This window comes from Rhodobacter lacus (genome assembly GCF_042683065.1).
Classification (GTDB): domain Bacteria; phylum Pseudomonadota; class Alphaproteobacteria; order Rhodobacterales; family Rhodobacteraceae; genus Rhodobacter; species Rhodobacter lacus.
On the sequence record NZ_JBHUIX010000003.1, the window covers coordinates 313,166 to 370,524 of the forward strand.

Annotated in this window: 48 protein-coding genes and 2 tRNA genes (1 of these 50 cut by a window edge); 25 read left to right on the forward strand and 25 right to left on the reverse strand. The window is 63.7% G+C overall.

Annotated features, from left to right (window positions below):
* Together ACFSM0_RS03170 and ACFSM0_RS03175 are read left to right on the forward strand one after the other, a co-directional pair.
* Positions 1 to 1,948 (forward strand): rhamnosyltransferase WsaF family glycosyltransferase (locus ACFSM0_RS03170; protein WP_377387014.1); only part of this gene is annotated, 1,948 nt, incomplete at its 5' end.
* A gap of 4 nt (positions 1,949 to 1,952) precedes the next feature.
* Complete coding sequence (locus tag ACFSM0_RS03175; RefSeq protein WP_377387017.1) at positions 1,953 to 2,774, forward strand: hypothetical protein; 822 nt, start codon at positions 1,953 to 1,955, stop codon at positions 2,772 to 2,774.
* Between the two features lie 16 nt (positions 2,775 to 2,790).
* Here the strand turns inward: ACFSM0_RS03175 and ACFSM0_RS03180 are convergent, their stop codons facing one another.
* Positions 2,791 to 3,465 (reverse strand): ABC transporter ATP-binding protein, encoded by a 675-nt coding sequence (locus ACFSM0_RS03180; RefSeq protein ID WP_377387020.1) that lies wholly within the window; start codon positions 3,463 to 3,465, stop codon positions 2,791 to 2,793.
* A gap of 22 nt (positions 3,466 to 3,487) precedes the next feature.
* The gene (locus ACFSM0_RS03185) at positions 3,488 to 4,675 is read right to left on the reverse strand and encodes a KpsE/RkpR family capsule polysaccharide export protein (protein ID WP_377387023.1); all 1,188 of its coding nucleotides are present in this window, start codon (positions 4,673 to 4,675) and stop codon (positions 3,488 to 3,490) included.
* Between the two features lie 177 nt (positions 4,676 to 4,852).
* Between ACFSM0_RS03185 and ACFSM0_RS03190 the strand changes: the two genes are divergently transcribed.
* Positions 4,853 to 5,581 (forward strand): ABC transporter permease, encoded by a 729-nt coding sequence (locus ACFSM0_RS03190; RefSeq protein WP_377387181.1) that lies wholly within the window; start codon positions 4,853 to 4,855, stop codon positions 5,579 to 5,581.
* A 59-nt stretch (positions 5,582 to 5,640) separates the two neighbouring features.
* The gene (locus ACFSM0_RS03195) at positions 5,641 to 6,411 is read left to right on the forward strand and encodes a sulfotransferase family 2 domain-containing protein (protein WP_377387026.1); all 771 of its coding nucleotides are present in this window, start codon (positions 5,641 to 5,643) and stop codon (positions 6,409 to 6,411) included.
* Positions 6,412 to 6,449: 38 nt separating this feature from the next.
* Here the strand turns inward: ACFSM0_RS03195 and ACFSM0_RS03200 are convergent, their stop codons facing one another.
* From ACFSM0_RS03200 to rsfS, 8 genes are all read right to left on the reverse strand, one after another.
* Positions 6,450 to 7,466: a polysaccharide biosynthesis/export family protein gene (locus tag ACFSM0_RS03200; RefSeq protein ID WP_377387029.1), complete on the reverse strand. Its 1,017-nt coding sequence runs from the start codon at positions 7,464 to 7,466 to the stop codon at positions 6,450 to 6,452.
* 232 nt (positions 7,467 to 7,698) lie between these two features.
* Positions 7,699 to 10,317: a calcium-binding protein gene (locus ACFSM0_RS03205; RefSeq protein ID WP_377387032.1), complete on the reverse strand. Its 2,619-nt coding sequence runs from the start codon at positions 10,315 to 10,317 to the stop codon at positions 7,699 to 7,701.
* A gap of 167 nt (positions 10,318 to 10,484) precedes the next feature.
* Positions 10,485 to 13,493: a choice-of-anchor L domain-containing protein gene (locus ACFSM0_RS03210; RefSeq protein ID WP_377387035.1), complete on the reverse strand. Its 3,009-nt coding sequence runs from the start codon at positions 13,491 to 13,493 to the stop codon at positions 10,485 to 10,487.
* A gap of 207 nt (positions 13,494 to 13,700) precedes the next feature.
* Complete coding sequence (locus ACFSM0_RS03215) at positions 13,701 to 16,205, reverse strand: M10 family metallopeptidase C-terminal domain-containing protein (RefSeq protein WP_377387038.1); 2,505 nt, start codon at positions 16,203 to 16,205, stop codon at positions 13,701 to 13,703.
* A gap of 75 nt (positions 16,206 to 16,280) precedes the next feature.
* A complete protein-coding gene (locus ACFSM0_RS03220) occupies positions 16,281 to 18,776 on the reverse strand; it encodes a calcium-binding protein (RefSeq protein ID WP_377387041.1) in 2,496 nt (831 codons plus the stop codon).
* A gap of 141 nt (positions 18,777 to 18,917) precedes the next feature.
* Positions 18,918 to 19,313: a hypothetical protein gene (locus ACFSM0_RS03225; RefSeq protein ID WP_377387044.1), complete on the reverse strand. Its 396-nt coding sequence runs from the start codon at positions 19,311 to 19,313 to the stop codon at positions 18,918 to 18,920.
* A 26-nt stretch (positions 19,314 to 19,339) separates the two neighbouring features.
* A complete protein-coding gene (rlmH, locus tag ACFSM0_RS03230) occupies positions 19,340 to 19,807 on the reverse strand; it encodes a 23S rRNA (pseudouridine(1915)-N(3))-methyltransferase RlmH (RefSeq protein WP_377387047.1) in 468 nt (155 codons plus the stop codon).
* Between the two features lie 9 nt (positions 19,808 to 19,816).
* On the reverse strand, positions 19,817 to 20,179 hold the full coding sequence (gene rsfS / locus ACFSM0_RS03235) for a ribosome silencing factor (protein WP_377387050.1): 363 nt from the start codon (positions 20,177 to 20,179) through the stop codon (positions 19,817 to 19,819).
* A 415-nt stretch (positions 20,180 to 20,594) separates the two neighbouring features.
* Between rsfS and leuC the strand changes: the two genes are divergently transcribed.
* From leuC to rfbA, 11 genes are all read left to right on the forward strand, one after another.
* Positions 20,595 to 22,001 (forward strand): 3-isopropylmalate dehydratase large subunit, encoded by a 1,407-nt coding sequence (leuC, locus tag ACFSM0_RS03240; RefSeq protein WP_377387053.1) that lies wholly within the window; start codon positions 20,595 to 20,597, stop codon positions 21,999 to 22,001.
* Between the two features lie 12 nt (positions 22,002 to 22,013).
* A complete protein-coding gene (leuD, locus tag ACFSM0_RS03245) occupies positions 22,014 to 22,619 on the forward strand; it encodes a 3-isopropylmalate dehydratase small subunit (protein WP_377387056.1) in 606 nt (201 codons plus the stop codon).
* Positions 22,620 to 22,954: 335 nt separating this feature from the next.
* Positions 22,955 to 23,722, forward strand: coding sequence for a hypothetical protein (locus tag ACFSM0_RS03250; RefSeq protein ID WP_377387059.1), 768 nt, complete (start codon positions 22,955 to 22,957; stop codon positions 23,720 to 23,722).
* 35 nt (positions 23,723 to 23,757) lie between these two features.
* Entirely contained in the window at positions 23,758 to 24,711 is a 954-nt protein-coding gene (locus ACFSM0_RS03255; RefSeq protein ID WP_377387184.1) for an endonuclease/exonuclease/phosphatase family protein, read from the forward strand.
* A 69-nt stretch (positions 24,712 to 24,780) separates the two neighbouring features.
* A complete protein-coding gene (gene leuB / locus ACFSM0_RS03260; RefSeq protein ID WP_377387061.1) occupies positions 24,781 to 25,890 on the forward strand; it encodes a 3-isopropylmalate dehydrogenase in 1,110 nt (369 codons plus the stop codon).
* A 108-nt stretch (positions 25,891 to 25,998) separates the two neighbouring features.
* Positions 25,999 to 26,970, forward strand: a complete 972-nt coding sequence (locus tag ACFSM0_RS03265) for a DMT family transporter (RefSeq protein ID WP_377387064.1) — start codon at positions 25,999 to 26,001, stop codon at positions 26,968 to 26,970.
* A gap of 85 nt (positions 26,971 to 27,055) precedes the next feature.
* Positions 27,056 to 27,132 (forward strand) — tRNA-Pro (locus ACFSM0_RS03270).
* A gap of 105 nt (positions 27,133 to 27,237) precedes the next feature.
* A complete protein-coding gene (gene rfbC, locus ACFSM0_RS03275; protein WP_377387067.1) occupies positions 27,238 to 27,798 on the forward strand; it encodes a dTDP-4-dehydrorhamnose 3,5-epimerase in 561 nt (186 codons plus the stop codon).
* Positions 27,799 to 27,800: 2 nt separating this feature from the next.
* Positions 27,801 to 28,847 carry a dTDP-glucose 4,6-dehydratase gene (gene rfbB / locus ACFSM0_RS03280; protein WP_377387070.1) on the forward strand — a complete coding sequence of 349 codons (1,047 nt, stop codon included), beginning with the start codon at positions 27,801 to 27,803 and terminating at the stop codon, positions 28,845 to 28,847.
* Positions 28,844 to 29,695, forward strand: coding sequence for a dTDP-4-dehydrorhamnose reductase (gene rfbD, locus ACFSM0_RS03285; RefSeq protein ID WP_377387073.1), 852 nt, complete (start codon positions 28,844 to 28,846; stop codon positions 29,693 to 29,695). Before rfbB ends, rfbD begins: the two co-directional genes overlap by 4 nt.
* A complete protein-coding gene (rfbA, locus tag ACFSM0_RS03290) occupies positions 29,692 to 30,573 on the forward strand; it encodes a glucose-1-phosphate thymidylyltransferase RfbA (protein ID WP_377387076.1) in 882 nt (293 codons plus the stop codon). The genes rfbD and rfbA overlap by 4 nt, the downstream gene beginning before the upstream one ends.
* A gap of 3 nt (positions 30,574 to 30,576) precedes the next feature.
* Here rfbA and ACFSM0_RS03295 read toward each other — a convergent pair whose 3' ends face one another.
* Entirely contained in the window at positions 30,577 to 31,644 is a 1,068-nt protein-coding gene (locus ACFSM0_RS03295; RefSeq protein ID WP_377387079.1) for a DUF2793 domain-containing protein, read from the reverse strand.
* A 141-nt stretch (positions 31,645 to 31,785) separates the two neighbouring features.
* On the opposite strand from ACFSM0_RS03295, the gene ACFSM0_RS03300 reads away from it, so the two are divergent.
* A complete protein-coding gene (locus tag ACFSM0_RS03300; RefSeq protein WP_377387082.1) occupies positions 31,786 to 32,736 on the forward strand; it encodes a glycosyltransferase in 951 nt (316 codons plus the stop codon).
* Here ACFSM0_RS03300 and mtgA read toward each other — a convergent pair whose 3' ends face one another.
* From mtgA to ACFSM0_RS03330, 6 genes are all read right to left on the reverse strand, one after another.
* The gene (gene mtgA / locus ACFSM0_RS03305) at positions 32,737 to 33,474 is read right to left on the reverse strand and encodes a monofunctional biosynthetic peptidoglycan transglycosylase (protein WP_377387085.1); all 738 of its coding nucleotides are present in this window, start codon (positions 33,472 to 33,474) and stop codon (positions 32,737 to 32,739) included. It lies immediately after the preceding gene.
* 105 nt (positions 33,475 to 33,579) lie between these two features.
* Positions 33,580 to 38,118, reverse strand: a complete 4,539-nt coding sequence (gltB, locus tag ACFSM0_RS03310; protein WP_377387088.1) for a glutamate synthase large subunit — start codon at positions 38,116 to 38,118, stop codon at positions 33,580 to 33,582.
* Entirely contained in the window at positions 38,115 to 38,846 is a 732-nt protein-coding gene (locus tag ACFSM0_RS03315; protein WP_377387090.1) for a hypothetical protein, read from the reverse strand. Before ACFSM0_RS03315 ends, gltB begins: the two co-directional genes overlap by 4 nt.
* Positions 38,847 to 38,896: 50 nt before the next feature.
* Positions 38,897 to 40,330, reverse strand: a complete 1,434-nt coding sequence (locus tag ACFSM0_RS03320) for an NAD(P)-dependent oxidoreductase (protein ID WP_377387093.1) — start codon at positions 40,328 to 40,330, stop codon at positions 38,897 to 38,899.
* Between the two features lie 204 nt (positions 40,331 to 40,534).
* A complete protein-coding gene (locus ACFSM0_RS03325) occupies positions 40,535 to 41,329 on the reverse strand; it encodes an undecaprenyl-diphosphate phosphatase (RefSeq protein WP_377387096.1) in 795 nt (264 codons plus the stop codon).
* A gap of 3 nt (positions 41,330 to 41,332) precedes the next feature.
* On the reverse strand, positions 41,333 to 42,319 hold the full coding sequence (locus tag ACFSM0_RS03330) for a complex I NDUFA9 subunit family protein (RefSeq protein WP_377387099.1): 987 nt from the start codon (positions 42,317 to 42,319) through the stop codon (positions 41,333 to 41,335).
* Positions 42,320 to 42,489: 170 nt separating this feature from the next.
* On the opposite strand from ACFSM0_RS03330, the gene ACFSM0_RS03335 reads away from it, so the two are divergent.
* The 8 genes from ACFSM0_RS03335 to ACFSM0_RS03370 all read left to right on the forward strand — a co-directional run bounded on the left by ACFSM0_RS03335 (position 42,490) and on the right by ACFSM0_RS03370 (position 47,452).
* Positions 42,490 to 42,574, forward strand: a tRNA-Leu gene (locus tag ACFSM0_RS03335).
* A 162-nt stretch (positions 42,575 to 42,736) separates the two neighbouring features.
* Positions 42,737 to 43,351: a ribonuclease D gene (locus tag ACFSM0_RS03340; RefSeq protein WP_377387102.1), complete on the forward strand. Its 615-nt coding sequence runs from the start codon at positions 42,737 to 42,739 to the stop codon at positions 43,349 to 43,351.
* Positions 43,332 to 44,288, forward strand: a complete 957-nt coding sequence (locus tag ACFSM0_RS03345) for a KpsF/GutQ family sugar-phosphate isomerase (protein WP_377387105.1) — start codon at positions 43,332 to 43,334, stop codon at positions 44,286 to 44,288. Before ACFSM0_RS03340 ends, ACFSM0_RS03345 begins: the two co-directional genes overlap by 20 nt.
* Positions 44,288 to 44,887: a hypothetical protein gene (locus ACFSM0_RS03350; protein ID WP_377387108.1), complete on the forward strand. Its 600-nt coding sequence runs from the start codon at positions 44,288 to 44,290 to the stop codon at positions 44,885 to 44,887. Before ACFSM0_RS03345 ends, ACFSM0_RS03350 begins: the two co-directional genes overlap by 1 nt.
* A gap of 7 nt (positions 44,888 to 44,894) precedes the next feature.
* Positions 44,895 to 45,398: a lipopolysaccharide transport periplasmic protein LptA gene (gene lptA, locus ACFSM0_RS03355; RefSeq protein WP_377387111.1), complete on the forward strand. Its 504-nt coding sequence runs from the start codon at positions 44,895 to 44,897 to the stop codon at positions 45,396 to 45,398.
* Positions 45,395 to 46,153 (forward strand): LPS export ABC transporter ATP-binding protein, encoded by a 759-nt coding sequence (gene lptB / locus ACFSM0_RS03360; protein ID WP_377387115.1) that lies wholly within the window; start codon positions 45,395 to 45,397, stop codon positions 46,151 to 46,153. The genes lptA and lptB overlap by 4 nt, the downstream gene beginning before the upstream one ends.
* A 225-nt stretch (positions 46,154 to 46,378) precedes the next feature.
* Positions 46,379 to 46,954 carry a ribosome hibernation-promoting factor, HPF/YfiA family gene (gene hpf, locus ACFSM0_RS03365; protein ID WP_377387118.1) on the forward strand — a complete coding sequence of 192 codons (576 nt, stop codon included), beginning with the start codon at positions 46,379 to 46,381 and terminating at the stop codon, positions 46,952 to 46,954.
* Between the two features lie 30 nt (positions 46,955 to 46,984).
* The gene (locus tag ACFSM0_RS03370; protein ID WP_377387121.1) at positions 46,985 to 47,452 is read left to right on the forward strand and encodes a PTS sugar transporter subunit IIA; all 468 of its coding nucleotides are present in this window, start codon (positions 46,985 to 46,987) and stop codon (positions 47,450 to 47,452) included.
* Here the strand turns inward: ACFSM0_RS03370 and ACFSM0_RS03375 are convergent, their stop codons facing one another.
* The 8 genes from ACFSM0_RS03375 to cysQ all read right to left on the reverse strand — a co-directional run bounded on the left by ACFSM0_RS03375 (position 47,453) and on the right by cysQ (position 56,432).
* Positions 47,453 to 48,853, reverse strand: a complete 1,401-nt coding sequence (locus ACFSM0_RS03375; protein ID WP_377387124.1) for a nodulation protein NodH — start codon at positions 48,851 to 48,853, stop codon at positions 47,453 to 47,455.
* 4 nt (positions 48,854 to 48,857) lie between these two features.
* Entirely contained in the window at positions 48,858 to 50,576 is a 1,719-nt protein-coding gene (locus tag ACFSM0_RS03380) for a DUF5927 domain-containing protein (protein WP_377387127.1), read from the reverse strand.
* 10 nt (positions 50,577 to 50,586) lie between these two features.
* Positions 50,587 to 51,597 carry a glycosyltransferase family 2 protein gene (locus ACFSM0_RS03385; protein ID WP_377387128.1) on the reverse strand — a complete coding sequence of 337 codons (1,011 nt, stop codon included), beginning with the start codon at positions 51,595 to 51,597 and terminating at the stop codon, positions 50,587 to 50,589.
* A gap of 177 nt (positions 51,598 to 51,774) precedes the next feature.
* Positions 51,775 to 52,797 (reverse strand): glycosyltransferase family 2 protein, encoded by a 1,023-nt coding sequence (locus ACFSM0_RS03390; RefSeq protein ID WP_377387131.1) that lies wholly within the window; start codon positions 52,795 to 52,797, stop codon positions 51,775 to 51,777.
* 18 nt (positions 52,798 to 52,815) lie between these two features.
* Complete coding sequence (galE, locus tag ACFSM0_RS03395) at positions 52,816 to 53,802, reverse strand: UDP-glucose 4-epimerase GalE (RefSeq protein ID WP_377387134.1); 987 nt, start codon at positions 53,800 to 53,802, stop codon at positions 52,816 to 52,818.
* A gap of 3 nt (positions 53,803 to 53,805) precedes the next feature.
* Positions 53,806 to 54,699 (reverse strand): UTP--glucose-1-phosphate uridylyltransferase GalU, encoded by an 894-nt coding sequence (gene galU, locus ACFSM0_RS03400; RefSeq protein ID WP_377387137.1) that lies wholly within the window; start codon positions 54,697 to 54,699, stop codon positions 53,806 to 53,808.
* A gap of 135 nt (positions 54,700 to 54,834) precedes the next feature.
* Complete coding sequence (locus ACFSM0_RS03405; RefSeq protein WP_377387139.1) at positions 54,835 to 55,635, reverse strand: 3-deoxy-manno-octulosonate cytidylyltransferase; 801 nt, start codon at positions 55,633 to 55,635, stop codon at positions 54,835 to 54,837.
* Positions 55,635 to 56,432 (reverse strand): 3'(2'),5'-bisphosphate nucleotidase CysQ, encoded by a 798-nt coding sequence (cysQ, locus tag ACFSM0_RS03410; protein WP_377387142.1) that lies wholly within the window; start codon positions 56,430 to 56,432, stop codon positions 55,635 to 55,637. Before cysQ ends, ACFSM0_RS03405 begins: the two co-directional genes overlap by 1 nt.
* 124 nt (positions 56,433 to 56,556) lie before the next feature.
* Between cysQ and ACFSM0_RS03415 the strand changes: the two genes are divergently transcribed.
* Positions 56,557 to 57,359 carry the 5' portion of an ABC transporter permease gene (locus tag ACFSM0_RS03415; RefSeq protein WP_377387145.1) on the forward strand. It continues 19 nt past the right edge of the window, so the window shows 803 of its 822 coding nt (coding positions 1-803); its start codon is at positions 56,557 to 56,559; its stop codon lies beyond the right edge, outside the window.

The window sequence follows — 57,359 nt, forward strand, 5'->3', positions numbered from 1 at the left end:
GGCGGATCTTGTCCATTCCGATGCGCGGCTGGTCGATGAAACCGGGGCAGAGATCGCGGCCTCGATGTTCGATTTCGAGCACCGCGTCCGCGCGCCCGGCCTGCGCGGGCTGCTTTACCGCAACAACATCACCGGCATGACCGTGTTGATGCGCCGCCGCGTGGTAGAGATTGCGCTGCCCTTCCCGCAACAAAGCGGGGTGCATTTCTACCACGATCTCTGGCTCGGGTTGGTTGCGGCAGCGCTGGGCGGGGTCACGCTTGTGCCCGAGGCGCTTGTCGATTACCGCCAGCACGGCGCCAATGCGATTGGGGCGGTGGACCGGTCGGATGCGGCGCGGCCGAGCCTGATGCGGCGGCTGCGCGGGCTCAATGCCATGTGGCTGCGGCGCGAGGCGGCAAGCTATGCGCTCGCGCGCTATCTGGCGCAAAGCGTCGAGGGGCGGCTTGCCGAGGTTTCTGCCGCGGGCGGGCTGAGCCACGGCGAGGCGCATTTGAAACCGCTGCGCCCCTATCTCGCCCGACGGCGCGGCGGCGCGACCTTCCTTGCCGATGCAGCGCGGCTTGCGGCGCGCAAGCACTACGGCCTTGCGCGTATCGCCAGCGGCTTTGGCCTTGTCCATACCGGGCGGCTTGTCTGGGCGCTGCGCAAGGCGCTTGGGCCGGGCATGGCCGATGCGCTCGAAGATTTCGACGAGCGGCTCTATTCGCTCTCGCCCGGGGTGGCGCCGCGCCATCCCGCGCTGGAGCGCCAGGCCGCGAACCGTGCGGTAAAATTTGAAACCGAGATCGACCTGCGCAAACGGCCCCACTGGGTGCCCGAATTCAGCGCCAGCGCGCCAAGCTTTACCGTGCTGGTGCCAACGCTGAACCCGACCGAAATTTTTGCGGGCGTGCTCACCGCAATCGACATTGGCGTGGGGCTGGCCGAGCGCGGCTACCGCGTTGCCTTTATCGCCACCGATCTGCCGATGTCTTCGCCCGCCGCGTCGCGCGCCTTTGTGCTGCGCAGGCTCTCGGCCAGCGCGCCGCTTGATGTGGCCGAGCGGATCGCCTGTCATTGCGGCGTGCGCAATGACACGCTGCCCGCGCATCGTGACGATATCTTCCTCGCAACGGCATGGTGGACCGCCCATGTCGCGCAGGAACTGATCGCGGCGCATGGTTATACGCAGCACCGCTTCCGCTACCTGATTCAGGATTACGAGCCCAACTTCTACGCCTGGGGCCCGGAATATGCCGATGCGGTGGCAAGCTATGCGCTGCCCTTCGAGCCGATTTTCAACACCGTTCTGCTGCGCGATTTCATGCAGGAGAAGGGCTACGCCATCGGCGATGGCGCGCCGCTGTGCTTTCATCCGGCGATCGACATTTCGCGTTACAGCACCCCCGCGCGCCCGACGCGCCAAGGGCCGCGGCGGCTCGCGCTTTATGGCCGCCCCGAAGTGCCGCGCAACATGTATGCGATGGCGATCGAGGTGCTGGCCCGCTTCATCGCGGCCGAAGGGCTTGGCCCGGCGGATCTCGAACTCATTTCGGTGGGCCTGCGCCACGCGCCGGTGAGCTTGCCGAACGGGCTGACATTGCACAGCCGCGGCAAGCTGCCGTGGGAAGAATATCCGGGCTTCCTGCGCGGTTTGGATCTTGGGCTGTCGCTGATGTATTCGCCCCACCCGAGCCATCCGCCGATCGAGATGGCCGCCTCGGGTGTGCGGGTGGTCACCAACAGTTTTGGCCCGAAGGATTTGTCACGGCTGAGCCCGGCCATTGTTTCGGCCACACCGGATGCCGCGGCATTGACGGAGGCGCTGCGGCGCGCCTGGGCGATGGGTCCGGTGACGGATGAGGACCGTCGGATCGACCTGCGCGCCCTCGGCCTGCCGCCCTCCGAAATGCTCGACCTGCTGGCAGAGCGTGTTGCGACCGACCTGCCCAGACACATTGGATAAGACGATGACCAGACGGATTTTGCTTCATGTCGGTTCGCCGAAATGTGGCTCGACCTATTTGCAACAAGTGATGAAGCACAACACCGAGAGCCTTGCGGCGGCGGGCGTGTGCTACCCTGAGGTGGAGGGCACTCATCCGGGCAATGCCGGCGCGCTGGCGGAGGTTGATCTGGCAACTGTCGTGCGCTGGTTTGCCCCGGGCATCGACACCGTGGTGCTGAGCCATGAAGACCTGTTTTCGATGGCGAAGAAGGGCGATGCGCTCCACGCGATCACGCGTGCCGAAAAGATTTCGGTGCAGGTCATCATGTTCCTGCGCCCCTTCAGCGAGTTCATGTTCGGCGATTATTCCCAGTTCATGAAGCAGCATTTCGAGAGCTATCTGACCAAGCGCGAGCCCTATGGTGGCATGAATTTCCGCGATTTCACGATGCGGCGGGCCAATTCGATGAAACCCGCGGTCTATGCCCGGAACTGGAATGTGAGGTTTGATGAGAACCCGATCATTCTGGCGGGCCATCGCGAGATCCGGTCGGTGATCGAACGGCTGATCGGGCCGGAGGCGGTGGCAAGTTGGGATGTGCATCCCACGCTCACCAATCCGTCTTTGCGGATGGAAGATTGCGACCGTATCGCCGCGGCAATGCGCGACCGCGCGATCCCGGATGAGGATATCCGCGAGATGTTGCGCGAGGCCTACCGGCAGACCAACGCGCCCGATGTCGGCAAAACCGCCGAGCGTATCGCCTTTGCCGAAGCGGAATTCGCGCCGCAAAACGAGCTTCTGCTGAGCGAGTTCGGGTTCGACAACCGGCGCAAGGGCTGATGGCGCAGGGCGGCGGTTATTCGTCGCCCTTGTCGTCGCTGCCCATCAGCCGCTGGTGGTGGGCAATCGCCTCTTCGACATCCTCATAAAAATAGAAGTTGCCGTTTTCGAGCACGCCCGCGTGGTGGCACAGCCGCCGCACCTGGCCCATCGTATGCGTCACCATCACCGCCGCGCTCTCGCTCAGGCGCTGGTTGAAGAGCGACTCGGATTTGTTCTTGAACGAGGCGTCGCCCACCGCAGTGACCTCGTCGACAAGATAGGTATCAAAGTGAATTCCCATCGACACGCCAAAGGCGAGGCGGGATTTCATCCCCGAGGAATAGCTGCGCACCGGCAGGTTGAAGTGATCGCCAAGCTCTGCGAAATCAGCCACAAAATCCGCAAGCTCGTCAGTATCCACGCCATAGACGCGCGCGATGAAGCGCACATTCTGCAACCCCGTCAGATCGCTGTGAAAACTGCCCGAAAAGCCGACCGGCCAGGAAACCGTGCCATGCCGGATCACCTGACCGGAATCGGGGTCCATCGCGCCCGAAATCATCCGCAGGAGCGAAGATTTGCCCGCACCGTTCCTGCCCAGCACGGCCACCGCCCTGCGCGGCGGGAAGACGGCGTTGATCCGGTTGGCAACGACCTTGCGGCGGCCATTGGTAACATAGGTCTTGCAGAGATTGCGCAGTTCGATCATCGCCCCACCCGGGTTCAGCGGCTCAGCGCCGGTCGCGCAACGAATAATAGATCATCGCCAAGATCGACCACGTCACGATCAAGAGCCCCGTCAGTATTCCCAAAATCATCCAGCGGCGCGGAAATTCGGCGGTTTCGGCCAGAGTGGGCGGAATGTGGGTCGCCAGATAGCGTGACTTGCGCTGTGCTTCCGCCACGGCCCCGTCATAGGCCGCCAGCGCACTCAGATAGGTTTTTTCGGCAAAGCTCTGATCGATGGCAAGCGATTCATATTCGTTGATCAGCGTGGCAAGATCGTCGGGCCGGGCAGATTCCGCGCGGCCAAATTCGCTGCGTTCATCGGCGATGCGTCCGCGGATGACATCGAGGCGCTGCTGCAGCTCGGCGCGGCGCGGGTCGTCCTTCGCCATCATGTCGAGCTCGATCATCGTCTTGGCGAGTTGTTCCTGAAGGTTGTTCAGGATCCCCATTCGCCCCTGCACCGCGGCTTGCGGATCAACGATCTGGCTGCGGGCGCGGAACCGTGTCAGCGCCGAGCGCGCATCCTTGAGGCGGCCAATCGCCAGGTCGAGCTCTTCGCGCGCGTAACGTGTTGCATCCTCGCGCGCGGTCGCCGAGAGGCGGTTGATCACGTCGCTGCTTTCGTCGGAAATCGCGGTGGTGATCGCCTGCGCATCTTCGGGGCGAAACGCCAGAACGCGGATCTCGATCAGGCCGGTGGAGCTGTCATAGAACACATCGACCATGCGGTTCCAGAACGCGAGCATCTTCTCGATCCGGCCATCCGAGCCAATCGAGAACATCGGGTCCCCCGGATTGGCGAAGACCTTCATCAGATCGACGCGCCGGTTGACGGCCCGCACCATCTCTTCGCTCTGGATGTATTCGTAGAGAATATCGGTGTCCGAGGAGGTATCGCCCGAGAGCTGCGTGATCCCGCCCAGAAGCTCTACCGCAGAACTGCCCTCCTCACGCCGGACCGAAAAGCCGACGCGGCTCGCAAATTGATCATTGGCGATCGCGAAAAGATAGAAGGCCGAGACAAGCACCGGCAAAACCACGATGAGCAGGAACGAGCCCGCAAGCAGTATGTGGCGGCGCTTGAGACGCGCAACACTGGCCGGAGGGCGCACCGCAAACTTGATCTTGTGTCGTGCCTTGAGCGCCAGCCCGGTGAGCTTCGCTGCGGGTGCGTTAGCCGGTTTGTTCACGTGGAGCCTGTTCTCGTCTCTGGGGTCAGCGTCTCACTCTGCTGATTTGCAGACCTGCGCAACTGTGTTACGTCAAATTTCACCATGACTCAATCGGCTCTTCCTTCCGCTCCCCGGCCCGCGCCGCGTGCTCAGCGCGCCCGCCGCCATGCCACGGCCCGCACCATCGCCGCGCTGATGCTGCGGGAGATGAGCAGCACCTACGGGCGTTCGATGCTTGGCTATCTCTGGGCGGTGCTGGAGCCGGTCGCAGGGATCATGCTGCTGACGTTCATCTTTTCCTTCGCGTTCCGGTCGCCCCCGCTCGGCACCAACTTCCCGCTGTTTTATGCCTCGGGGATGCTGCCCTTCCTGGCCTATATGGATATCGGGCAAAAGAGCGCGATGGCGGTGCGGTTTTCCAAATCGCTGCTGTTCTACCCCGGCGTGACCTTCATCGACGCGATTGCCGCCCGGTTTTTTGTCAATGTGCTCACGCAGATCATGGTCGCGGTTTGCATCTTCTCGCTGATCATCATCCTGTTTGACGTGCACACGATCCTCGATCTGCCGGCGATCATCCTCTCCTTCGCCATGGCATTCGCGCTGGGCCTCGGGGTTGGCACGCTGAACTGTTACCTGCTGGCCACCTATCCGCTTTGGGAGCGGATCTGGGCGGTGCTGAACCGGCCGCTGTTCATCATCTCCTGTATCTTCTTTCTCTATGAGAGCATTCCCAACCCCTACCGCGGCTATTTGTGGTGGAACCCGCTCGTGCATATCATCGGAGAGGCGCGCAAAGGGTTTTACGCCACCTATGACGGCGCCTTCATTTCTCCGCTTTATGTCTTCAGCGTTTCCGGCATCTGCTTTGCGCTCGGATTGTTGCTGCTGCGCCGATATCACCGCGACATCGTCAATTTCTGATCTGTGCAGATTGTCCGAACCGGAGAGCTTTGCTAGCCGGACAAAAAGAGGAGGATGTCATGGGCTGGCGCGGTTATATCGACGACACGCACGAAACAGTATTCTTCTGGTCGCAGAAGGCGGCCTGCACCACGCTGTTCAACATGCTTGCCGACAATATGCCCGAGCGGCCAGAGTCAAAGAGCCACTTCCATCTCGCGAGCATGTCCTACAAGGCGTGCCTCACCGCAATCGAGACCCGGGGCTACCGTTCGGTGATCGTGGCGCGCCATCCGGTGAGCCGGTCGATCAGCGCCTATTTCAACAAGTTCCTCGTTTACCGTGACCGCCGCTTGCTCACGCGCGACGATCTCGAACCCTTTGCGCAGGACCTGCATGATCGGTTTTGCCAGATGGTCGGCGCCACCGGCTGCACCGAAAACATCATCAGCTACGAGCAGTTTCTTGCCACAGTGGTGCAAATGCGCGCCGATCTGGAGCAAAAGCCCGAGATCCCGATCAATGGTCACTGGGAAACGCAGGTGCCCGCGATCTTGCAAAAGCGCGGCTTTCGCTATGACCGCATCATCCATGCCGAGGCACTGGATGCCGAGCTGGGCGCGTTTTGTGCCGAGGTGGGGCTGATCTACCGGCCGCGGCAGCTCAACCGCACCCGCCTCGCCGCAGAGCGCCACGAGGGATATCTGGGCCATCTGCCCGCGCGTGAGGTCTCTGCCCTGAACTTTGGGCCCGAGAATTTCATCTCCGAGCAGACGCTGGCAACGCTCGAAGACTATTACCGCGTCGATTTCGAGATGCTGGGCTACCCCCCGGGCGCGCCGCAGCGTTGATATTTTGCGGTCCGGGCTCAACCCGGACCGCTTTCCCCTCAGTCGCTGATCGACGATGTCGTGCGCACAACGCCAAGCAGCGTGCCAACCGTCGACAGGATATTGCGCGTGACCGTCAGCGAGGCTTCGGTCGCCACCACGGTATCGCCGGGATAAACCTCGAACTTGCGCGCGGCAAAGAGCCCGTCCGCCGAGGTCATGTCAAAGGCAAACACCATCTGCGAGCGCTCCGGCCCCTCGGGTTTCACCGCCTCGGCCGGGTATTCGCGCAGCACGATCAGCCCTTTCGGGTCGGCGCGGGTGGGCGCCAGGCCACCGATTTCCGCCAGAGCCTCGATTGCGGTGAGATGGTCTTTTGAAAAATAGACGATCTCCTGGTTCCCCGTGGCCCCGATGGCGGTGAAATAGCGCTCATCGGGCAGCACGATGATCTTGTCATTGCCGCGCACGGGGATGTTTTTCGACGCGTCGGAGAGCAGGTCATGCGCCGGGATCTGATAGGTGGTGCTGCCCCGGATCAGGCGCACATCCGGGTTGCGCAGGCTCGCCGGAATGCCGCCCGCCTGCGCAATCATGCTGAGCACGGATGTGTTGCGATCCTGCAGCGGAAAGCTGCCCGGACGCGTAACGCCGGAGACCACGTCGACGGTATTGAGCCGACCCTGTTTGACATTGAGCTGGAGTTGCGCGGTGGGGGAGATCGGTTCCAGCGCCTTCTGGATGTTGGTGCGTGCCTGGGTGGGGGTGAGCCCGCGCACGAAAACATTGCCGACATAAGGCACAAAGATCTCACCGGTTTCGGTGACGACGAGCCCGCCCATGTTGGAGTTGTGGTTGGAGGTCTGGGTCAGCAGCGAGTTTGCCTGGCTGTCCCAGATCATCAGATCAACCGTGTCACCGGTCGCGATCACGCCGGTATCGGCGCCACGATGCGGGCCCGGCCAGTTGCGCAGTTGCTGGGTTCCGACTTTCGGGTAGCTGCGGATCTGGGCGATGTTGTCACGCCCGACGCGCATCACCGCAAAATTCTGATCCTCGGCGGTTTCCTCTTTCACGATCTCGCGCGAAAGAGCCGCGCCCCGGGGAGCGGTGCAGGATGCCTCGGCAAATATCGTCGCCAAGAGGCAGACGGAAACAATCAATCGGCTCAATGCGATCCCCCCAGATCCAGAGTCACGACTGTTCTAATCAAGGCGCCCGGAATTGCCAGCCCAAAAAGACTTAGGCGCCAAACCCGGATCGAAAAGGGCGGGCCCGAAGGCCCGCCCGATGGGGTCTCTTGCCGCATCAGCCGAACAGGAAATCGGCCTTGGTGAGATCCTCTGCGCTGATGCCGAGAAGGTAGATTGTCTGGCCTTCATAGGCCATCGACACGCCCGCTTCGCCGTCGATCGTGGTGTCGGTGATGTTGAGCGCCGCGACATAGCCGTTAAGGCCCGAGCCCGGTTCGTTTTCGATGCCGGAGATGCGGATCATGTCCACGCCATCCTCGAAATCGGTGATCACATCCGTGTCGCCGTCGATCATGCCGTTGAACACGAACACATCTGCGCCATCGCCGCCGGTCATCGTGTCATCGCCCGAGCCGCCGTTGATCACATCATCGCCGTCGGCCCCGTCGATCACGTCGTCGCGGCCACCGCCCGCGAGGAAGTCATCGCCGTCGCCGCCGGTGATCGTGTCATCGCCTTCGCCGCCGCCGATCGCATCTGCGCCTTCGCCGCCGTCGATCACGTCGCGCCCGGTGCCGCCACCGAGGCTGTCATCGCCGGCAGAGCCGAAGATCGTGTCATTGCCGAAGCCGCCGCCAATCGAATCGTTGCCGTCGCCGCCGTCGATCCAGTCATTGCCCTGGCCGCCCGAGATCGCGTCATTGCCGCCCGCGCCGGAGATCGAATCATCGTCCTGACCGCCGCCGATGGTGTCGTTGCCTTCGCCGCCGATCAGCGTGTCATCGCCGGTGCCGCCGCCAATCGAATCGTTGCCGGTCTGACCATCGGCGCTGTCGTCGCCATCGGAGGAGGAGATCACGTCGTCGCCGTCGCCGCCCAGAAGTGAATCATCCCCCGCGCCGCCCGAAATCGTGTCGTCGCCGGTGCCGCCGGTGATCGTGTCATCGCCGCCCGTGCCGATCACCACTTCGCCGGTTTCAGCGCCGCCGGTATTCTCGGCGAGCGCCGCCACCTGCGTTGCGGTGAGCGTGCCATCGGAAAACTGGAAGTATTCGATCCCGGTGAAGGTGTCGGTGCCTTCGCCGGTGATGGTCACAACCCCGCCGCTGACGCTGACGGTGATCGCGCTTGAAGCCACGTTCAGCACCGCCGTATCGGTGCCGTCGCCGCCGATGATCGTGTCATTGCCCGCGCCGCCGGTGAGCGTGTCGTTGCCCTCCCGGCCGTCGAGCCGCTCGTGCGCGTTGCTGCCGGAGATCACGTCAGCGCCGGTAGAGCCCCGCACGGCTTCGATGCTGGTCAGGCTGTCGGTATAGCTGGTGCCGTTGAAGACCGTGGTCGCGGTGCCCGCGGCGAGGTTGACCGAAACCGAGGTGTAACCGTCGCGGTCATAACGGATGAGGTCGAAGCCGTCGCCGCCGTCAACAGTGTCGTTGCCGCCCTGAACGATGAAGCTTTCGTCGCCATCCGAGCCCACGAGGCTGTCGGCATAATTGCCGGTGCGGATCTCGAGCGTGCCTGCGCCGCTGAAGTTGATATCGGCGCTGCCGCCGGTGCCGTCATTCTCGATATAGCCATCGGCGATATTGGCGACCACGCCTTCGGTCGCGGTGCTGGCAAAGTTGACCCGCACCTTGCTGTCGGCCCCGATGTTGAGCCCGTAGTAATCGCCACCGCCGCCGCCGATGAGGCCGGCCCATTCGCCCGCGGTGGTGGTGACATTGAAGATGTCGCCTTGCGAGGTGCCGACGATGGTCAGCCCTTCGCTGGTGGTTGCCTCCATCAGGTTGACGAGGCTGTCCTGGCTGCCATCGGCTTTGAAAACGACATTGGTGCCGTCGCCGCTCGCGCTGGCATTGAGCGTGAGCTGGATACCGGTCGTGCCGTCATACTGCGCGCTGTAATCAAGCGTGTAGTCGCCGGTGCTGCTGGCGCCGTCAAAGTCGATCGTGTCGTTGCCGGCGGAGGCAACAACGAGGTCATAACCGGAGTTGGCGCCCGGCATCAGCAGGTCATCGCCATCGCCGCCATAAAGCTCGTCGGAGCCGTTGTTGCCGATCAGCGTATCGTTGCCGTCCGAGCCATAGAGAATGTCATTGCCACCCGCGCCGTCGATCGAATCGTCGCCATCGCCCCCGTCGATCGTGTCATCGCCTGCAAGGCCGTTGATCACGTCGTCGAAGCTATACCCGGCGATGGAATCATTGCCCGCGGTGGCATCATAAATATCGCTGTCAACCGAAGTGACCGCGGCAACCCCGGCCGGATCCCAGCTCGCGCCCTCGGCATAGGTGCCAGAGGTGATCGTCGAGCGCGTCATGGTGCTCAAAAGGTTCAGAAGCGCGGAGGATGTCGGCACGGTCGTGCCGCCGATCATCGGTTCGGTCAGATAGAAGACCTCGTTGGTCCAGTCATTGGTGTCAGGATCTTCGTGACCGATCACCATAATCTGGTAAGTGACGCCGCCGCTGGTGAGACGCAACAGCGTCGCCTCGTCGTAATTGTCGTTATCGATGATCGAAACGCCATTGAGCAGAACATCATAGACAGTCCCGCTGTTATTGTTCAGCTCGCCCTGAATGTCATCCTCACCAACATAGGTGTAGCTGCTCGTGAAGGTGACATCATCCGTCGCAATGATCTCGAGCGTCGTGTTGACAGGGGTGGTGATGTTCTGCCCGTTGCCGTCCAATTCCGTGAAGGCGAATCCCGAGAGGGTGATTTTCTGAACCATCTGGTTATCCTTGCATTAAGATTTTGCGCTGGTGACGGCGCACGTCTTTGTGACCAGATCACTAAAGGCCAGATGCGACATGTCGACAAGTCGCAAATGCCCTACTTGACCAAAGGAACAAAAAGGCGGGCCCTCGGGCCCGCCTTGTCGTTTTGCTCTGAACCCGATCAGGCGAAGATGAAATCGGCCTTGGTCAGGTCGGAGGCGCTGATGCCCATCACATAGATCATCTGCCCCTCGTAAGACATCGAGACGGCCGCCTCGCCGTTGACGGTCGTGTCGGTGATGTTGAGCGCATCGAGATAGCCGTTGAGGCCGGAGCCCGGTTCGTTCTCGATCCCCGAGATGCGGAACATGTCGATGCCGTCTTCGAAGTCGAGGATGAAATCCTCGTCGCCATCGATCATGCCGTTGAACACGAAGACATCCGCGCCATCGCCGCCAGACATCGTGTCGTCGCCCGCGCCGCCGTTGATCACGTCGTCGCCGAGACCGCCATTGATTGAGTCGTGGCGCCCGCCACCGGCGAGGAAGTCGTCGCCCGCACCGCCGAGGATCGTGTCATCGCCCTCGCCGCCGCCGATCGAGTCGTTGCCCGTCTGGCCAATGAGCATGTCGCGCCCGGAGCCACCGCCGATGTCGTCGTTGCCGTCCCCGCCGATCACGGTGTCGTTGCCGAAGCTCGCCCCCATGATGTCAGTGCCGTCCCCGCCATCCATGGAGTCGTTGCCAGCGCCCCCGTTGACGGTGTCGTTTCCGGCATCGCCATAGAGCGAGTCATTGTCCATGCCGCCGCCCATGAAGTCGTTGCCGTCCCCGCCGGTCATGGAATCGTCGCCGGTGCCGCCGCCCATCAGGTCGTTGCCGCCGCCGCCTTGCACCGTGTCATCGCCTTCGGATGCCGCGAGGTTGTCATCACCTGCGCCGCCGATGAGCAGGTCATCACCCGCGCCGCCCTGCAGGCCGTCATTGCCGTCGCCGCCGTCCAGCGTGTCGTTGCCATCGCCGCCTTGCAGCAGGTCATCGCCGCCAAGGCCGGTGATCGAGTCATCGCCCGCAGTGCCGACGAGAGTGTCATCCCCCGCGGTCGGGCCCTCCGGTTCAACCCCGTTGGGCAGCGCGCCGACGGTGGTGATGATGGTGTTGCCATCCACTGTGTCGAAGCTGAAGGTCGCCTGGGTGAAGTTGCCCTCAAGCGTGGTGGTGGTGTCCGCCACGCCGTCGCCATCGGTGTCGATGTCGAGGATCGCCGAGCCCATGGTGATTTGCACGTCATCTTCGCCAAATTCGACGCCTTCGAACTGGAGTTCGTCATCGTCGCCCCAGCCGTCGATCACGTCGCCATCAAGCTCGTCGGGCGTGCCGGTGACCGTATCCGAGCCCTCGCCGAGCGTGACGAGTTCCGGGGCTGCGTTCGAGTTGATGGTATCGTCGCCATCGGTGCCGCCCACGGAGATGTAGCTGCCCGAGAAGTCGAAGTCCGAGGCCTGCACATTGCCCACAAAGAGACCAGAGTCGAGAATATTGTCCCCAGTGTCGGCAATCCCGATCATCACCGAGTTGGTGCCCTCCTGAATCGGCGCCACCACCGTCAACAGCACCGAGAAACCATCATATTCGGTGGTGTAGCCGTTGGAGGTGTTATTGTAGAAGTTGCCTTCGGTGTTGATGCTCGTGCCGGTGATCGCAAGCGGCTGGTTCGGATCATTGTTGAACAGCGCATAGTTGGTGCCGTTCACGAAGATCGCCGCGATATCGACGAAGGAGCTGTTGACATATTCGGGGTATTCTTCCGAACCGAAGAACAGGGTGAACGAGATCGAGGGCGCATCGCCCAGATCGGCTGCGTCGAAGGTGAATTCGACATAGGAGGCATCGTTGGTCGAGCCTGCGCCGGAAAAGGCATCATGCGCGGCTTGGGTCAGCAGATAATTGCCATTCTCGCCAAGGTCGACGGAATGCCCGCTCGACGTGTTTGCGGTGCCCGGCCCGTCGCCGGAGGTGAGGAAAATGCCCCGGTCGATGCTGACCACGGGGGTCTGCGTTTCATCCTCGTTGATCTGATAGATCGTGAAGCCTTCGGGCAGCAGCTCGATGCCTTCAATCGCACCGGAATAGAGGATCGAGCTTGGCGTGAAGGCCGGATCGGAGAAGAGCACGGGCGCGATGTCGCTGAAGTCGCCCTGACCGTCAAGCGCGGTGCCAATCTCGGGCGTGGGCGCGCCGGTGAGGGTGACGACGACAGTATCGCCCTCCATCACCTTGCTGACCTCATAGGTGCCGCTGACGGTGGTGAAGTTGCCGTAGTAGTCAACGCTGCCATTGCCATCGGCGTCGATGTCGAGCACGCCCGCGCCAATCTGCACCCCGTCGATGCTGCTGACGCCCGAGATCCGCAGTTGATCGCCAAAGTCGAAGTTGGTGATGCTGTCCCCATCGAATTCCGCGGCGGTGCCCGAGATCACGTCAAGGCCGCTGCCGCCCTGGATCAGGTCGCCCCCCGCGCCGCCGACGATCGAGTCATTGCCGGGGCCGCCATCGAGGATGTCGTCGCCCGCGCCGCCCAGAAGCGTGTCATGCCCGTCCCCGCCGGAGATCGTGTCATTGCCATCAAGGCCGCTCAGCGTTTCGCTGCCGTTCACGCCCGAGAGCAGATCGGCGTCTGCGGTCCCGGTGAAGGGATCGTATTCGGTTTGAGCCACCCCGGCGACCTCATCCAGCGAGAACGGATGGTTGCTCGCAAACGGGCCGGTGGTGATTTCCGTCGCGGTGCCGCCGGCAATGATCGCCGAGATCAGCTCCACGGTCGGCACCGTTCCGGTGGGCAGCAGCGTGCCGGCCAACGGCAGCAAGATCACTTGATCGCTGAATTGGTTTTCGAGCACCACGACCTGCGTGGATTGCCCTTCATAGCTCACCGCGAACATCTCGGTGCGCCAGTAGCCGAGGTCCAGAGCGCTTTCGCTGCCTCCGACGTCAAGCAACGTGCCATAGATGTCGCCCATCGAATTGACGAGCTCGCCATAGAACGAGGACGGGTCGCCCCCCTCCGGCGAAAAGGTGAACTCGAGATCTGCGCTGCCGTTCACAGTGACAGTCGCTGTGCTCAGACCGGTCAGGTTGTCCGACGAGTCAAGATAGAAGCTGAAACCGCTCAGCTCGTAAGAAATGGCCATAGTAATCTCCCCCCGCTTTGAGCTGCAAAATCAGCTCAGCGTGAGGTCAGGTAAGCATAAAGTTTATGTTCCGTAAAGAAAATGGGGCCGATTCGGGCGTATATCTCCCGAAGATAACGCTATCACCCAAAAGGTTTATGTCCCGAAAGTTGAAGGGGCGCCAGTGGTGGCACCCCTCGGTTGTCTGACCTGCTGAAGGCGCGGACCTCAGGCGAACAGGAAGTCGTCCTTGGTGACGGTGTCGACACCGATCAGAACGATCAACTGGCTGCCGTAATGCAGCGCCAGCGCATCCTCGCCCCCATAGGTCACCTGCTCGGGGTCAAGCGCGTCGACATAGCCTTGCAGGCCGCTGCCCGGTTCATTCTGGACCCCGGCAAGGCGGATCAGATCGACGCCATGGGCAAAGTCGAGAATGACGTCGACATCGCCCGCGTTGGGCGCATTGAACACAAAGACATCGGCGCCACTGCCACCGTTGAGCGTGTCATTGCCTTCGCCGCCATTGATCACATCGTCACCGGTGCCGCCGTCGATCAGGTCATGGCGCCCGCCGCCGGCGAGGAAGTCATCGCCCGCGCCGCCAAAGATACTGTCGTCGCCTTCGCCGCCGCCGATCGTGTCATTGCCGTCGTCGCCCATGATCGAGTCGCGCCCGCTGCCGCCGCCGAGCGCGTCATTGCCTGCGCCGCCCGAGAGCAGGTCGTTGCCGAAGCTCGCCCCCATCACGTCATTGCCGTCGTCACCAATCAGCACATCGTCGCCCGCGCCGCCGTTGACGGTGTCGTTGCCGCTGCCGCCAAGCATGGAATCATTGCCCATGCCACCGCCCATGAAGTCGTTTCCGGTGCCGCCATCCATCGAGTCATCGCCGAGCCCGCCGCCCATCAGGTCATTGCCGCCGTCGCCGCTGAGCGAGTCGTTGCCATCGGAGCCGGAGAGGTTGTCGTCTCCCTCGCCGCCGTAAAGCGTGTCATTGCCGAGGCTGCCCCGCAGCCCGTCATTGCCGGCGCCGCCGTTGAGCAGGTCGTCGCCATAGCCCCCCTGAAGCGTGTCATCGCCGCTGGTGCCGGTCAGGCTCTGGTCTCCGGTCGCGGTGGCATCGCCAATGGCGATGCCGGTGCCGCCACTGCCGGTATCGCCCCCGCCGCCGGTATCGGTCCCGGTCAGGGCGTCATAGCTGTAGGTGCCGTCGGAAAACTGAAAATACTCCACGTTGGTGAAGAGATCGGTGCCGTCGGCCGAAACGATCTTGAGCCCGTTCGACTGCACCGTGATGGTTGCGGCGGTATGGGTTCCGGCGATCACGGCGGTATCGGTGCCCCCGCCGCCGTTGACGGTGTCATTGCCGGCGCCCGCGTCGATCAGGTTGTCGGCGCTGTTGCCGGTGATCCGGTCATCGCCACTGCCCGAGAGCACATCCTCGACGATGGTGGTGGTGGCAATGCCCATGCTGTTGATGTTGCCATAGACGTCGGACAGGCTTCCGGGCGTCAGATCAAGCCGCTGATCGGCCGATGTCTCGCTGAAGTCGAGCGTGTCATGGCCGGCGCTGTCGTAGACGGTAAAGGCGATGTCATCGCCGCCATAAACGGCGTTGTTTGCCGTCACGCCGTCAAAGACATAGGAGAAGATCTCGCCCAGATAGCCGCCAACATTGGAATTGGCGCCCCAGACGGTGTTGCCGGTATAGGCGGTGGAGGGCCCGTAAAGGCTCTGGATCGAAAGATAATCCGCCATCATCGGCGTGATCACCGCAAGATCACTTCCGGCGATGGTCGTGTTATTCTCGAGCGTGAAATAGGACATGATCGAGTAGATCGTGCAGTCGTTCAGATAGGCATTGCTGACGCCGTAGGTTGCCGATCCGTCATAGGGGCCGGTATGGCCGAGCCCGAGCGCATGGCCAATTTCGTGCACATAGGTCTGGAACGAATAGCTGTCGATCGAGGTGCCGTAATTGGCCAGCCAAGCGGTGCCGATGTTCACCGTCGACTGGGTGATGATGCCATTCGAGGGGTAATAGGCCGCGGGGCCGGAGAAGGCGCCGGACTGGTTGTCGTCAAAAACGATATTGGCCGCGGCGCTTGTCGTGGTGGTGAATTGCAGCCCGGTTGCGAGTGTCCATGCATCGAGCGCCCAAAGCGCCAGTTGCTTGCCCGCGGCGGTCAGCGCACTGATGTTGACGGTGATCGTATCTCCGGCTTCGGCGTCAAAATGGATCGGCGCGGCGATCCCCCAATCAAAATTGGCGCTGTAGCTCGCGATCTGCGCGATGGAAAAGACATCATCGGCAATCTGCATCGTGTAGCTGCCGGTCTCGCTGCCATAGCCGCCGACCCCGATGTAATAGGTGCCACCCGTGGTCGCGGTGAAATTGATCAGCGAAAAGCGGTTGTCCCCGGTGGCGTCGTCATTGCTGGCGATCTCGGTGCCGGCGGAGTTGTAGACCGACAGGACGGTGTCGGTCAGCCCGGTGTTGGAGCCGCCCGTGCCCCAGACCATTGCGACATAGGTTTCGCCGGCTTCGAGCGTGACCTTGTACCAGTCGTCGTCGCTCGCAGAGGAGATGACACCACTGATCGTGTCGTCGACACTCATCGTGTAGGTCGTGACCGGGGAGGCTGCGGCGTCGCTGGTTTCCGCCAGCGCGGCGGCGCGCAGCAAGGGTTCCGTCGTCAACGGTTTGTCGAGCGTCTGCAAAAGGGTCATGGCGCACTTCCTTTGGTAACATGGCCGTGAACCTAAACCAGCGACAGAGGTCGGGAAAGTTCAATTCACGGAGAATTAGAGGAACAGGAAATCGTGGGCTGAGAGATCCCCCTTCGCGACTCCTTCAAGAAGGATCTCGTGGCCGTGCCAGATCACCAGCGTGCCCTCCGCGGCGGTTTCGAGCGTCAACGCCCCAAACCGCCCGCCGCTTGCCGCCGGGGTGACGCCCGCAAGCCGGATCAGATCGACCCCGTCCTCAAAATCGGCGATCACATCACGCTCGCCCGCCGTCAGCGTATTGAAGATGAAAAGATCGGCGCCCGCCCCGCCAGAGAGCCAGTCGTCCCCCTCGCCGCCATTGAGCAGATCCGCCCCCTCACCGCCCGCGAGCCGATCTGCGCGCCCGCCGCCCGCCAAAAAGTCGTCTCCCGCGTTGCCGTAAAGCGTGTCATCGCCCTCGCCGCCGCCGAGCCGGTCATCGCCGAGCCCGCCCAGCAAGGTATCGCGCCCGGTGCCGCCGCCCAGATCGTCATTGCCCGCCCCCCCGTCGACACTGTCATTGCCGAAGCTGCCCGCGAGCGAATCCTGGCCGTCATCCCCAAAGAGCAGGTCATCGTCAGGCCCGCCGCTGATCGCATCGTCGCCGGTGCCGCCGCGCAGCGAATCCTTGCCCGCGCCGCCCCCGATGGAATCGTTGCCCGCCTCGCCGAAGACCGTGTCATTGCCGGTGCCCGCGCCGATATTGTCATGGCCTGCGCCGCCGTTGACGAGATCATTGCCCTCGGCGGCCGCAATCGCATCATTGCCGTCGCCGCCAAAAATGCTGTCATCGCCCGCGCGCCCCACGAGCCAGTCATCGCCGCCATTGCCGGTCAGCACGTCATTGCCGTCCGCGCCGTCGATCAGGTCATCGCCCGCCCCGCCGGTCAGGCTGTCGGCGCCCGCGCCCCCGGTCAATTGCACCCCGGCGGGAAGCTGCGGTTCAGGAGGGGGGGGCTCTGGCGCCGGTTGCGGGTTCGGGGCGGGAGGGGGAACGGGTGCGGGGGTCGGAACCGGTTCCGGCTCACTCACCTGAAGCGGCTGCACCACCACCTCGTAATGGCTTGTCACAAAAGGGATCAGCGCCGCGACATCGTCCAGCGTCAACGGTTTGCCGGAGGCGCTTTTGAGCACCAGCAGCTCGTCGCCAAAGCCGAGCGTGGCGCCGGTGGCGGTGGCGGTAAACACCGCCTGACTGGCGGCGTGAAACAGCGGCCAGCCGGAAAGGTCGATCCGGTCCTCGCCCGGCGTGACATCAAGGATCGTGTCGCTCTTGCCATCTGCGCAAAGCACAAAGATATCGCGCCCGGCCCCGCCTTGCAGCGTGTCGCTTCCCGGCCCGTCGCTCAGAATGTCATTGCCGGCCCCGCCCGAGAGCAGGCCCGCGCCTGTGGTGAGCGAAAGCAGATCATCGCCCGGGGTGCCGGTGAGCGTGCCGGACCCTTTCGAGATCACCGCGCCGAGGGTCGCGGTGTCGAGGCCGATCTGCCCCAGCCCGGCCTCGCTGCCCGAGGTGGTGAAAATGCGGATCTGGGTGCCAAACTCTGCCGCGGCGAGCGCCGTGATCCCGTCCAGCACGAGCGCATCGGTATCGGCGAGGCTCTCGATCAGCACGAGCCGCCCCTCGGGGGTGAGCCGCAAGAGCGTCAGCCCGTCGTCGCTGCCTGCGGCGAGCACGAAGACATGATCGCCCACGCTGACCACCTCGAGCTTGCGCGCCCCTTCGAAGCGGGTGGTCAGATCGTCGATCATATGGTCGGTGACGGTGACGCCGCCATCGCTTGCGATCTGCATCACCGTGAGGCTGGAGGAGCCCGCGGCGGCGATGATGAGAAAACCGGTGCTGCCGATGCTGGCGCTGGCAAGCGCGGTGACGGTCTGGATCGGGACCGAGTCTTCCATGCCGAGGCTGATCCCCTCGCTGAGCGTGCCGTTTGCGCCAAGCGCAAAGCCGGTCACGCCATGTTCGGAGGCCGAGCCCGCAAAGATAAACGCGGCCCCGCCCGAATGCACAAGCGCGATGTCGCTCACATTCTCAAGATAGCGCGCGGCGCTGTCAGAAAGGCTCTGCACCAGCACAAGCTTGCTCTGGGCGGCGTCCCAACCGTAAAGGGTGAGCCCCGCGCCATCGGCAGGCGCGGCGAGCAGGAGCGTTTTGCCGCCCGCATCCATGCCCAGAAGGCTCACCGCCTTGGTTTGACTGGGGCTTGCCGCGAGAAAGCTGAGCCGCGCGCTGCTATCGCCCTGCGATGCAGCGGCGAAACTGTCGCCGAGGGCCGGCACCGAGAGCGCGCCGGAGAGGCCGTTGAGGGTGGTTGCGAGCCGGGCTTCGGTCAGATGCAGCCGGGTGCCGCTTTCATCAAGGGCGCCGCTGGCGGTCAGCCCAAAGATCTCGCTGGTGCCAAAACTGTAATTGGCCACCGTGATCTGCGGCGCAGCACTGGTGCCGCCAATCCAGATCTCCGCCTGTCCGGCGGGCAGGTCGAGCCCGCCCCCGAACAGGGTGCCCATGCCGATCAGCCCCGACGCCATCGCGCCCCACCCCTTACCTCACCCAAGTGAGAACAAACTAGGGGTAAAGGGTGGCGAGGGCCTTTCGAGATTGTGGCGAAAATGTGGCTTTCGCCCGCAGTTCGATTCAAATGCGCCGGGGATGAGGGCTCCGGGAGCGGCTCAGAGCGGCGGTGCGGCGTCGAGCAGCCGGTCAATCAACGCGGCGCGGGCGGCATCGTCGAGCGGCGCATCGAAGCGCCCGGCGCCCTGCGCCTCGCCCGTGCCGCCGGGTGGGTCAAGCCGGGCCACGAACTGTTGCGTGCTCGCTTGCAGCAAAACGAGGGTGAGCGCGGGCGCGGGGCTCTCTTGCAAGATCACGGCACGGTCAGGGTAGCGCGCGGCAACCCGTTCGACAAAGAGCGCGCAAATCGCCTCGGGCGTGGAAAGCTTGGGCTGATCGCTGCGGCAGGCCACGGCGAGCGGCGTGGCGGCGCCCCGCTCCGCCTCGGCGGGGGCGGCGAGCGGCGCGGCGATCACCGAAAGGCCAACGAAAAGGGTGGCAAGCGGTCTGGCCATGATCTTTCTCCGCGGTGCAGGGCGCCTCAGGCGCGGTGATAGGGCGTGCCGGCGAGAATCTGCCCGGCCCGGTAGAGCTGTTCGGCAAGCATCACCCGCACCAGCATATGCGGCCAGACCATGCGCCCGAAGCTGAGCGACCAGTCTGCCTTGGCGCGCAAGCCTGGCGCAATGCCATCGGCGCCGCCAATCACAAAGGCCAGATCGCGCGCGCTGTCGCGCCAGCCGCCAAGCCGCGCGGCAAATTCGGGCGAAGAGACCAGATCGCCGCGTTCGTCGAGCGTGATCACCACGGCACCGGCGGGCAGGGCGCGCTCAAGGAGGGCCGCCTCTGCCTCCATGCCAAGGTTGCGCTTGTCTTCCACCTCAACGACCAAAGCCGGGCCGAGCCCCTGGGCTCGCCCGGCCTTGCCGAAACGGTCGAGATAGTCGGAGATCAGATCATGCTCCGGTCCCTTGCGCAGCTTGCCCACTGCGCAGATCGTCACCTTCATGCGCTCAGGTCAGACGCGGGTGCCCGCGGGCAGCCACATCTTCTCGAGCTGGTAGAATTCGCGCACTTCGGGGCGGAACACATGCACGATCACGTCAGAGGCGTCGATCAGAACCCAGTCGCCCTGATCCTTGCCCTCGATCTTGCAGTTGCGGCCGAACTCTTCCTTCAGCCGTTCCACCAGTTTCTCGGCGATGGCGCCAACCTGCCGCGAGGAGCGGCCCGAGCAGATCACCATGTGATCGGCAATCGAGGACCGACCGCGCAGGTCGATCGTGACGATATCTTCGGCCTTGTCGTCGTCGAGAGAAGCCAGAACGCGCGTCAGAACCTGATCGCTCGTCGTTTCGGCAGTCGTCGCGGATGCGCTCATGACCGCCACCGATGCGCCCGAGGAGAGGGGCGCGACAGAGAGTTGAGACAGGACATTGTCCTCCAAGGGCTCACGCGCCGCAAAGACCCCGGCGCCGGGCTGGAGAAAGATTACCATTTGATGCGTCAAATCTCAACCGATCCACGCAGACCGCGGCGCCGCAGGTCAGGTCATGGTTGATGGCGGCAGGCGCGCAGGTGACATTTCCTTGCGTGACGGGGGCCGATGCCCTATATCGCGCCCCATGATCCGCATTTTCGACATGGATGATCGCGCTCGCCTGCGTGAGCGCTTCTACGGCGAAAGCCGCTCCGTCCTCGCCCGACTTTGATCGTGGCGAAGGGCGCTGATGCCCTGTCTGACCGGCTCACGCCGACCGATCTCTATTCTTCACAGCTATCCAAGTGAGAGAGCCATGTCCGCTCCGAAGACCCTCTATGACAAGATCTGGGATGCCCATGTCGTTTCCGAAGACGCCGATGGCACCTGCCTGCTCTACATCGACCGCCACCTCGTTCATGAGGTGACCTCGCCGCAAGCCTTCGAGGGCCTGCGCCTGACCGGCCGCAAGGTCCGCTGCCCGGAAAAGACCATCGCCGTGCCGGACCATAACGTGCCCACCACCGAGGGCCGCGAGACCCATATCGACAACGAGGAAAGCCGGATTCAGGTCGAGGCGCTCGACAAGAACGCCAAGGATTTCGGCATCAACTACTACCCGGTGACCGATATTCGCCAAGGCATCGTGCATATCGTTGGCCCCGAACAGGGCTGGACCCTGCCGGGGATGACGGTTGTGTGCGGCGACAGCCACACCGCGACGCATGGCGCCTTTGGCGCGCTCGCGCACGGGATCGGCACCTCGGAGGTGGAGCATGTGCTCGCCACCCAGACGCTGATCCAGAAAAAATCGAAGAACATGAAGGTGGAGATCACCGGCAAGCTCAAGCCCGGTGTGACCGCGAAAGACATCACCCTCGCGGTGATCGGCCTCACCGGCACCGCGGGCGGCACCGGCCATGTGATCGAATATTGCGGCGAGGCGATCCGCGCGCTTTCCATGGAAGGCCGGATGACGGTCTGCAACATGGCGATCGAGGGCGGCGCGCGCGCGGGCCTGATCGCACCGGATGAAACCACGTTTGACTATGTGCGTGGCCGTGCCCATGCGCCCAAAGGCGCGCAATGGGAAGCGGCGCTCAATTGGTGGAAGACCCTCTTCACCGACGAGGGCGCGCAGTTCGACAAGGTCGTGACGATTCGCGGTGAAGACATTGAGCCGGTTGTCACCTGGGGCACCTCGCCCGAGGATGTGCTGCCGATTTCGGCCGTGGTTCCCGCGCCGGAAGATTTCACCGGCGGCAAGGTGGAAGCCGCGAAACGCGCGCTCGACTACATGGGCCTGACGCCGGGCCAGAAGCTCACCGATATTGCCATCGACACCGTGTTCATCGGCTCGTGCACCAACGGGCGGATCGAAGATCTGCGCGCCGCGGCGGAAATCGTGAAGGGCAAGAAGATCAAGGACGGCATGCGCGCGATGGTCGTGCCGGGCTCGGGCCTTGTGCGCCATCAGGCCGAGGAAGAGGGGATCGCGCAGATCTTCATCGACGCGGGCTTTGAATGGCGTCTGGCCGGGTGCTCCATGTGCCTCGCCATGAACCCCGACCAGCTCGGCGAATACGAGCGCTGCGCCTCCACCTCGAACCGCAACTTCGAGGGCCGTCAGGGCTACAAGGGCCGCACCCATCTGGTGAGCCCGGCAATGGCCGCGGCGGCGGCGCTGACCGGGCATCTGACCGATGTTCGCGAGATGATGTAAGGAGCGAGACAGATGGAAAAGTTCACCAAGGTCACCGGCATCGCCGCGCCCATGCCGCTCGTCAACATCGACACCGACATGATCATCCCGAAAGGGTTTTTGAAAACGATCAAGCGCACGGGCCTTGGCGTCCATGCGTTTGACGAAATGCGCTATGACCGGCAGGGCAACGAGAACCCGGATTTCGTGCTCAACAAGCCGCAGTATCGCAAGGCCGAGATCCTCGTCGCGGGCGACAACTTCGGCTGTGGCTCCTCGCGCGAGCATGCGCCCTGGGCGCTCGCCGATTTCGGCATCAAGGTGATTGTCTCGACCTCGTTTGCCGACATCTTCTTCAACAACTCGTTCAAGAACGGGATGCTGCCGATCGTGCTGCCGCAGGCCGAGGTTGACCTTCTGATGGCCGATGCCGAGAAGGGTGCGAATGCGCGGATGACGGTTGACCTGGACGCGCAGGAGATCACCACCTCCGATGGTCATGTGATCAAGTTCGAGGTCGATCCGTTCAAGAAGCACTGCCTGCTGAACGGGCTCGACGACATCGGCCTGACGCTGGAAAAGGTTAGCGCCATTAACGACTTTGAAACAAAATCTGCGCAGAGCCGCCCCTGGGTCTGACGGATATAGCGGTCTTCGGGCGCGCAACCACAAGATGAAGGGCCGCCCACTGGGCGGCCTTATTTTTGCACCAAATTTGATGCAATCAGGCACCACTCAAACCCACAAATGGCCTTAAAGATAAGTAAACCCTATACGAATGATTGCCAGACCAGACGAAATTGGGCAGAATCATGGCAGAAAAAAGGCAGAACGCCGCAATCGGCGAGAACGCAAGGCACGGGGGCGGCAGTGTATCGACCCTGGCAGAGGCAAAGGGCAAAGCCGTGGTCGCACGTTATTTCGGTGCGCTGGCGAGGGCGATTCTGGTCGTTATCGTCATTGCATTCCCCTCCATGATTCTCCCGTCGGTCAACGCCGATACCGGGCAGGTGGTCACGTTGGTTGCCCTGTTCGCCGCCGCGCTGACCTTTTTTGAATATGCCTCGGTCTATCCCGGTCTGGTCGAGTTTCGCGATGCGCCGCCCTTCAACCGGATCCGCTATGGATCGCTGTTCGTGATGGTCGCGCTGCTTTCGGTGGTGGTGCTGGCGCGGTTCGAACCCTCGACCTTCGCCCAGTTCGTCGATGTGCTGGGCGCGGCGATGGCGCGGGTGATCGACATTCCCTACAGCCCGGTGCGGCTTCTGGTGCTGATGCTGCCCGCCGATGCCCCCGCCGCCGAGGTCACGCTGATCCGCACGGCGGGCGGGCTTGCCTTCATGACCGCGCTGGTGACGCTGGCCTGTTTTGTGGTGATGATCCGCGCGCTGGGCTGGCCGATGGGCGGGCAAAGCTTCAATGTCTGGGTCAATCTGCCAATGTTTGACCCGACCGCAGGCGGCGATGTGGTCGAGCGGTTGCGCCGGGATGCCTGGTTCAACATTGCGATGGGCGTGCTTTTGCCGTTCCTTGTTCCGGCGGTGATCAAGGCAGTGTCGGCCGGGTTTGCGCCGGTCTCGCTTGAGGCGCCGCAGACGCTGATCTGGACGGTGACGGCATGGGCCTTTCTTCCCACGAGCCTCTTCATGCGCGGCATTGCGATGGGCCGCGTGGCGGATATGATCGCGCAAAAACGCCGCGCCGCCGCCAAAGCAGAGGGTGGCGCGCTGCAGCCGGTCTGATCTTCGCGCTGGCAGCGCCCGCCTGCGCGGAGGATCTGCGGCTTGCCACTTATTCCCCCGCGCTCTCGCGCCCCGGGCCGGGGCTCGCCCTTGCCGCGATCGAGGGTGGCAAGGATCGTCAGGTCGAGGCGGTGCTGGGCGTGATTGCCATGGCGCATCCCGACATTCTCCTGCTCACAGATCTGGACTGGGATTTTCGCGCAGAAGCTCTGCGCGCCCTGCAGGCCCGGCTGCGCGCGCGCGGGCTCGATTACGGCTATTTCTTTGCGCCGCAGCCCAATACCGGCATCGACACCGGTTTTGATATCGACGGCAACGGGCGGCGCGGCGAGGCGCGCGATGCGCAGGGCTATGGCCGCTTTACCGGCCAGCATGGCCTGGCCTTGCTCTCGAAAGTTCCCATCGGCGCGACGCGCGATTTCTCCGCCTTTCTCTGGCGCGATCTGCCCGGCGCGCAGATTGCGGGGGCACGCTTGCCCGCGGGGGCCGAGCATGTGCAGCGGCTGTCGACGAGCGCGCATTGGGATGTGGAAATCACAACCGCCTCGGGGCCGCTGCATCTGTGGGCCTTTGCCGCCACCCCCCCGGTGTTTGACGGGCCCGAAGACCGCAATGGCCGCCGCAATGCCGATGAGATCGGCTTCTGGCGGCGCTACCTGGAGAGCGCTTTGCCCGCGCCACCCACCGCCCCCTTCGTGCTGATCGGCAAGGCGAATCTTGATCCCGAACGCGGCGAGGGCCAGCATGCGGCCATCGCAGAACTTCTCACCGATCCGCGCCTGCAAGACCCCGCGCCCACCGGCCCCGGCGCGCCCGCTGCCGCCCCGCTGGCCACGGCGAATTTTGCGGGCGGACCCGGCCCGCTCCGGCTCGATGTCATCCTCCCCGCCGCCGGGCTGCGGGTGACGGGGAGCGGTGTGATCTGGGCCGAGCCCGCCGCGCTGGGCTCTGATCACCGGCTTGTATTCGTTGATATCGCGCTCCCCTGAGGGCCGCGCTTGACCCGGCCTCCCCCCTCGGCTAGGCCGCTTGCAACCCTTTTTCCTCTGGAGAAGACCATGGCCAATCCTTCCATTCTCATCCTCGCCGGCGACGGCATCGGCCCCGAAGTCATGGCCGAAGTGAAGAAGATCATCACCTGGTATGGTGAGAAGCGCGATCTCGTCTTCGACGTGAGTGAAGACCTTGTGGGCGGCGCCGCCTATGACGTGCATGGCGTGCCGCTGGCGGATGAAACCATGGCGAAGGCGCAGCAAGTCGATGCCGTGATGCTTGGCGCCGTGGGCGGGCCGAAATACGACGTGCTCGATTTTTCGGTGAAGCCCGAACGCGGCCTTCTGCGCCTGCGCAAGGAGATGGACCTTTTCGCCAACCTGCGCCCCGCGCAATGCTTTGATGCGCTCGCCGATTTCTCCTCGCTGAAAAAGGACGTGGTGGCCGGGCTCGATATCATGATCGTGCGCGAGCTGACCTCGGGGGTCTATTTCGGCCAGCCGCGCGGCATCACCACGCTGGAAAATGGCTCGCGCGTGGGCATCAACACCCAGCACTACACCACCGAAGAAATCCGCCGCGTGGCGCGCTCGGCCTTTGAGCTGGCGAAGCGGCGGGGCAACAAGGTCTGCTCGATGGAGAAGGCCAATGTGATGGAATCGGGCATCCTGTGGCGCGAGGAAGTGCAATGGGTGCATGACAACGAATACCCCGAGGTCGAGCTGAGCCACATGTTCGCCGACAACGGCGCGATGCAGCTCGTGCGCTGGCCCAAGCAATTCGATGTGATCCTGACCGACAACCTGTTTGGCGACATCCTCTCCGATTGCGCCGCAATGCTGACCGGCTCGCTCGGCATGCTGCCCTCGGCCTCGCTCGGCGCGCCGATGGCGAATGGTCGCCCGAAGGCGATGTATGAGCCCGTGCACGGCTCGGCCCCCGACATCGCCGGGCAGGGCAAGGCCAACCCGATCGCCTGCATCCTGAGCTTTGCCATGGCGCTGCGCTACAGCTTCGATCAGGGCGACGAGGCGAGCCGGCTTGAAAAGGCCGTCGAGAAAGTGCTGGCCGATGGTGTGCGCACGGCCGACCTGATGGGCCCCGATGGCGGCACGCCGGTCTCGACCGCCGAGATGGGTGCGAAGATCATCGCCGCGCTCGACGCGAGCCTCTGATCTGGCAAAATTCTGAAAGGCGCGGGGGGCGAAAGCTTCCCGCGCCTTTGCTTTGCCGCTTGCCGCGCCGCCCGCGCGCCGCATATGCATGCGATGCAGGAGGCTGCGATGGTCGGAAAACAGAACGCGAAAGGCGCCCTTCTGGGGCTTGCCGCGATGGCGGTTTATGCCGCGCATGACGTTGTGGTGAAGGTGCTCGGCACCGGCTATTCGGCGGTGCAGATCCTGTTTTTTGCCGCGCTGCTGAGCTTTCCGGTGCTGACCGTGATCTTGTTGCGAGATCGCAGCGAGGTCAGCCTGCGCCCGGTGCGCCCGGGTTGGGTGATCTTGCGTGCGGTGGCGACCATGATCAACGGTGTCGCCGCCTTTTATGCGTTTTCGCATCTGCCGCTGGCGCAGGTCTATCCGCTCCTGTTTGCGATGCCGCTGATGGTGACGGTGATGTCGATCCCGATCTTGGGCGAAAAGGTGGGCTGGCACCGCTGGGCCGCGGTGATCACCGGGCTTGCGGGGGTGCTGATCGTGGTGCGGCCCGGGCAGGCGGAGCTGGAGCTTGGCCATCTGGCGGCGCTGATGGCGGCGATTTGCGGCGGGCTTGCCTCGGTGATCGTGCGCAAGATCGGCCATGAAGAGCGCTCGCTCGTGCTGCTCCTGTCACCGCTTCTGGGCAATGTGCTCGCGATGGGGCTGGCGCTGCCGCTCATTTGGGTGCCGCTTGAGTTGCCCGGTCTTGCGCTGATGGGGGTGGTGGCGCTGCTCGGGCTGAGCGGAGCTTTTCTCTCGATTCTCGCCTATCGGTCCGGCGAGGCGGTGATCGTGGCGCCGATGCAATATTCGCAGATCCTCTGGGCGGTGTTTTATGGCTGGGTGTTCTTTCATGAACGGGTCGATGCGGTGACGCTGCTGGGGGCCAGTGTCGTGATCGGCTCGGGGCTCTACATCGTCTGGCGCGAAAGCACGGGGGAGACCTCGCGCTTCAAACCGGTTCTGGCCAGCCGCGGGCGCAGCGAAACCGCGACCACGCCGCGCCCCTCGATCCTGCAGCGCGCGCTCAATATCGGCGCCCGGGGAGGGCGCTGACCGGGGCGCCGAAACGTCGCGGCAGGAAAGCGCACGAATCCCCCTTGCAAATGCCGGCGCGGTTCGGTAACTCGCCCCTCACGGTCGGAGCGTAGCGCAGCCTGGTAGCGCACCTGCTTCGGGAGCAGGGGGTCGGAGGTTCGAATCCTCTCGCTCCGACCATGATATCTCCCGATACTTCCAGCACATCTGCCGCCGCCCTTTGGGGTGGCACTTGCGTTTTTGGCCCGCTATAGCTTGCGCAACTCATTGCCGCAGGAAGTTAGTATGAAGGTCGAAGCCACGCGCCTGCCGGGCGTTCTGATCCTGACACCGAAGCGTTTCGGCGATCATCGCGGGTTTTTCTCTGAAAGCTGGAACCGCCGCACGCTGGAAGCGGCGGGAGTGAGCCTTCCCGAGTTTGTTCAGGACAACCATTCCCTCTCGCGCGCGGTGGGAACGGTGCGCGGGCTGCATTTTCAGAGCCCGCCGCATGCACAGGGCAAACTGGTCCGCTGTGGCCGTGGCCGGATCTTTGATGTGGCGGTGGATGCCCGGCGCGGCGCGCCCAGCTATGGCCAGTGGGTTGGCGAGGAGCTCAGCTTCGAGAATGGCCGTCAGCTCTGGATCCCGGCAGGCTTCTTGCATGGCTTCATGACGCTCGAGCCCGACAGCGAGATCATCTACAAATGCACAGATCACTACGCGCCCGAATGCGATGGCGGTGTGCGCTGGGATAGCTGCGGCATCGACTGGCCGCTTGCCGGAGTTACCCCGGTGCTTTCCGAGAAGGACGAGAAGGCCCCCGCCTTCGCGGATTTTGTCACGCCCTTCCGCGCCGAGGTGTGAGCATGAAGATACTGGTGACCGGCGGCGCTGGCTTCATTGGCTCGGCGGTGGTGCGCCTTGCGGTGGCGCGCGGGCATAATGTGGTCAATGTCGATGCGCTGACCTATGCCGCCTGCCTCGAAAATGTTGCCTCGGTCGCCGCCAGCCCGCTTTACGCCTTTGAGAAGGCCGATATCCGCGACCCGGCGGCGCTCGCGCGCGTGTTCGCCGCCCATCGGCCCGATGCGGTGATGCATCTCGCCGCCGAGAGCCATGTGGATCGCTCGATCGACGGGCCGGGCGTGTTCATCGAGACCAATGTGACCGGCACCTACAACATGCTGCAGGCGGCGCGCAGCTACTGGGAGGCGGAAGGCCGCCCGGCAAGCTTCCGCTTCCATCACATCTCGACCGATGAGGTGTTCGGCTCGCTCCCGCCCGACCCGCGCCAAAAATTTACCGAAGACACGCCCTATGACCCGCGCTCGCCCTATTCGGCCTCCAAGGCCGCGTCAGACCACCTTGTCCGCGCCTGGCACGAAACCTATGGCCTGCCGGTGGTGCTGACCAATTGCTCGAACAATTACGGGCCGTTCCACTTCCCCGAAAAACTCATTCCGGTGATCATCCTCAATGCGCTCGCCGGCAAGCCGCTGCCCATTTATGGCGATGGCTCGAATATCCGTGACTGGCTTTTTGTCGAGGATCACGCCGATGCGCTGCTTTTGGTGCTTGCGAGGGGTGCGCCGGGGCGCAGCTACAATATCGGCGGCGAGAACGAGCGCACCAATCTTGAGCTGGTCAAAACGCTCTGCACCATTCTGGACCGGCTGCGGCCGAAAGCATCGGGCTCCTATGCCGATCAGATCACCTTCGTGACCGATCGCCCCGGCCATGATGCGCGCTATGCCATCGACCCGGGCCGAATCCGCGCCGAACTGGGCTGGCGCCCGAGCGTGACGGTTGAGGAAGGGCTTGAGCGGACCGTGCAATGGTATCTGGAAAACGAGCCGTGGTGGCGCGCCTTGCAGACCCGCGCGGGCGTGGGGGAAAGGCTCGGCAAGGCATGATGCTGGTGTTTGGCAAGACCGGGCAGGTGGCGACAGAGCTTCAGGCGCTCGCGCCCGGGGCGCGCTATCTGGGCCGCGATGAGGCGGATCTGATGACCCCCGAGGCCTGCGCGGCCGCGATCCGCGCGGCGCGGCCCGAGGCGGTGATCAATGCCGCCGCATGGACTGCCGTGGACAAGGCCGAGGCGGAGGAAAACGCGGCGACGATGGTGAACGGCGCGGCGCCCGCGGCGATGGCTGCGGCCTGCGCGGCGCTGGACGTTCCCTTCGTGCATATCTCGACCGATTACGTGTTCGACGGTGCGGGCGAGACGCCCTTTCCGGTGACGCAGCCAACGGCGCCGCTGGGCGCCTATGGCCGCTCGAAGCTTGCGGGGGAGGAGGGCGTGCGCGCGGCAGGCGGGTGCCATGCGATCTTGCGCACCTCGTGGGTGGTTTCCGCGCATGGCACGAATTTCGTAAAAACCATGCTTCGGCTTTCGGACACACGCGCGAAGCTCACCGTGGTGGCTGATCAGGTCGGCGGGCCGACGCCCGCGCGGGCCATTGCCGAGGCCTGCCTTGAGATCGCGCGCCAGCTTTGCGCGGATTCTTCCAAAACCGGCACCTATCACTTTTCCGGGGCGCCCGATGTAAGCTGGGCCGATTTCGCCCGCGAGATTTTTGCGCAGGCGGGGCGGGCGACCGTGGTGGAGAATATTCCCGCCTCGGCCTATCCTACGCCCGCGCGCCGCCCGGCCAATTCCCGGCTCGATTGCTCCCGCACCCAAGAAGTGTTCGGCCTTGCCCGCCCGGATTGGAAAGCGGGGCTTTCGGAAATTCTGAAATGTCTGGAGAGCGCGAAATGACCCGGCGCAAAGGCATCATCCTCGCCGGAGGCTCCGGCACGCGGCTTTACCCGATCACCATGGCTGTCTCCAAGCAGCTCATGCCGATCTATGACAAGCCGATGATCTATTATCCGCTCACGGTGCTGATGCTTACCGGCATTCGCGAGATCGCGATCATCACCACGCCGCAGGATCAAGACCAGTTCAAGCGGCTGATCGGCGATGGCAGCCAATGGGGCTTGCGGATCGAATGGATCACCCAGCCCTCGCCCGATGGTTTGGCGCAGGCCTATCTGCTGGCCGAAGACTTTCTTGCCGGTGCGCCCTCGGCAATGGTTCTGGGCGACAATATCTTTTTTGGGCATGGCCTGTCGGAACTGCTCGCGACAGCCGACCAAAAAGAGATTGGCGGCACCGTTTTCGGCTATCACGTCGCCGACCCGGAGCGCTATGGCGTGGTGAAATTCGACGCCGAAGGGCGTGTTGAGGAAATCATCGAAAAGCCCGAGGTGCCGCCCTCGAACTATGCGGTGACGGGGCTCTATTTCCTCGACGGAGATGCGCCGCGCCGCGCGCGCATGGTCCGGCCCTCGGCGCGGGGCGAGCTTGAAATCGTCTCCCTGCTCGAAAGCTATCTGAAAGATGGCACGCTCTCGGTGGAGCGCATGGGCCGCGGCTATGCCTGGCTTGATACCGGCACGCATGGCAGCCTGCTCGATGCGGGCAATTTTGTGCGCACGCTCTCGAAGCGGCAGGGGATGCAGAGCGGCTGTCCGGAAGAGATCGCCTATGAGGCGGGCTGGATCACCGCCGAGGAGCTGGCCGCCCATGCCGAGCCGCTCAAGAAGAACGATTACGGCAAGTATCTGCTCGGGCTTTTGCGCGACCGGGGCTGAGGCTCAGAGCCAGCGCCCCATAGCCATCACCCGTGCATTGGCGGCGCTCGCCGCGCTTGTGCTCGCCATCAAGGCCACAGAGACGGTGGTGGGGGTGGCCGCGCCAAAGCTCAGCCAGCGCGCAAGCCCCTCGCCGCTGCCGCTGAGCACTGGTGCTGCCACGAATGGTGCGGGAAAGGTCCAGCTTTGCGCGGCGGAAGTGAAGAGCGCGCCGCTTGCGGTCGAGACCGCGGCAAAGCTCAGCGTTCGCGTGCAGATCATCGTGCCGTCGGCAAAGCGCACCATCTCGCCATTCGCGCCGCTGCTGCGCTCGATGACGGCGCCGGTGGGCATGCCTGCAGCGGCACTGACCGTGCCCAGAATATTGCCCGGCCCATAGCCGAAATCTGCGCGCATCAGCCGCCCCGGCGTGATGTCATGTGCGGTCTGTTGCACCGCCTCTCCGGTCGCATGGCCCGTGGTCGGCTCGAAGCGCAGCGCGGTATGGAAACTCGCGCCATCGGCGCTCACCTTGATCGCAAAAGCATCCTCCCCCACGAGGCCCATCTCGGCGCGCCCGGCCCAGCTGGACTGGAACAGAAGGCTCGCCGTCTCGCCAGCCGCCGCCTTGTTGATCTTGAGTTGATGGCCTGCCCCCGCATGGCTCAAGAGCGTGGCGGGCCCACGCACAGAGAGCCGGTTGATCGCATCGGCGGTGGTCTGGATGCCGAGGCTCTCGAGCCCTTGCAGATCAACGCCGGGGCGGACCCAGTCACTGCCGTCAAACACCCGCAGCGCGCCTGCGGGCGTGGCCGCGCGCCAGCCGGGCCTGGGCAGGATAAAGCGCCAGACCCCGTCGATATAGGCGGCCAGCATGCCCGCCGCCGCCGCCCAGGCGCCGGTGGGCGCGGTGCCGAGCGCGTGCACCTCGCCCTCAAGCGGGCTCGCGGGCGGGGTGATGGCGTCAAACGCGGCCACAACGAGCTGCACCACAATGTCGAGAAGCTGCACCGCCTCGTTATGGGGGACGTGCTTTTGCGCCTGCGAGGGCAAAATGAACGGCAAGGCGAGGATGGGGGAAGTATCGGCCATGATCGGTCCTGAACGCTGATGATTTGGACCAGAGCCTAGGAACCGGGTTTTGAGAGCCCCTTACCCCAGCGCGCGGTGCCAAAGGTTGCAACCCCGCCACGCAGGTTTTACGACTTCGGCACGCCAGCACAGGAGGCCGCAGTGACGAAAGCCGGAGCGCACAGCGCGGACACGCCGCATGTGGTGATCCTGATGGCCACGTATCAGGGGGCAGAGTGCCTGCGCGCCCAGCTCGACAGTCTTGCCGCACAGACCCATGCGAACTGGTCTTTGCTGGTGGGGGATGACGGGTCGCGCGATGCCACCCGCGCGATCCTTGCCGCCTTTGCCGCAGAGGGGCATGCGGTGCGGCTGATCGACGGGCCAGGGCAGGGCGCGGCGGCAAACTTCATGGCGCTCTTGCGCGAGGCGGCCCGGAGCGCCCCGCCCGGCGCATGGATTGCGTTTTGCGATCAAGATGATGTCTGGCTGCCAGAGCGGCTCGCCCGCGGCGTTGCGGCGCTCTGTGGCAACGCAGGGCCGGGGCTTTATTGCAGCCGCACGCTGATTGTCGATCACGACCTTCAGAACCCGCGCCTTTCGGTGCCGCGCCCGCGCCCCTTGGGGTTTCGCAATGCGCTGGTGCAAAATGTGGCGGCGGGGAACACCATCCTTCTGGAGGCCGAGGGCGCCGCTCTGGCCATGGCGGCGAGCCTGGAGGCGGCGCAGGTGGTGGTGCATGACTGGTGGACCTACCAGATCCTTTCGGGCTGCGGAGCCCGGCTTGTGCATGATGATGCGCCGACGCTGCTCTACCGGCAGCACGCCGCCAACGAGATTGGGGCAAACGATTCGCGCCGGGCGCAGCTGCGCCGCCTCGGCATGCTTTTGCGCGGCACGATGCGCGACTGGACGACGATCAACATCGCCGCGCTCAGCGGCTCACGGCACCGGTTCACGGCAGAGAATCGCGCGCTTTTTGAGGCTTTTGCGGCCCTGCGCGGGCGGCGTTTGCCGGGCCGGCTCATCGCTTTTGCGCGGCTCGGGCTCTACCGGCAGACCCGGATCAGCACGCTGGCGCTCTGGGTCTCGGTGCTCATCGGGTTGATGTGATCACTCGCTGAAACAGCGCGCCCGGCCATCGTGGCGGATCGTTTCGGCGCCATCTGCAATGGCATTGGCGCGGCGCGACACGAAGCGCGAGGGTTTTGCCGCAGAGCGCCCCTTCGGGTCGGGCAGCACCGCCGCGAGCAAGGAGGCCTGACGCGCCGAGAGCTTGTCCGGCGTGGTGCGGAAGTAGTGGAAGGCGGCGGCATTGACGCCAAACACACCCTCGCCGAATTCTGCGACGTTGAGATAGATCTCGAGAATGCGCCGCTTCGACCAGATCGCCTCCACGGGGGGGGTGAGCATGGCTTCGAGCGCCTTGCGCGGCCAGCTGCGCCCCTGCCACAGGAACACGTTTTTCACCACCTGCTGCGAGATCGTCGAAGCGCCGCGATTGGCGCCCTTGTCGATCGCCTGACGGATCGCCGCCATGTCAAAGCCCCAGTGGTTGCAGAAATTGGCATCCTCTGCCGCCACGGCCGCGCGCAGCATGACGGGGGCAATATCCTCGGCATCGGTCCATTCCTGATCAACGCCGCCGAGCCTGTGCGCCTCGCTCCACATCGTATAGGTGGTGGGCGGGTTGATGAAATCATAAACGACGATCAGCGCCAGAAGCGCCGCCGCAAGGCCAAGGGCAAACCGTGCCGCCCACCCCGCGAGCCGCCTGAGCGTGGGCCTGAGCCCGATACGCTGCCGCGTGCTCTGGCCTTTTGCCTTTGATGTGTTCCTGCTTCGCCCCATGCCGCCATAAGCCATGCCGGGCCCGATCTGGTCAAGCGCCGAGCCATCACGAAAAGGGCGGCCCCTTGCGGCGCCGCCCTCTTGGTCATCCGTTCGGGTGCGGGCTTATTCCGCAGGCACAGCCTTGGCCTCGTCAGAGAGCGGGAAGGGCAGATGCATCAGCATCTCCTTCGGGCAGACCTGCAGGAAGTTCTTCCGCTCCGCTTCCCAATTGGCAAGAATCGCATTGGCCTTGGCCGAGCCCGTCTCTTTCGCATGACGCTCGATCATGCCCTTGAGCTGGGCTTCCCAATGGGCGTGGCCAAGCGCACAGGTGACGAGGCTTTCAAGGTTCATGTAATCCTCGGCCAGCCCCTCCGGGTCATAAAGATAGGCCATGCCCCCGGTCATGCCCGCGCCGAAGTTTGCGCCGATCCGGCCAAGGATCACCGCCACACCGCCGGTCATGTATTCACAGCCGTTCGAGCCACAGCCTTCGACCACCACCTTGGCGCCGGAGTTGCGCACCGCGAAGCGCTCGCCCGCGCGGCCCGCCGCGAACAGATAGCCATCGGTTGCCCCGTAAAGCACGGTGTTGCCGATGATCGTGTTCTCTGCCGCGGTGAGCGGGCTTGCCATCGGCGGGCGCACCACGATCGTGCCGCCCGAGAGCCCCTTGCCAACATAGTCGTTCGCATCGCCCGACACTTCGAGCTTCAGCCCCGGCGCCGCAAAGGCCCCGAGCGACTGGCCGCAGGAGCCGGTGAGCCGCACCGTCAGGTGATCGGGCTGCAGCGCGTTGCGCATCCCGAAGTTCTTGACGATATGCGAGGAAGCACGCGTGCCGATAGTGCGCAGCGTGTTGCGCACCGCGTAGCTGAGCTGCATCTTCTCGCCATCTTCAAAGAAGCGGTGGCCGTCCTTGATGATCTCGGCATCGAGCGTGTCGGGCACGTAGTTGCGCGGTTTCGAGCGGTCATAGACGATCTTGTCCCAGCCATCGACGGTGATCAGAAGCGGGTTCAGGTCAAGGTCGTCAAGGTGCGCCGAACCCCGGCTGACCTGCGTGAGCAGGTCGGCCCGGCCGATGATCTCATCCATCGACCGCGCGCCGATGGAGGCGAGCAACTCGCGCACTTCCTGCGCGTAGAAGGTGATCAGGTTCACCACCTTCTCCGCCGAGCCGGTGAATTTGGCACGCAGTTTCGGGTCTTGCGTGCACACGCCCACCGGGCAGGTGTTGGACTGGCATTGGCGCACCATGATGCAGCCCATGGCAATCAGCGCCGCGGTGCCGATGCCATATTCCTCGGCGCCCATCATCGCCGCCATCACGATGTCACGCCCGGTGCGCAGGCCGCCATCGGTGCGCAGCGTCACCCGCTCGCGCAGGTTGTTCATCGCCAGCACCTGATGCGCTTCGGTCAGGCCCATCTCCCACGGCAGCCCGGCATATTTCACCGAGGTCGCCGGAGAGGCGCCGGTGCCGCCGTTATGGCCCGAGATCAGGATGATGTCGGCCTTGGCCTTCGCCACGCCCGCCGCAATCGTGCCCACACCCGAAGAGGCCACGAGCTTCACCGTCACCTTGGCACGCGGGTTGATCTGCTTGAGGTCGTAGATCAGCTGCGCGAGGTCTTCGATCGAGTAAATATCGTGGTGCGGCGGCGGGCTGATCAGCGTCACGCCCTTGGTCGAGTGGCGCAGCCGCGCGATCAGCTCGGTCACTTTCATGCCCGGAAGCTGGCCGCCCTCGCCGGGCTTGGCGCCCTGCGCGACCTTGATTTCCAGCTCTTCACAGGCGTTGAGATATTCCGCGGTCACGCCAAAGCGCCCCGAGGCCACCTGCTTGATCTTGGCGGAGGGGTTGTCGCCGTTCGGCTCGGGCACGAAATGCGCCGGGTCCTCGCCGCCTTCGCCACTGTCCGATTTCGCGCCGATCCGGTTCATCGCCACGTTCAGAAGCTTGTGCGCCTCGGGAGAGAGCGCGCCAAGGCTCATGCCGGGCGTGACAAAGCGCTTGCGGATCGCGGTGATGCTCTCCACCTCTTCGATCGGCACCGGTTTGCCGAGCGGTTTGATGTCGAGCAGATCGCGGATGTGGATCGGCGGGTTCGCCCGCATCATCGCCGAATACTGCTTCCACAGATCATAGCTCGAGCGGTCGCAGGCCGATTGCAGCATATGCATGGTCTGCGCTTCCCAGGCGTGTTTCTCGCCGGTCTTGCGCGATTTGTAGAAGCCGCCGATCGGCAGCACGTCTTGCCCGCCAAGCCAGCCCTTCACATGCACTTCCTCAAGCTTGCGCTGGATGCCGTGCAACCCCATGCCGGAGATGCGGCTTTGCATGCCGGGGAAATATTCCGCGACCATGGCGCGCGAAAGGCCCACGGCTTCAAAGTTCAGACCGCCGCGATAGGAGGAGATGATCGAAATCCCCATCTTCGACATGATCTTGAGAAGGCCGGCGTCGATCGCATCGCGGTAGCGGCGCAGGTTGTCTTCAAGCGAGCCCGAAAGGAGGCCGCGCTCGATCCGGTCGGCAATGCTGTCTTGCGCGAGATAGGCGTTCACCGTGGTCGCGCCAGAGCCGATCAGCACCGCGAAATAGTGGCTGTCGATGCATTCGGCAGAGCGCACGTTGACCGAGGTGAAGGTGCGCAGGCCCTTGCGGGTCAGCCAGGAATGCACCGCCGAGGTGGCAAGGATCATCGGCATCGCCACCTTGCCCGGCCCCTGATGCTCGTCGGTGAGCACGAGGTGCGAGGCGCCCGAGCGCACGGCATCTTCGGCCTCGGCGCGGATCCGCTCCAGCCCTTCGCGCAAAGCCTCCTGATCTGCGCCCTGCGGGAAGGTGCAGTCGATCGTCGTCACCGTGGTGGCGAAGGCCTTCATCATCTCGCCGAATTCGGCATTGGCCACAAACGGGCTCTCAAGGCTCCAGATCTCGGTCTGGGTCGCGTTTTCCTCAAGCACGTTCTTGAGGTTGCCAAAGCGCGTCTTGAGGCTCATCACCCGGCTTTCGCGCAAGGAGTCGATGGGCGGGTTGGTGACCTGGCTGAAGTTCTGCCGGAAGAAGTGGCTCAGCGGGCGGTATTGCTTGGAGAGCACTGCGGGCGGCGTGTCATCGCCCATCGAGGCCACGGCTTCCTTGCCGTCCTCGGCCATCGGCGCGAGAATGTTTTCAAGCTCTTCGACCGAATAGCCCGCCGCAATCTGGCGTTTGCGCAGTTCTGCGCCGCTGTGCATCGCCACTTCCGGCACATCGCGCAGGAGCGCGTTCAGGTCCACCACCTTGCCGACCCAATCGCCAAAGGGTTGGCTGTTGGCGAGCCGGTCCTTGATCTCGCGGTCGCGGTAGAGCTTGCCCTCGCGCATGTCGACGGCGATCATCTGCCCCGGCCCGAGCGCGCCTTTTTCGCGCACGCTCATCTCGTCAACCGGAACCATCCCGGCTTCCGAGCCCGCGATCAGCATGTCATCGCCCGTCACCACATAGCGCATCGGGCGCAGGCCGTTGCGGTCGAGCCCGCCGCAGACCCAGCGGCCATCGGTCATGGCGAGCGCGGCGGGGCCATCCCAGGGCTCCATCACCGCGTTGCAATAGGCATACATGTCTTGCCAGGCTTGCGGCATGTCGGTCGTGGTTTTCGACCAGGCCTCGGGCACGAGCATGGTTTTCGTCATCGGCGCCGAACGGCCCGAGCGCACCATCAGTTCGAACACCGCATCCAGCGCGCCCGAGTCCGACGCGCCAGCCGGGATGATCGGCTTGATATCCTCGGCGGCATCCCCGAAGGCAGAGGAAGCCATGCGGATCTCGTGGCTCTTCATCCAGTTGATGTTGCCCTTGATCGTGTTGATCTCGCCGTTATGCGCGAGCATGCGGAACGGCTGGGCGAGCCACCATTGCGGGAAGGTGTTGGTCGAATAGCGCTGGTGGTAGATCGCAAAGGCGCTTTCGAAGCGCTCGTCCTTCAGGTCGGGGTAGAACTCGGCGACCTGCTCGGCGAGCATCATGCCCTTGTAGATGATCGAGCGGCAGGAGAGCGAGCAGATGTAGAGCCCGGCCACCTGCGCGGCGACGGCGGCCTTCTCGATCCGGCGGCGGATGATGTAAAGCTCGCGCTCGAACTGCTCGGCGTCGATGTCCTTCTCGCAGCGGATCAGGATCTGTTCGATCTCGGGGCGGGTGGCATTGGCCTTCTCGCCCAGCACCGAGGTGTTCACCGGCACGTGGCGCCAGCCGTAGATGTAATGGCCCATCCGCAGCACTTCGGATTCAACGATCGTGCGGCAGCGCTCCTGCGCGCCAAAATCGGTGCGCGGCAGGAAGATCTGGCCCACCGCCACGAGTTTTTCGCGGTCGGGCTCGTGGCCCGTGCGGCGGATCTGGTCGTAAAAGTAGGGCGCCGGGATCTGCACATGGATGCCTGCGCCGTCGCCCGTCTTGCCATCGGCATCAACCGCGCCGCGGTGCCAGATCGCCTTCAGCGCATCAATGCCCGAGGCCACGACCTTGCGGCTCGGCTTGCCGTCGAGCGAGACCACAAGGCCCACCCCGCAAGAGGCATGCTCGTCCTCGGTCTTGTAAAGCGAATGTGCGTCCATCCACTTGCGCTTGGCTTCCTCGGCGGCAACCCAGGCTTCATCGTAATTCATCATTTCACGGCCTCCTTCGAGGGATGGTCAACGAGGGGCGACAGATCGGTCAGCATCATGTCGCAATCATATTCGGGGCGCGTGGCGGCAAAGCCCTCTTCGCCCGGGAAGGCAAAGCTCACCGGCGTATCGAGGCTGGTGGCGCTGTCGCCATAGGCATTCTCGTAGTTTTCGGTCGCGCCGAAGAAGAGCCGCATCTTGCGGCTGATCAGCTGTGTGCCCTTGCGGGTGGCGGTCTGGTTGCCCGCCGCATCTTCGATGCGCATGTCGAAGGCGCAATATTCAAGCGGCACGCCGTCGATCGCGGTGGTCTGGCCGGTCAGCTCGTCATGGCCAACAAAGTGCTGCGCCGCGCCGGTATTGGATTGCGTGACAAAGTCGTAATCATCACGGCCCTCGGCCAGCAGAGTTGAAAACGAGGCATGGTCCGCCGAGCCCGCAGTGTCGAGCGTTTCGATCTCGCCTGAGTAAAGGCTCACGCTTTCCACCCAACGCGTTTCCGCATCGACATGGCTGAGGAAATATTCGCCCTCACCATCGGCAAAGGAGATCCACTGATCGCCCGGCGGGTCGCCTGCGCAGGTGTAATAATTCGCCACCTGGCAGGAATGCATCTGCACCGTCATGCCGAGCGTGCAGCCCGCGGGCGGCACGAACACCGCCCCCGCATGGGCGGGCGCGGCGGCGCAAAGCCCCCCGGCCGTCAGCACAAGGATTGCATGTCGGAGCATGACGTGCCCTTTCGAAGACCCGGACCGGGGCGCGGTTTGCGCCCGGGTGCTCATTCTGCCGCGATGCGGCCGGAGCCATCAAGGAACCGGATGATCTCCGTTCCCGCCTCACGGCCATCGCGGATCGCCCAGACAACGAGCGAGGCGCCGCGCACGATGTCCCCCACCGCGTAAACGCCGGGCAGGCTCGTGGCATGGGTGCCGAAATTCGCCTTGACGGTGCCCCAGCGGGTGGTTTCCAGCGCTTCGGTGGCCCAGAGCGTCGGCAGGTCTTCGGGCTCGAAGCCGAGCGCGGTGATCACAAGATCGGCGGCTTCTTCATAAAGCCCGCCTTCGATCGGCTCGGGGCTTTGGCGGCCCGAAGCATCGGGCGCGCCAAGGCGCATGCGCTGCACCGTCACCGAGGCGACTGGGTTGCCCGCGAAGGCCTTCGGCGCCGAGAGCCAGACGAACTCTGCGCCCTCTTCCTCGGCATTGGTCACCTCGCGCTGGCTGCCGGGCATGTTGGCCCGGTCGCGCCGGTAGAGGCATTTGACCGAAGTGGCGCCCTGACGAATGGCCGTGCGCACGCAGTCCATCGCCGTGTCGCCGCCGCCGATGACCAGCACCCGCTTGCCCTCGGCATTGAGCGTGCCGTCGTCGAACGCCTCCACCTCGTCGCCAAAGCTCTTGCGGTTTGACGCGGTGAGATAGTCGATGGCGCGGACGATCCCCGTGGCATCGGAGCCGGGGTCGGTGAGCGCGCGGGTTTTGTAAACACCGGTGGCGATCAGCACGGCATCATGCTTGCCGCGGATCGCGTCAAAGGAGATGTCGGTGCCGACATTGCAGTTGAGCACAAACTCGACGCCGCCCTCTTCAAGTTGCTTCACGCGGTTCATCACCACGTCTTTTTCAAGCTTGAAGCCGGGGATGCCATAGGTGAGCAGCCCGCCCGCCCGGTCATTGCGGTCGTAAACGGTCACTTGCACGCCCGCGCGGCGCAGCACGTCGGCTGCCGCGAGCCCGCCGGGGCCGCCGCCGATGATGCCGACAGACTCGGGCCGGTCCATCGCCGGTTTGATCGGCTTTACCCAGCCGCGATCCCAGGCGGTGTCGGTGATGTATTTCTCGATCGCGCCGATCGTCACCGTGCCATGGCCGGATTGTTCGATCACGCAATTGCCTTCGCACAGACGATCTTGCGGGCAGATCCGGCCGCAGATCTCGGGGAAGGTGTTGGTGGCCTGGCTCACCTCATAGGCCTCGGCCAGCCGCCCCTCGGCGGTCAGGCGCAGCCAGTCCGGGATGTTGTTGTTGAGCGGGCAGTGGGAGTGGCAATAGGGCACGCCGCACTGGCTGCAACGGCTCGCCTGCTCGGTCGCCTTCACTTCGGCGTACTCGCGGTAGATCTCGTCGAAATCGTGCGAGCGCACGGCGGCATCGCGTTTTTCGGGCGTCTCCTTCGCCGTGGTGACGAATTTGAGCATGCGTTGCTGTGCCATGGTTGCACCTCCCTTGGTGTAAAGCCGGGTGCGCCCTCATACACCGGGGCCAAATAAATTGAAAGTCAGTATGTATGACCTAATATGCGGAAAATCGCGCGCGATGCCACGGCTGGGGCCGCAAATTCACAAATTATAGGTCAGCAATCAATACCTATATCGAAAAACAGACGTTTCCACAGGGGATTTTTTAGTGATTCGATCTCAGGAAACCACGCCTGCAGCCACGAGCGCGAGGAGGGCGCCGCCAAAAACGATCCGGTACCAGGCAAAGATCGTAAAGCGGTGCGTGCGGATGTAGCCCAAAAGCCATTTCACCGCGACGAAGGCGGTGAGGGTGGAGACGACAAAGGCAATGCCCAGTGAGACCCAGTCTTCTGCCGGAGCCTCTCCGCCAAATTGCTTGAGCAGTTCATAAGCGGTTGCCGCATACATCGTCGGGATGCCGACAAGAAAGGCGAACTCGGTCGCGGCGGCGCGGTTGGAGGTGCCGAGCAGCATGGCGATGAAGATTGTCGAGGCCGAGCGCGAGGTGCCGGGAAAAATCCCGGCGATGATCTGCGCAAGGCCCACCGCAATCGCCACCGTCATGGTGATGCGCGCGCAATCCGGTTTGCGCTCGGCAAGCCGCTCGGCAACGATCATCCAGACACCGCCGATCACAAGCGCCAGCGCCACCGGCATCACCGTTTCGGGAAGCTCGAAGCCAAGCTTCTTGACCACAAGGCCAAGCACTGCGGTGACAAGAAAGGCCACCGTGAGCTTGAGCATGTAATCGCGGTTTTCCGCCATGCCGAGCCCGGCAAACAGCCCGACGATCCGGCGCCAGTAGATCAGCGTGACGGCAAGGATCGCCCCCGCCTGAATCGCGATATTATAGGTGTCGGAGCGCGCACCGAGCCAGGTTTCCGCCAGCAGCAAGTGACCGGTGGAGGAGATCGGCAAAAACTCCGTGATCCCCTCGATCACCCCAAGGACGACATCGGCCCAATACGACATGGATCACCCGTGTTTGCGCAAATTCTTTGCCGAGGCCTGAATCGCCTCGTATTGCCCGTGCGGACGGAAGCGCCAGAGGTAATCGGGCAGCACCGCGCCCATCGGCGTCGGCGTGATGCCAAGGTCGGCGAATGTCTTCGCGCCCTTCGACACCACATTGTTGCGGCCGAGGTTCTTGAGCTGGTCCACCGTCAGGATGCGGTTGGTGATCAGCCCGCCGGTGAGCCATTGCACCGTGTCGCCAGCCACGGCGGTGAGCTTGGAGACGAAGCCGGGCAGGCTGATGACGGGGGGCTTGCGCTCCACCACTTTCAGCATCCGCTTCATCAGCTTTTCGAAAGTTTCGACATCGGGGCCACCAAGCTCATAGGTGCCTTCGGCCTCCCCCAGCACGGCTTTCACCGCAGCCTGCGCCACGTCATCAACATAGACGGGCTGGAATTTTGTCTCCCCCGCCGTGATCGGCAGCACCGGGAGCATCTTTGCCATCGTCGCGAAGCGGTTGAAAAAATCGTCCTCGGGGCCAAAGATCACGGAGGGCCGCAAGATCACCGCCTTCGGGAAAGCCTTGAGCACCGCCTGCTCGCCCCAGCCCTTGGAGCGGGAATATTTGCTCTCGGCTTCATTGTCCGCGCCGATCGCAGAGATCTGCACGAGCCGCTCCACGCCCATCTCGGCCGCAATCTTGGCGATGCGCTCCGCACCCTCGGCCTGCACCGCCGCGAAGGTGTTCTTGCCCTCGGTCACGAGAATGCCGACGCAATTGACCACCGCATCCGCGCCCTGCATTGCCGTGCGCACCGAGGCGGCGTCGCGAATGTTGCAAAAGATCGGTTCGACCTGGCCCACCGCGCCATAGGGTCGCACGAAAAGCGCCTCGTTCGGGCGCCGCACCGCCACGCGCACGCGCCAGCCTTCTTTCGCCATGCGCCGGGCGATGTAGCGCCCCACGAACCCCGAACCGCCATAGATCGTGACCAGCTTCGACATCGCCCTCGGTCCCATATTGCATACCATCGTATCCAGATTTAGCCGCAAGGCCTCGGCCAAACAAGGGAGAAGGCGGGGCAAGAGGCGAAGGGGACCTGCCGGCGCAATATTTCTCGCGCCCCCTGTTGACAGCCCTCGCGCCGGGAGATACATCGCCCCCCACGACATCGGCCCAGATGGCGGAATTGGTAGACGCGCACGGTTCAGGTCCGTGTGCCGCAAGGCGTGGAGGTTCGAGTCCTCTTCTGGGCACCATTTCTTCCGGCTTGCCGGTTGAAAGACCCCCGCTTCGGCGGGGGTTTTCGTTTTTCACCCGGCAGATCGCATCGGCGCTGCGCCGCTCTTGCGGCTTTGCGACATTGGCAAAACCGGGTCGAAGCGCCTATATCTGCGCGAAAGCTTGTGAAAGGATATCGGGTGAGCATTCATCTGCACCAGAACGACCTGCCCGAGGGGCTCGACCTTGGCCCGGTGGTGGCGATCGACACCGAAACCATGGGGCTCGACCCGCGCCGGGACCGGCTTTGCCTCGTGCAGCTCTCCTCGGGCGATGGCTCGGCACATCTGGTGCAGATCGCCAAGGGGCAAACGTCGGCGCCGCGGCTTTGCGCGATGCTCGCCGATCCGGGAGTCGAGAAGCTCTTTCATTTTGCGCGATTCGATATTGCCGCGCTGTACAACGCCTTTGGCGTGGTCACGGCGCCCGTCTTCTGCACCAAGATCGCCTCGAAGTTGGTGCGCACCTTCACCGACCGGCACGGGCTGAAATATCTGCTCTCCGATCTCGTGGGCGTCGATGTTTCCAAGCAGCAGCAGACCTCGGATTGGGGCGCCGCCACGCTCACCCCGGCGCAGCTCGACTATGCCGCCTCTGACGTGCTTTACCTGCATCAGGCGAAGGCGGTTCTGGTCGACCGGCTCGAACGCGAGGGGCGGACGGCGCTCGCCAAGGCCTGTTTCGACTTTCTGCCCACCCGTGCGCAGCTGGACCTGATGGGCTGGGATGAGCCGAATGACATCTTCCACCACTGATTACGCCGCCACCGCGCGCCGCGTGATCGGCATCGAGGCGGCGGGGCTCACGGCGCTGGCCGCGGGCCTCAATGGCAGCTTCAGCGACGCGGTCGAGATGATCTTGCGCGCGCGGGGGCGGGTGATTGTGTCCGGCATGGGCAAATCGGGCCATATCGCGCGCAAGATTGCCGCGACCTTCGCCTCCACCGGCACGCCTGCGCAATTCGTCCATCCGGCCGAGGCAAGCCACGGCGATCTGGGCATGGTCACGCGCGAGGATGTGGCGCTGGTGCTCTCCAATTCGGGAGAAACGCCCGAGCTTGCGGATCTTATCGCGCATACGAGGCGGTTTTCGATCCCGCTGATCGGTGTTGCGGCGCGGCCCGATTCGACGCTGTTGCGGCAGGCCGATGTGGCGCTCGTGCTGCCGCAGGCGGAAGAGGCCTGTGGCACCGGCGTGGTGCCGACCACCTCGACCACGATGACACTGGCGCTGGGCGATGCGCTCGCCATTGCGCTGATGGAGCATCGCCAGTTCACGCCGGAAAACTTCCGCACCTTCCATCCGGGCGGCAAGCTGGGGGCGCGGCTCGCGAAAGTGGCGGATCTGATGCATGACGACATGCCGCTCGTGCGTGAAGAGACCCCGATGCCCGAAGCACTTCTGGTGATCAGCCAGAAGGGCTTTGGTGTGGTGGGCGTGACCGATGCCGCGGGCAAGCTCGTCGGCATTGTCACCGATGGCGACCTGCGCCGCCACATGGATGGGCTTTTGTCGCATCGCGCTTCTGAGGTGATGACCCGCGATCCGCGCACCATCGCGCCCGGTGCCCTGGCCGAGGCGGCGGTTGCCTTGATGAACGAGCGCAAGATCACCTGCCTCTTTGCCGTCTCCGAGGGGCGCCCGCTCGGCATTTTGCATATCCACGATTGCCTGCGCGCCGGAGTGGTTTGATGGGGCGCGAAAGCCGTCATTCGATGCTGGTGCACTGGGCGAAACTCGTTTTGCCGCTGAGCGCATTGATGCTGCTTTCGACGCTGTTTCTGTTTTCGGGCCGGGTCGATCCGACCACCGCCTCGATTTATGCCAAGGTTGATGTTGATGCGCTGGTGGCCGAGCCGCGGCTCACGGCGCCAGAATATTCCGGCATGACCGAAGATGGCGCCGCGCTCACCGTGCGCGCCAAGACGGCCACGCCAGACCCGGCAGGCCATGGCGCCTCGGCGCGTGACGTGATTGCCAAGCTTGAGGCCGCCGATGGCGCCGTGACAGACCTCACCGCGGCGGCGGGCGTGCTGGACCCGGCGCTGGCGCAGATCACGCTGACGGACGGCGTTGCGCTGCAAACCTCTGCGGGCTACCGCATGGCGACCGCGAAGGCAGAGATCGCCACCGACCGCTCGCGGATTGTCGCGCCGGGGGCGGTGCACGGGGAGGCCCCCTTTGGCACCATCGCGGCGGGGCAAATGGAGATCGGGCGCACCGCGCCGGGCGCGCCTTACGATCTGCTCTTCAATGGCCGCGTGAAGCTGATATACCAGCCGCAACAATGAGGATCCGATGCGCCTGAGCCTGTTTCTCCCTGCCGTGATCTGCCTTGCCCTCGGGGCCGGGGCAAGTGTGGCGCAACAGGTGGCCTTTGCGGGGCTGCGCACCGATACCAGCGAGCCTGTCGAGGTCACCGCCGACAGCCTTGCCGTCAACCAGACGGACGGGAACGCCGTTTTCACCGGGAATGTGTTGATCACCCAAGGGCCAATGCGGCTCAAGGCGGAGCGCGTTCAGGTGCAATACGGCAGTGCCGACCGGCGCTCCATCTCCGAACTGCAGGCCTCGGGCGGTGTCACGCTTGTTACCGCCGCCGAAGCCGCCGAATCGCGCGAGGCGGTCTATGACGTTGCCAAGGGCGCCGTTGTCATGACCGGCGATGTGATTCTCACGCAGGGCGAGAATGTGCTCTCCGGCCAGCGGCTCGATGTGGATCTGAAAACCGGCACCGGCACGATGCAGGGCCGGGTGCGCACGATCTTGCAGCCGGGCCCGCAACCGGGCGACACGCCATGAAGGATAACGTCGCCACCCCGGGCGGGGCCTCCTCCGGGCTGAAAGTGGTCAGCCTGCGCAAGAGCTACCGCAAGCGGCTGGTTTTGCGCGATGTCTCGCTGTGCCTTGATCGTGGCGAGGTGGTGGCGCTGCTCGGTCCGAACGGGTCGGGCAAGACCACCTGCTTTTACGCCATTGCCGGGCTTGTCACGCCCGATGCGGGCGAGGTGCGGATTGACGGTGTCGATGCGACCGCGATGCCGATGTATCGCCGGGCCCGGCTGGGCATCGGCTATCTGCCGCAGGAAGCCTCGATCTTCCGCGGGCTTACGGTTGAGCAAAACATTCTTGCCGTGCTCGAGATCGTGCTCGACGATCCGCACCGGCGCCGTGAGCGGCTCGAGGAATTGCTCGGCGATTTCGCGATTGCGCATCTGCGCCAGGCGCCCGCACTGGCGCTTTCCGGCGGTGAGCGGCGGCGTGTGGAGATTGCGCGCTGTCTTGCCGCCGACCCGAAATATCTGCTGCTCGACGAACCCTTTGCCGGGGTCGACCCGATTGCCGTGGCCGAGATTCGCGCGCTGGTCGCCCATCTCAAGGAGCGCGGCATCGGCGTTCTGATCACCGATCATAACGTGCGCGAAACGCTCGAGATCGTCGATCGCGCCTATATCTTGCATGACGGCCACATGCTGATGTCAGGCCGGACCGAAGACGTGGTGAAGGACGAAAATGTCCGCCGCGTCTACCTCGGTGAGAATTTCCGTATCCAATAGTATGCAGCCATCCGCAGTTTGCGCCAGGTCATTGACAGAAGCCCGGTTCCGTTCCCAAATGAAGGCATGCGTAACCACGGTCCCGATGCCCCAGTTGCTGCGCCGCCCGTTTTCGGCTCCACTGGGCTTGCGGATCGGATCTCCCCGGATTTCGGCAACAAGATCAACCAACCCGCCCCCCGGCAGAGGAGTCCGGAGGCGGGGCAATGAAGTGAAGGAGAAGCCATGCGTTATCAGATCAGCGGAAAACAGCTCGACGTTGGCGAAGCCCTGCAAACACATGTGAAGACCGAACTGGGGGAAACGGTCGACAAATACATGCAGCGGCCGACCGATGCGGCAGTGGTGTTTTCGCGCACTGCGCATGAATATGTTTGCGAAATTACGGTCCACCTGTCCACCGGGCTCAACGCGTCGGCCGCCGGGCGCGCGGGCGATGTCTATGCCGCGTTCGAAGCCTGCCGCGAAAAAATGGACAAACAGCTCCGCCGCCACAAACGCCGGCTGAAAGACCACCACCGCGACCGCGTGGAGCCGGTTGAATTCGGTGCCGCGGGGCTGTATGTGCTCGCCGCGGAAGAAGATGAGTCGGAGGCCGATGGCGACAGCCTCGCTCCGGTGATCGTTGCCGAGATGGAAACCAAGGTTCCCACGATCTCGGTGGGCGAGGCGGTGATGCAGATGGAACTGTCCAGCAAGCCGCTGCTTGTCTTCCGTAACGAGAAACATGGCGGGGTCAATGTCGTCTATCGCCGCGACGATGGGCATGTCGGCTGGATTGACCCGCGCAACAGCAAGTGAGCGCACCTGATGGGCGCAGAAAAAGGACAGATGGATCTTTCCACCCTGCTCAAGCCGGTGGCGGTCAAGGTTTTGGCCAATGTCACCAGCAAGAAGCGCCTGTTCCAGGATCTCGCAGAAATCGCGCATTCAGCCTACGGGCTGGATGCGACCCAGACGATCGACGCGCTGCAGGAACGTGAAACCCTCGGGCCCACCGGTGTTGGCCATGGCGTGGCGCTGCCGCATGCGCGGCTGCACGGGCTGAAAGATGTGGTCGGCGTGTTCCTCCGGCTCGAAAAACCGCTCGATTTCGACGCGGTGGACCGGTTGCCGGTGGATCTTGTGTTCGCGCTGTTCGCGCCGAAGGATTCGGGTGTCGAGCATCTCAAGGCGCTTGCCCTTGTTTCGCGCACGTTGCGCAATGCGGAAACCTGCGCCAAGCTGCGCGCAAATTCCGACCCGGCGGCGCTCCATGCGGTGCTGACCGCGGCGACGGGCGGCGTGCAGGCGGCTTGATCAGCCGCCTTTCCTTTTCCAGGCAGAAAAGCCGAACTGCATGTAGTCGCGCGAATAGGTATCCGCGGCGGCCTGCTCCAGTTCTGGCGTCCAGATGTCGGCAAGCTTGACGGGCGCGGTATCGGGCTCGGGCGCGGTGAAGGCGGGGGCTTTCGCCCCGACCACCTCCGCAAGATAGGCCAGATCTTCGCCCAGCCGGTCCTCGCGCACGATCAGGTCCGGCAGCGCGAATTGTGCGAAGCCGTGCAAGATTGCCGATTGCGTGGCCCAGAGCGGCTGCACCGGCAGGCTTGTTTGCGCGTTGAGGTTGGTTTTCAGCCAGCCAAGAAAGGCCGCGAGCCCCTCTGCCCATGGTTCCGGGCCGAGCGTCTTGCCCTCGGGCGCAAGCGGCAGCTTGTAGCTTTGCCGCAGCACGGCGCGGATCTCGGCCATGTTCTCCCATGATTGCAGCGTCGCAAAGGCGAGATGGGCGCGCATAAGCGGATGGCGCACCACGGTGAAGCTGCGATGCCCCGGATGCCTGCGCTTCCACTGCCGCAACGTCTTTTGCGAGAAGTTTTCTTCCAGCGGGCCGAGCGCTGCCAACCAGTCGCGCAGGGCGTGGTCGAGCGCGGGGCGGATCGGCATGTAAAGAAGCCCGGCGCCGCAGGCGACAAGCGCGGGCACATTCGGCCCCCGGCGCGGCTCGAAATTCGGCGTGCGCGACAGGTTGAACCGGTCGAGCCGCGCGAGCGAGGCCTCCATCTGGGGAAAGTTCGCCACTTTCTCCTCAAGCGCTGCGGGGTTCTGCACAACAAGGCTCGACGGCAGCGCCGAGAGCTGCCCCGCAACGCCCAGCCAATGCGCGAGCCCATTGAGCACCGCGACATCCTGCGCGTCTTCGTAATCAATCCAGAAGGCGGTCTGGCCGGAGCATTGCAGCGCATGCATCAACCGCACCTGAAAGCCCTGCAGCGTTTCCAGATGCGCCTCGAACTCGCTGGCATTGAAATCGGCAAGCGCGGCCTTGCGGTGCTTGGCATCGCCAAGCTTCCACTGGTTTGTGGCCCGCGCGATCTTCAGGCTGACGTAGCTTTCCGCCGGGTTGCGGGTGAGCACGATCTTGGCGCAGCGCTTGTCGGTGAGCATCGCGTCAAGCACGCGCGGGTCGTGGTCGTGAAAGAAGCGGCAGCCGTTCAGGCCCTCGGCGGCGCGCATGCGCGCCCAAAGCGCCATCGGGTCGGCATCGCGCGCGGCGCGGCTGATGCCGAGAAGCTCGCTCCGGTTCGGATAGCCAATCAGCGCCGGGTTGAACGCCTCGCCATGGCAGGTGACGCCCGGCAGTTCATTCAGCGCCGCCTCCAGCAGGTTCGAGCCGGTGCGCATTTCGGCAAAAATCACGAAACTGTCGAAACCGGCCATGGGGTCACTTCATGATAAAGGGGCGACCGCGGCGCGGAGCATGGCTGAGCGGGTCGCCATGCACCGGAAAATCGCCCATCAGCCGCGGCTGCATGCCCTGATTTTTCAGATTTTGCAAAAACTGCCCGAAGCCCGCAAGATCCACCATTTGCGGCACCTCGTTCAACCGGCGCGCGGCGCGCGGGCTGATCTCGTCGACAATCGACTGCAAGGGTTCCATCGGATTCTCGATGAAATCCGCCATGTTCCAGATCCGCACCCGCGCCTTCACATACATCGAGCGCAGGATGTTGAGATGGTCGATCTCGATCTGCTGCAGCCGCGCCGCCTCGCTGCGGATCTCGCCAAAGCCGAGCTTGGAGTGGAACAGCGGCACCGCCCATGCGCCCGAGATCACGGAGATCTGCGCATTCGGGTCCGTGGCGGTGAACCAGTTGATTTCCTGCGTGTCGCGGGGCGAGAACATGAAGCATTGCCGCTCGCCACGCCCGTTCCAGATCAGGTTGGTCAGGAAGCCGCGCGGGTTGTAATCGCGCAAGGAGGCGCTGTCGGAAAGGCACCCGTTGAACATCGGTTCGCCGCCAGCAAATTCGGCGCGTTCGGGGCCAAAGAGATGGCCGTGCACGCGTGCCCCGACATGTTTGGAAAGCCAGCCTTCGAAGTTTTCGAAAAGATCGGAAAAACCCTGAAGGATGGAATAGGGCGCAGAGGTCTTGCCATTCTCATGGTCGCGCTTGGGAAAGCGGCTTTGCATGTAAAGCCCCGGGCGGCCCCGCGTGCGCCGCTCCACCGCCTTGGAAAACAGCCGGTCGATCTTTGAGGGGTTCGGCTCGGCCAGCGTTTCGGGGGGGATCTCTGCGGCGGGTTGCGCGCGGCCCGCGGCAAGGAAGGTTGTGTAGAGCTTGTCTGCCTTGGGCCAGATCTTGCGCGCGACAAAGCAATCCGAGCGGCGCAGCAGCTGGAGGTGATCATCGTAGAAGATATGCGGCTTGCCCTGCACATCGAACTTTGAAAGCGTCAGCGACCGGCTCTCGATATTGCGGGCATGAAGTCGCGCGAGCGACTGGAAGTAGCTCTCATCCGGGATCCAGACGCGCGCGAAATAGCGGTCATAGACCGGGCGCTCCGGGTCTTCGAGGATCGCGCTCAGGGTCTGACGGCTCAGGCACCACCATTGCGAGCCCAGATGCGGGGTGATGCCGCCCGGGATCTTGCGGCGCATGCCAAGGCGGCGTTGCAAGCTGACGTAACGGTCAAACAGCCGACGCTGTGTTTTCCATGAAAACGGGAAGCGCAGCGTAAAGCGCTCCATGTCGATGCCGCCAACGGTCCAGCCGACTTCGGTGGTGGTGACACTTTCGATGAAATCTGTATCCGCGCGGGCCGCGAGATAAGCCGTGAGCTCGGCAAGCGGGCGCAGCGGCAGGCAGGCACCGGAGGCGAGAAAGACATGTTGCACCGAGGGGTGGCGTTCGAGCATCTGTTCAGAGGCCGATTGCGCCGCCGCAACGAGCGACCAGGTGCCCCAGTCGCATTTGTAGCGCTTTGAAAAGGAAACGGTGTCGAGGTCCGCCAGGCTGCGACCCAGCGCGGTATAATCGTGCTCGGAGACACGCGCGTCGACGTGAATCACAACCGGCGCACCTTGCTCCGCCCAGAGTCGCGCCACCTGGGCCGCCCGGTGAAAGGCGGTGTGACACATCATGATGAACCCGACTGTCACCCTTTTGCCCTCACGCCCAGTTCCCCTTCGACATCAGCCCGAGAATCTCGAGCTGGCGCCAGTTGATGTAACGTTCCGACCATTTCGTCCACAGATCGGGCTGGTTGCTCAGCCTCGCGCCATAGGCCTCGTATTCGCGCGAGCCGGCATAATGCTCGCGGCGTTCCATTTCTTCCGCCACCTTGTCGGTGAGCGGCGAGAGGAACTTTGCATGCAACAGGCAGCCCGAGGCTTTCTCGCCGCCCCAGGCGTCATAGACCATGTTCAACCCGCGCGGCAGGAGCATATGGGTCGAGGAGACAAACACGTAATCCCGTTGCCATTTGACCAGCGGCGTCTTGTTGAGCGACGGCGCCGCAATCGGCTCCTCGGCAAAGAACACGCGCGCCCGCGGCCCGCCCTGAATCCAGAGATTGTGCAGCTTCGGATTGCGCGAGATCATGTAATTGCCGGCGTCAAACCAGCTCGCAATCTCAAACGGGTTCTGCCCCTCGCGGTAGGGTTCGGCGTCGATCGGCCCTTTCGGATACATGTCGACCAGCATCGCCGGAAAGGAGCGGATCGCGTAGGTGTCGAGCCAATCGGTCAGCGCGTCGATCGGCCGCGTGTCGCAAAACGGGTAGACGAAGAATTCGTCAGGGTCGACCGTCAGCGTCCAGTGCCCGGTGCCATAGACGTGCAGCAAGTGGTTGATCCAGTCGATGCCGAACGCAGAGGCCTTGTAGGAGGCACGCGTGCTGAACACGGTGCAATCGTCCTGCTCGGCCAGATAGTCGCGCGAGCCGTCATCGCTGCCATTATCGACAAAGATGAAATGGCCCACCCGCAAGTCTCTGTAATAGCGCAGGAAGTAGGGCAGCCGCACGCGCTCGTTGCGCAAGGTGCAAAACACGATCACATCGGAGGGCCGGATCGCGGCCGTGCGGTCGGCCACAAGTTTCAATTGGCGGCGCTTGCGGAAAGCACGCCACTGACGCAGACGACGCTCTCTGCGAAGTCGGATAGCGGTTTTGACTCCCACGCCTTGCCCCTGATCCCTTGTGCCCGTCGTTTGTTGCCGGCGCCATTGCCCGTCGCCCGTCATACCCGGTCTGGCTTGAAACAGGGTTAAGCCGCGTCGACGAGAGGATTTTCGCGCACATTAAGCTTAACGCCGCCGCAGGTAAACCTATGTATAGGTTGGCTACGCGAAGGGTTGTCAGGGCCAGCCGCCGCGGGACATGAGCCCAAGCGCCTCAAGCTGGCGCCAGCCCGACAGCCGTTGGGATTGCGGGGTCCAGAAATCGGGCGAGGCGATCAGGCTGTCGTAATAGCTGTCAAAGATTTCCGGCCGGCCGAAATGTTCGCGCCGCCGTTTCTCCTCGGCGGCCTTGTCGACCACCTGCGGCAGGAATTTCGTGTGCAGAAGCAAGCCCGAGGGCGCCTCGCCGCCCAGCTGATCATAGCATTCGTTCAGCCGCTCGGGCAGGATCGAATGCGTTGAGTTCAGATAGACCCAGCGCCGGTTCCAGCGCGCCAGCGGGATCTTGGTCAGCGTGGGCGCATGGCGTGGCCGGTCGGCAAAGAACATCCGCGCCCGCGGCCCGCCCTGAATCCAGAGCGCGCGGGTCTTGGGCTGGCGCACAATGGTGTAATTGCCCGCATCGAACCAGCACAGCAGCGCCGTCGGATCTGCGCCGGGCGTGTAGTGCTGCGCCTCGACCGGGCCTTTCGGATAGAGTTCGAGCATCATTGCCGGGTAAACACGCTGGCCGATCTGATCGAGCCAGCCGGTCAGCGCCGAAAGCGGCCGCGTGTCATGATGCGGGTAGATCAGCAATTCATCGGCATCGACGGTCACGCACCAGTGGTTGTGGCCATAGCGGATCATCAGCCAGGTCAGCCAGTCGAGCCCGAAGCGATGGAGCCGATAGCTGGCCGCAGTGTGCCAGAGCGAGACATCGGGCTCCGCCGCCAGCATCTCCCGGCTGCCGTCGCGGCTGTCATTATCGACGATCAGGAAGTGGTCGACGCCAAGGGCCCGGTAATGCGCGAGAAAATGCGCAAGCCGCGCAGATTCATTGCGGATCGTGGCAAACAGGAGGATGCTCTCGGGCCGAATGTCGCGGGTGCGGTCTGCCACCGCGCAGAGGCGCCGCCGCCGCCGGATCGCCCGCGCCAGCAGATAGCGGCGCCGGATGCGCCCGCGGTAGGCCCGCCATAGCTTCGACCAAAGCCCCATCCTGCCCCCCCTTGGGGGTTATTTGTCATAATGTCCGCTTTGATGCCAGCGCCAGGCATCGGCGATCATCGTGGTCAGATCGGCGCGCGCAGGCTTCCAGCCGAGTGTGGCAAGCGCCTTGGTCGAGCCGGAGACGAGTTTGGCGGCATCACCGGGGCGGCGCTCCCCTTCAAGGATCGGCACCTCGCGGTTGGTCACGGCGCGGGACTGGGCAATCACCTCACGCACCGAGAAGCCCTGACCCGAGCCGAGGCAGAACACCTCCGAGCCCTTGCCCTCTTCGAGCCATTTCAGCCCCAGCACATGCGCATCAACGAGGTCGCTCACATGCACATAGTCGCGCACGCAGGTGCCGTCGGGTGTCGGGTAATCCGAGCCAAAAACCGTAAGCGCCGGGCGGCGACCATCAATCGCGTCGAGCATGAGCGGGATCAGATGCGTCTCGGGGCGGTGGAACTCACCCACCTCGGCCTCCGGGTCGGCGCCCGCCACATTGAAATACCGAAAGATCACCGCGCGCAGCCCGTGGCTCGCGCCAAAATCGCGCAACATGTCCTCAATCGCGCGCTTGGAGCCCCCATAGGCATTGATCGGCATTTGCCGGGTGCTCTCATCGAGCACCACGCCATCTTGATCGCCATAGGTGGCGCAAGTGGACGAGAAGACAAAGTTGAGGCATCCCGCGGCGCAGGCCGCCTCGATCAGGCTGAGCGAGGAGAGCACATTGGCGCGCCAATATTTGCCCGGATCCTTCATCGACTCGCCGACAAGGCTCAGCGCCGCGAAATGCATCACCGCCACCGGCTGCCATTTCGCAAACACCTCATCAAGCCGCGCGCGGTCCGAAAGCTCCCCCTCCTCAAGCGGGCCAAACTTCACCGCATCGCGCCAACCGGTGACAAAGCTGTCATAGGTCACGGGAACATAGCCCGCCTTGGCAAGCGCCTTGCAAGCGTGGGAGCCGATATAACCGGCTCCCCCCGTCACCAGAACGTGTTTGCTCATGGCTTATTGGGCCGCTGTGCGCATCGCCATCACATCGCCAAGGAAATCACCGAATTCCTCGCGCAGGTCGGGCCGGGCGAGGCCGAAGGCCACGGTGGCCTGCAAAAAGCCCGCTTTCGAGCCGCAATCATAGCGCTGCCCGCGGAAGCGGAAGCCGTAGACCGGGCTGCCCTCCTCGATCTCTTCGGCGATCGCATCGGTCAACTGGATCTCGCCGCCCGCACCCTCTTTTTTCTTGTTGAGGTTCTGCATCACCTTCGGCGTCAGGATGTAGCGCCCGATCACCGCAAGGTTGGAGGGCGCTTCCTCCGCCTTCGGCTTTTCGACCATGCCCTTCACCCGCACCAGCGCGCCCATATCCTCGGAGATGTCGAGCACACCGTAGGAAGAGGTCTTGTCATGCGGCACTTCCATCGCCGCGACGACATTGCCGCCGGTTTCCTCGTAGGCTTCCATCATCTGCTGCAGGCAGGGCTTTTCGGCGGCGATCACGTCATCGGTGAGGATCACGGCAAAGGGCTCGTTGCCCACAAGTTTGCGCGCGCACCAGACCGCATGGCCCAGGCCCATCGGGCGGTTTTGCCGGACATAGGCGATGGCGCCCGAATCCATGTTCGTGGCCTTGAGCGACTCGAGAAGCTCGGTTTTGCCCTTCTTGCGCAGCGAGGTCTCAAGCTCGGGCGCATCGTCGAAATAATCCTCAAGCGCGGATTTCCCGCGCGAGGTGACGAAGATGAACTCTTTGATGCCAGCGGCGCGCGCCTCGTCGATCGCGTACTGGATCAGCGGGCGATCAACCAGCGTGAGGATTTCCTTGGGGATCGACTTGGTCGCCGGCAGAAAACGGGTTCCGAGGCCTGCAACGGGGAAGACGGCCTTCGTGACCTTGCGTTTCATGACTCACCTTCACGGTTTGAGAATGCGTTATACGAACTTCGGCGCCATTCTGTCCCTATTCGGAGCGCACCTCAAGCATGCACTCTCGGATGGGCGAGAATTGGCGCGCCGCTGCGGACAGTGCGGCGAAATAGGTCAGTTCAGTCCCATTTCCGCCATCATCGCCTCGATTCGGGGCACGTCTGAGGGGTTGTTGAGCTCCCAGAACTGGCGTCCGCGTGCCTCAACCTCGACACAGAGCACCGCCCGCCCGTTTTCCAGAAAGCGCAACTGCTCAAGCCCTTCAAGGGTTTCGAGCGGGCCGACGGGCCAGTTCGGGTAGGCGGCGAGCGTTGCGGGGCGGTAGGCATAAACGCCGACATGATGGAACACCGGGGTGGGCTCGCTCGCGCCGTAACTGCGGCCCGTAAAGGGGATCACTTCCTTCGAGAAGTAGAGCCCGCGATTCTCCGCGCCGAAGACTGCGGTGGTGCCGCCAACGCGGTCATGGCGACGGTCCTCGATCAGGCTCTCGAGCATGGCGCCCTCACAGCGCAGCACCGGCGTGGCGAGCTCTGCCCAGGGGTTGGCCTCGAGCCCCGCGACAAGATCCTCGATGAACCAAGCCGGTGTGAGCGGCGCATCGCCTTGCAGGTTCACCACGATCTCATAGCCGCCGCCAAGGCTGGCCAGCGCCTCTGCCACCCGCTCGGTGCCATTGGCGCATTGATCGGAGGTCATCACCACTTCTGCGCCAAAGCCGTTTGCTTCCGCCTCGATGCGCGCGTCATCGGTGGCCACCACCACCCGCGCCACGCCAGAGACAGCCATCGCGGCCTCCCAGCTGCGTTGGATCAGCGTTTTTGTGGTGCCATCGGCGCCGCGCAGGGGCACCAGCGGCTTCGCCGGGTAGCGCGTCGAGGCATAGCGCGCCGGAATCACGATCAGGACGGACATCACTTCACCAAGAGCACGCCGGGCGCGAACGCGATGAAGAACGGGTTCTCGAAGCCGCCCTTGCCATAGGTGAAGGGGCTGTGGTCGTCAAAGCGCACCATCTCGCCGCCCGCGCCGCGCAAGACCGCATCGCCCGCGGCCGTGTCCCACTCCATGGTGCGGCCAAGCCGGGGATAAAGATCCGCCTCCCCGGTGGCGACGAGGCAGAATTTCAGCGAAGAGCCCGCCGAGGTCATGTCTTTCACGGCATATTGAGCGATATAGGCATCGGTCGCCTGATCGCGGTGCGATTTCGACGCCACCACCATCAACGCGCGGTTATCGGGCATCGACACCATGATCGGGTTTTGCACGCCAAGCGTTTCCTTGTCGAACTGTGGCCCGACTTCCTCGACTGAACGGCCATCGGCGAGCGTGTAGAAAAGCCGCCCCTTGGCCGGGGCATAGACAACGCCACGCAGCGGAACACCGTTTTCGACATACGCGATATTGACCGTGAAATCGCCGCGGCGCTGAACGAATTCCTTTGTGCCATCAAGCGGATCGACAATCAGGAAGGTAGAAACGTTCTGCCCGTGCGAGGCCGCCTGTTCCTCCGTCACCAGCGCCACAGCGGGGAAAGCCTCGGCCAGACCCTCGGAAATAAGCGCATCGGCGGCTTCATCGGCTTCGGTCACAGGAGAGGCATCCGACTTCGTCTTCACCTCGAAATCGGGCGCGTTATAGACCTCCATGATCCGGTCCCCAGCTTCGAGAGCCAGACGACGCATAACGGTTACAAGGCGGTCAAAATCCATTCTACTCTCCATTCGGCCTCAGTTCAGCCAGATTGCCATGCAATTTCGCTGTCTTTATGAAGGGCCGTCAAGGGAACGGCAAGTTTTCCGGTTCACAAAGGCCGGAGCCAAGGCGACGGGAGCCATGTTCAGAGCAGAGCGCAAAAAAACCACCCTGGGATCGAGCTTCAGCATTCTGGAGCTGATCTACCATGCCACGGTGCGCTCGATCCGCAAAACCCAGCGCCATGCCGTGCTCGGGCTGATCCAGAACATCCTGCAAACGCTGATGCTGGTGATCAGCTTTTACGTGATGTTCAACGTGCTCGGCATGCGCGGCAATGCGGTGCGCGGCGATTTCCTGCTCTACATCATGTCGGGGATCTTCCTTTACATGACCCATACCAAGGCGATGGGGGCGGTGTTCGGCGCCGAAGGGTCAGGCTCGGCCATGATGAAACACGCGCCGATGACCACCGCCGTCTCGATCTCCGCCGCAGCGCTGGGGGCGCTCTACATCCAGGTTCTGTCGATGTTCGTGGTGCTCTATCTCTACCATTCGATCATGAACCCGATCGAGATCTATGATTGGGTGGGCGCGCTGGCGATGGTGCTTTTGTCGTGGTTCACCGGGGTGGCGCTCGGCATGGTGTTCCTTGCGATCAAGCCCTGGAACCCATCGCTCGTCGGCATCATCCAGCAGGTCTATGCGCGGGTGAACATGATCGCCTCGGGCAAGATGTTCCTTGCCAATATGCTGCCCCACAAGATGCTGGTCCTGTTCAACTGGAACCCGCTGTTTCACACCATTGATCAGGCGCGCGGCTACACCTTCATCAATTACAATCCGCATTTCTCGAACTGGGAATACCCGCTGACCGTCGGGATCGCGGCGCTGGCGATCGGGCTCATGGGCGAGTTCTACACCCGCCAGCATGTCTCGCTGAG

Bases quoted from the DNA above. Each gene is read 5' to 3' on its own strand.
- ACFSM0_RS03175 (WP_377387017.1), top strand. From the start codon at position 1,953: ATGACCAGACGGATTTTGCTTCATGTCGGTTCGCCGAAATGTGGCTCG.
- ACFSM0_RS03180 (WP_377387020.1), bottom strand. From the start codon at position 3,465: ATGATCGAACTGCGCAATCTCTGCAAGACCTATGTTACCAATGGCCGC.
- ACFSM0_RS03190 (WP_377387181.1), top strand. From the start codon at position 4,853: ATGCTGCGGGAGATGAGCAGCACCTACGGGCGTTCGATGCTTGGCTAT.
- ACFSM0_RS03195 (WP_377387026.1), top strand. From the start codon at position 5,641: ATGGGCTGGCGCGGTTATATCGACGACACGCACGAAACAGTATTCTTC.
- ACFSM0_RS03205 (WP_377387032.1), bottom strand. From the start codon at position 10,317: ATGGTTCAGAAAATCACCCTCTCGGGATTCGCCTTCACGGAATTGGAC.
- ACFSM0_RS03210 (WP_377387035.1), bottom strand. From the start codon at position 13,493: ATGGCCATTTCTTACGAGCTGAGCGGTTTCAGCTTCTATCTTGACTCG.
- ACFSM0_RS03215 (WP_377387038.1), bottom strand. From the start codon at position 16,205: ATGACCCTTTTGCAGACGCTCGACAAACCGTTGACGACGGAACCCTTG.
- ACFSM0_RS03220 (WP_377387041.1), bottom strand. From the start codon at position 18,776: ATGGCGTCGGGGCTGATCGGCATGGGCACCCTGTTCGGGGGCGGGCTC.
- ACFSM0_RS03225 (WP_377387044.1), bottom strand. From the start codon at position 19,313: ATGGCCAGACCGCTTGCCACCCTTTTCGTTGGCCTTTCGGTGATCGCC.
- rlmH (WP_377387047.1), bottom strand. From the start codon at position 19,807: ATGAAGGTGACGATCTGCGCAGTGGGCAAGCTGCGCAAGGGACCGGAG.
- rsfS (WP_377387050.1), bottom strand. From the start codon at position 20,179: ATGAGCGCATCCGCGACGACTGCCGAAACGACGAGCGATCAGGTTCTG.
- leuC (WP_377387053.1), top strand. From the start codon at position 20,595: ATGTCCGCTCCGAAGACCCTCTATGACAAGATCTGGGATGCCCATGTC.
- leuD (WP_377387056.1), top strand. From the start codon at position 22,014: ATGGAAAAGTTCACCAAGGTCACCGGCATCGCCGCGCCCATGCCGCTC.
- ACFSM0_RS03250 (WP_377387059.1), top strand. From the start codon at position 22,955: ATGATTCTCCCGTCGGTCAACGCCGATACCGGGCAGGTGGTCACGTTG.
- leuB (WP_377387061.1), top strand. From the start codon at position 24,781: ATGGCCAATCCTTCCATTCTCATCCTCGCCGGCGACGGCATCGGCCCC.
- ACFSM0_RS03265 (WP_377387064.1), top strand. From the start codon at position 25,999: ATGGTCGGAAAACAGAACGCGAAAGGCGCCCTTCTGGGGCTTGCCGCG.
- rfbC (WP_377387067.1), top strand. From the start codon at position 27,238: ATGAAGGTCGAAGCCACGCGCCTGCCGGGCGTTCTGATCCTGACACCG.
- rfbB (WP_377387070.1), top strand. From the start codon at position 27,801: ATGAAGATACTGGTGACCGGCGGCGCTGGCTTCATTGGCTCGGCGGTG.
- rfbD (WP_377387073.1), top strand. From the start codon at position 28,844: ATGATGCTGGTGTTTGGCAAGACCGGGCAGGTGGCGACAGAGCTTCAG.
- rfbA (WP_377387076.1), top strand. From the start codon at position 29,692: ATGACCCGGCGCAAAGGCATCATCCTCGCCGGAGGCTCCGGCACGCGG.
- ACFSM0_RS03295 (WP_377387079.1), bottom strand. From the start codon at position 31,644: ATGGCCGATACTTCCCCCATCCTCGCCTTGCCGTTCATTTTGCCCTCG.
- mtgA (WP_377387085.1), bottom strand. From the start codon at position 33,474: ATGGGGCGAAGCAGGAACACATCAAAGGCAAAAGGCCAGAGCACGCGG.
- gltB (WP_377387088.1), bottom strand. From the start codon at position 38,118: ATGATGAATTACGATGAAGCCTGGGTTGCCGCCGAGGAAGCCAAGCGC.
- ACFSM0_RS03315 (WP_377387090.1), bottom strand. From the start codon at position 38,846: ATGCTCCGACATGCAATCCTTGTGCTGACGGCCGGGGGGCTTTGCGCC.
- ACFSM0_RS03320 (WP_377387093.1), bottom strand. From the start codon at position 40,330: ATGGCACAGCAACGCATGCTCAAATTCGTCACCACGGCGAAGGAGACG.
- ACFSM0_RS03325 (WP_377387096.1), bottom strand. From the start codon at position 41,329: ATGTCGTATTGGGCCGATGTCGTCCTTGGGGTGATCGAGGGGATCACG.
- ACFSM0_RS03330 (WP_377387099.1), bottom strand. From the start codon at position 42,319: ATGTCGAAGCTGGTCACGATCTATGGCGGTTCGGGGTTCGTGGGGCGC.
- ACFSM0_RS03345 (WP_377387105.1), top strand. From the start codon at position 43,332: ATGACATCTTCCACCACTGATTACGCCGCCACCGCGCGCCGCGTGATC.
- ACFSM0_RS03350 (WP_377387108.1), top strand. From the start codon at position 44,288: ATGGGGCGCGAAAGCCGTCATTCGATGCTGGTGCACTGGGCGAAACTC.
- lptA (WP_377387111.1), top strand. From the start codon at position 44,895: ATGCGCCTGAGCCTGTTTCTCCCTGCCGTGATCTGCCTTGCCCTCGGG.
- lptB (WP_377387115.1), top strand. From the start codon at position 45,395: ATGAAGGATAACGTCGCCACCCCGGGCGGGGCCTCCTCCGGGCTGAAA.
- hpf (WP_377387118.1), top strand. From the start codon at position 46,379: ATGCGTTATCAGATCAGCGGAAAACAGCTCGACGTTGGCGAAGCCCTG.
- ACFSM0_RS03370 (WP_377387121.1), top strand. From the start codon at position 46,985: ATGGATCTTTCCACCCTGCTCAAGCCGGTGGCGGTCAAGGTTTTGGCC.
- ACFSM0_RS03375 (WP_377387124.1), bottom strand. From the start codon at position 48,853: ATGGCCGGTTTCGACAGTTTCGTGATTTTTGCCGAAATGCGCACCGGC.
- ACFSM0_RS03390 (WP_377387131.1), bottom strand. From the start codon at position 52,797: ATGGGGCTTTGGTCGAAGCTATGGCGGGCCTACCGCGGGCGCATCCGG.
- galE (WP_377387134.1), bottom strand. From the start codon at position 53,802: ATGAGCAAACACGTTCTGGTGACGGGGGGAGCCGGTTATATCGGCTCC.
- galU (WP_377387137.1), bottom strand. From the start codon at position 54,699: ATGAAACGCAAGGTCACGAAGGCCGTCTTCCCCGTTGCAGGCCTCGGA.
- ACFSM0_RS03405 (WP_377387139.1), bottom strand. From the start codon at position 55,635: ATGTCCGTCCTGATCGTGATTCCGGCGCGCTATGCCTCGACGCGCTAC.
- cysQ (WP_377387142.1), bottom strand. From the start codon at position 56,432: ATGGATTTTGACCGCCTTGTAACCGTTATGCGTCGTCTGGCTCTCGAA.